Raw genomic sequence first — 57,671 nt, 5'->3', positions numbered from 1 at the left:
TTGTTGCCGCGTTTCAGCCAAGTCAAGCTCAGCCTCTATTTCAGACTGTAACGTAGAGACCGTACGGCGAATTTTAGCATACCATTGCCCAGCAGTACGCGCTGCTTGGGGCAGTTTTTCTGGACCCAAGACAATTAAGGCAATAACGCCAAAGAGCAGTAATTCAGAAAACCCAATATCAAACATAATGGTTGATTATCACTATCTAGATGCTAGCAGTATTATACCCAGCACTATACTCGGTATTATCAATGGTGCTTATCGTCAACAGGCACAGTGTCAATATCGCTATCTTTCACTTTATTGGTTGCGGCGCGATCTGTTGGGTGTACATTGCCATCATGATCGAGAACCACCTGTTTTTTGGCATGCTCTGCATTTTCGTCTTTGACTGCCTCTTTAAAGCCTTTAACAGCACCGCCCAAATCCTTGCCTGCATTTCTAAGCTTTGAGGTGCCAAATACGACCACCACTACCACCAATAATATCAGCCAATGCGTAATGGAAAAACTGCCCATAATGGTATCCTTAATGTCTTGGTTGCGATATCTATATATGAATGCCTTTATTTTATAGAATATAGATCTATTAAACAAAAAATATAGACGTAAGATGCGAAGCTAAAAAGAGCTATATTATAACCTACCATTGTGACAAAAAGGTGAAAGGTGACAAAAAGGTGAAAGCAATAATAATCAAACAAGGAAGATGCTTATTCTAGAGTTCCACAAGTTATCTTTGTGATTTCACAAGTTATCGAGCCGCTTTTTCATCGATGCCTGATAGTCCAAAGCGTCGTCCCAGCTCATTCAACACCGCGTCCGACTCTATATCGAACCATGCCAGCCCAACCAAAGTATGAAACCAAACGTCGGCCACTTCGTAGATAAGCTCGTGCCGCGCTTCGTCATATTGCGCTTTGTCCGTATTTTCATCACAATGGGCAAAATCTTTGGCAGCGATGATACTCTCTGTGCTTTCTTCGCCCACTTTTTCTAGGATTTTATTCAACCCTTTTGCGTATAAGCTTGCCACATAAGAGCTGTCAGCGTCTGCTTGCTTGCGCTCTGCCAATACCTTATCAAGCTGTTGCAAAATAGAGGTATTGTCCGTTTGGGTATTATGATTTTCAGCGGCGTTACTAGCATTATCCGCATTAAGCGCAGCAGTATCGTGGTTGTGATCAGTAGCGCTGGCGGTTTTATCTGATTGATAAATATCTGCAGGGTCTTTTAATACCTTATCGACAGTTTGCCATTGCGGCGTTTGCCCAGACAAATCCAAACGTTGATAAAAGCAAGACTCGCGACCAGTATGACACGCGATGCCGCCCGCCTGAGTGACACTCAATACAATCACATCTGCGTCACAATCTAAGCGAATATCATGGACTGTCTGAGTATGTCCTGATGACTCGCCTTTATGCCATAACTTGGCACGCGAACGTGAAAAATACACGGCGGTTTTTGTTTGTGCCGTTAATTGAAGCGCTTCAGCATTCATCCACGCCATCATCAAAATGCGCCCCGACGCATGGTCTTGAGCAATCGCAGGAATCAAACCATCAGCGTTAAACTTTATGGCAGTTAGCCAAGCAGGTAAAGTCATAATCTGTCTGTCGTCTTATAATTAGGAAGTGGTCAATAATTAAGTGGTCAGAAATAAAAGTCAATATCAGTATTGGCTATCTACTGATAAGATAAATAAATAGCTTGCGTCTATTGATGGACTACGTAAATTGATGGGTTATATCAGTGTTTATCAGAGCTCGAACAACTGCGGATACAAGGCTTTTTTAATCGTATTATCCAGCGTGGTTACTTTATTAAGGCGAAAGTCATAATTGACAAAATGCTGTCTGGCCTTTGCCACTATTTCGCCATTGTGCATGCGTGTGGCTTTGAACACGATATTGCCGCCATTATCATAAAGTGGCTCAACGCCCACCTCAAACAAAAGCTCTTCACGCGCCCGTACACAGCTGAAAACATTCAGCTGTAACTCATTAATAATCAAGCCTTGATGATCAGCGTTAATCTCTTTAATACCTTTGGCGTATAAAAAACGCTGCATAGCTTCCGTCAGCAAACCGGTCAATGACTCTAGGGCTAAATGTTGACCCATATCAATTTCGGTATTGCGCACGCGCATCACCGTTTCAAACACAAATATTCCGTCATCAAAGTTTAATTCTTGGTTTGACAACGCTTTCTCCTAGAATGATTGTCCATAATCAATTTTTTGAGCGCTTGGCAAGCGAGCTTAGGGCGTGTCCTCAATTCAAGCGCTTGTATCTAAATGGGCTAAAAATGGCTAAATTTTGCCAAACATCGTCAAATAGCTGATTAATATCCTGATATTATTTGCGCTATTTTCCTCATTTGACGGCAATTTATCTCATTTTTATGACCATTTCTAAAATGAGGACACGCCCTAGCAGTCCAAAAGCAACGAGCCGCGTATAATCCAAGACAAATATAGGCGATAAATGGCGTCGTTTATCGTCGCTTTAAGGTATAGCGCCGCTTAGTGTCTACTTAAGCACAGCTCAAGCTGACATTCAATCTATTTGCAAAAAAAATCGTGATTTACTAGGGTCTATTGAACATTCACAAATAGCCGTCACCAGTGCCACATTTGAATGTTCAATAGACCCTAATAATAACCAGACAGAACCTATTAAGGTAAGGCTAAAACTTTCCTTGGCAAAACAGCGCACTATCTGCTAAAATAGCGCCTCCCACCTCGAGGCAAATAGAGGTTTAGTGCTTGTTTTTAAAGCCACTATTCGTTATTGACTATTTGACGACCAGGTTCTATTAAAGACAAAGAGGCAAATCATCATGAAAAATAAGATGAAAACCAGAAGCGGTGCAGCTAAACGCTTCAAAAAAACAGCGAATGGCTTTAAGCGTAAGCAAGCCTTCAAAAGCCATATCTTGACCAAGAAATCAGCTAAGCGTATTCGCCAGTTGCGCGGTCTAAAGATGGTGGACAAATCTGACGAAGCAGCAGTTCGTCGCATGTGCCCATACCTCTAGTCGACTATCGTCATCTATTTTTAATTAAAAATATGTGACTTTGCAATCTGACAACGATGGTTATCATTTCATAACATCGTTAATCGCTTAACAATATCTTGGAGTAATTTATGGCCCGTGTAAAACGTGGTGTACAGGCGAATCGTCGTCACAAAAAAATCTTGAAGCGCGCAAAAGGCTACTACGGTGCCCGTTCACGTGTTTACCGAGTAGCGGTACAAGCAGTGACCAAAGCTGGTCAATATGCTTATCGTGACCGTCGCAACAAAAAACGTACTTTCCGTCGTCTTTGGATTGCACGTATCAATGCTGGTGCACGCTTAAACGGTTTAAGCTACAGCCGCTTTATCAATGGCATGAAATTGGCTAACATCACTGTTGATCGTCGCGTACTTGCTGACATCGCTATGCATGATGCAGCAACTTTCACAGCCTTGGTCGAAAAAGCAAAAGCAGCCCTAGCATAAATATTAACTGTCCTTTAGGCATGCCGCTTGTTAAGTGATTATCTATAGTTACTTACTCATAAGGGATTATCTAAATGGATAGGACTAATATTGATTAATAGGTCGATATTAATAAAAGCTACCGCTGGTCGGTGGCTTTTTTTATATTAAATTATTTTACGGTCGGTTTTATTACCGTTATGATGTAAAACGCTTTTAGGGAAGTTGCACTTTTCATTGTCTAAATATTCAAGCCATTTCTGTAACACGTCTTTAATTTACAATGAATGGGTAAATGGTTTGCAATATTTGGTCAAATCCCTACAATTATAAATCACTATTACTAATAGTCCGTTTAAATCAGGAAGAATGCGTCTTATGACTACCCCTGCTGCTACCACCGATTTGTCGGCGCTACCGACCTTGTCTACAGAGCTCAGCGAGCTAACTGAAGCTCAGCTCACTGAGCTGGCCAGTGCTGCTGAAGCGTTGATCCTACAAGTAACTGATGTACGTGCGCTGCAAGATTTGCGCGTACAATTGACAGGCAAAAAGAGCCCGCTAACTGGCTGGTCAAAGCAGATGGGTAAACTCAGTAGCGATGACAAAAAAACCTATGGCGGCTGGTTACATCAAGTCCGTAGCCGTATTCAAGATGCATTGACGGCGCAGCAGCAGCAGCTAGAAGTGGCTGCACTAAATGCTAAGCTTGCAAGCGAAAGCATTGATATCACTTTGCCTGCTCGCGGTGGCCAAAAAGGTCACTTGCATCCAGTAACGATGATTACTCAGCGTATGCAGCAGTACTTTATACAAGCAGGTTTTAATGTCGCAACTGGCCCTGAAGTTGAAAGCGATTATTATAACTTTGAGGCGCTTAATATCCCTTCGCATCACCCAGCACGGGCGATGCACGATACCTTCTACTTCGATGCGCACTATCTATTGCGTACGCATACCAGTCCCGTGCAAATTCGTACCATGGAAAAGAATGAACCTCCGATTCGTATCATCTGTCCAGGTCGCGTTTATCGTAATGATTCGGACCAAACCCATTCGCCGATGTTTCATCAGTTAGAAGGTTTAATGGTTACTGAATCGAGCACTTTTGCTGAGCTAAAAGGCTTGATTAGTGAGTTCTTAGAAGCGTTCTTTGCTAAAGAATTGACTGTTCGTTTTCGTCCGTCATTTTTCCCATTCACTGAGCCTTCTGCTGAAGTCGATATCCTCGATGATAATGGTAAATGGCTTGAGGTCATGGGCTGCGGTATGGTACATCCACAAGTGCTAACCAACTGCGGTATTGATAGCGATAAATACACCGGCTTTGCTTTTGGTATGGGTATTGAGCGCTTTGCGATGCTGTACTACGGCATTGACGATTTGCGCCTGTTTTTCCAAAACGACGTACGCTTCTTAAAACAGTTTGGCTAGAGCGCTCCTTGTTCATATAAAAAGTGCTCCTTGTTAATACAACAAGTTGATTCGCCAACCTTTAATCCAAAATCTTTATTATAAAATTCTGATCCGAGATATTTATGAAAATTAGCGAACAGTGGCTACGTCAGTGGGTAAATCCAAACAATAGCAGTGAGCAATTGGCTGAACAACTTACCATGGCAGGGCTTGAGATTGACGATCGCTTTGCGGTTGCCCGTGCCTTTAGTGGTGTGGTCGTCGGTGAAGTCATCAGCGTCGAGCAACATCCAGATGCTGATAAACTGCGCGTTACGCAGGTGAATATTGGTGCCGCTGAGCTGTTACAAATCGTTTGCGGTGCGCCTAATGTCTACGTCGGTATGAAAGCACCTGTTGCGACCGTTGGGGCAGTGCTCCCAAGCGATGACAAGAAAGGCTTTAAAATTAAAAATGGCAACCTGCGTGGTGTCGACTCTAACGGTATGCTCTGCGGTGCTTCTGAAATTGATTTGGTGGACGATATCGATGGCCTGCTTGAGCTACCAGCTGATGCACCAGTCGGTATGGATATCCGTGAATACTTAGGCTTAGACAATCAAATCTTAGATATCTCTATCACCCCAAACCGTGGCGACTGCTTCAGCGTACGCGGTATTGCGCGCGAGATATCGGTTATCAACGATTTACCGATGCAGCAGCCTAAAATTCCTGCCAACGTGGCAGTTACTGATAACGTTTCTACTACTACGCCAGCTGTCACAGTTAGTGCAGTTGAAGCGTGCCCGCGCTATTTACTACAATCAATCAGTAATATTGATCGTAGCATCGACACCCCAAGATGGATGCAAGATGCGCTAATACAGTCAGGATTACGCTCGCATAACTTCTTGGTTGACGTGACCAACTATGTATTGATGGAATTGGGTCAGCCGCTACACGCGTTTGATGCTGATACCATTGAAGGCGATATCGTGGTACGTTTGGCACAGCCTAGCGAGACCCTCACTTTATTAAATGAGCAAACCATTATCTTAACCGGCGATGAATTGGTCATTGCCGATGATAAAGGTGCATTGGCACTTGCTGGTATCATGGGCGGTCAACGTAGTAGTGTCACTGACAGTACCACCAATATTATTGTAGAAAGCGCTTTCTTTAGTCAGCTTGCTATTGCCGCTCGTGCACGCCGTTTTGGTCTGCATACCGATGCCTCACAACGCTTTGAGCGTGGTGTCGATTTTGAATTGCCAGAGCTTGCTTTGGCACGCGCTGTTGATTTGATTACCAGTGTCACTGGTGGTCAAGCTGGGCAAATAGTAAAAGTGGAAAGCAGAGAGCACTTGCCAGCACGTACGCCGATTACTTTGCCAATCACTAAAGTCCGTGAGGTCATCGGTATTGAGATTGAGCCAGCCGTGATGGTGCGTATTTTGACTCAATTAGGCTTTGAGGTAGATCAGCAAGCCGATAGGCTGATTTGCACGCCGCCATCGTATCGCTTTGATATGAGTATTAAGGAAGACTTAATCGAAGAGATTGCCCGTATTTACGGTTATGACAATATTCCGAGTGTGTTGCCGCATTTGCAAGTCAGCATGGATTATGACGATACTGCGGACTTAACGCATGAAATGAAGCTGGCCTTGGTCAATAATGGCTATATGGAAGCCATTAGCTTTAGTTTTAGTGATGCAAAAATAGAAGCCTTGCTCGATGATAAAGCGCTTGGAGAAGTGTTGGCACTGGCCAATCCTATCTCTAGCGACTTGGCGGTGATGCGCCGTACTTTGCTATCAAGCTTATTGCCTTGTGTACAATATAACCTTAATCGGCAACAGCCGCGCGTGCGTTTCTTTGAAACGGGTCTTAGCTTTGTCGGTCAAAGTATTGGCGAATTGGTACAAACGCCAAGTATTGCATTGGTCGCAGTGGGTGACATTTGGGACGAGCAAGCGTATCAAAACCGTGCGTTAGACTTTTATGACCTCAAACACGACATCGAACAATTGCTACCAGCGCAAATCGATAGCGCCCGCATCCGCTATGAGCGTAGTGCGCTTGCCTTCTTGCATCCGGGTCAAAGCGCAAAACTCTATATCGATAATGAGTATGTCGGCTGGTTGGGTCAATTGCATCCTAACACCGCTAAGCAGTTAGATTTGCCAGCTACGTGGGTGGCTCAATTATCACTTGCGCCGCTACTAACACTTGCTCGTGAACAAGATGCGATTACCACGCCAAGTAAATTTCCACAAGTACGTCGTGATATTGCCATTTTAGTAGATAGCGATATTAGCTTGCAGACCTTAGAGTCGACGATACGCACGGCAGCAGGTGAGCTATTGACTGACCTATGGTTGTTTGACGTCTATCAAGGCGACAATGTACCAACTGGGCAGCGTTCATTGGCTTTTGCTTTGGTATGGCAGGATAGGTTACAGACCTTGTCTGATGAAGCAGTCAAAACCGCGACTGACAAAGTGGTACGAGCTTTAACTGAGCAACATGCTGCAAAGTTGCGTGACAGCTAGCATTTAGCATTAATAGTAGAGCATGCTCTGTAGCCTTTATAATTGTGAGGCTATAGGGCATTGCTATTTATAGCGTTTTTTATCTTATCGATAGATTTTATTTGTAAAAAAAGTTAAGTGGTTATTAATAAAGGATTTTAATGCAGACTTTATTAAAAAGACGGTAAAAAACCTTTATAATGACTAGGGTCTGTTGAACACTCAAATATTAGGACTGCTGATCGCTAAAGTCGCATCAAACTAGGCGTAAACCGACGATAATGTCGAGACCTTAGCTAGGTTTACAACAACGTTTGGGGTGATTTTAGCATCAGCCTTTCAGGGCAGGGCTATTTTTTGCCAATATCTGGCGAAATTGTCTAACCTAGAATAACTAGGCGTCCAAAATTTCACTGCGCATTGTCTAAAAAATAGCTGCTGCCAGTGTCATATTTGAATATTCAACAGACCCTAAGATTAACCTGATACCGCTAATCCATGATATTCGACATCACGACATAGCATAGGAGTCGTACTGTGAGCACCTTAACCAAATCTGACATGATTGAGCATTTGATGAGTCATCTGAACCTGACACGCCAAGAAGGCCGCTGTTTGGTAGAGAATTTTTTTGATGAATTGTCAGAGAGTTTGATTGATGGCAACGAGGTCAAGCTTTCAGGCTTTGGCAACTTCGAGCTTAAAGATAAAAGCAGCCGTCCAGGACGTAACCCTAAGACAGGGGAGCCCGTGGCAGTATCAGCACGTCGTGTGGTCACCTTTAAAACAGGGCAAAAATTTCGTCAACAGGTTGATGAGCGCCTATTTGATGAGTAGTAAATAGCAGCTACTGAGTCCTACCTAACGCTTGCCATTGCGAGATCTTATAATATCGCGATGTTGTTAAAACTGAGATGAGTGCTCTATAGTTGTAAATATACTAAATAGCAGACATAAAAAAAGAGAGCATAGGCTCTCTTTTTTTACTACAGTATGTTTACCGTCGAGACGATAAAATTACTGAGCTGGCTCTTCAACAACAACTTCGTCAGATGCTGCAACAGCAGTATCAGTTTCGCTAGCTACGTCTACGCTAGTAGTAGTACCGTCTACAGGAACTTCAGCGTCCATTTCGTCAGTAGCAGTTGCAGCTTGTGCATCAGCGATGTCAGCTTCAGCGCCGGCAACAGCAGCTTCAGCATCAGCAGTAACTTCGCCTTCAGCAGCAGCTTCGTTTAGCTCTTCAGAAGCATCTTGCACTTCTTCTTGCGCGTCAGATAAATCTTCAGCAGCGTTTTCTTTGTTGCTATCACAGGCAGTAAGGCCCATAGTTGCAGTCATGATACCAGCTAGAGCAAGTAATTTAAGTTTCATATGGTTTTCTCCGGAAAAATGAAATGAGCAGTAGCAGCGACAAAGGTTGAATGTCCGAGATGTCTCAGAATTCAACTAGTCTTAGTCACAGCTACTCAGCTTCCACGCATTCTATATGTTTTCTTTTCAAATGAAAAGACCTTGTACAATTGAGTAACAATAAAATTGTAAAAAGTATTTTACATAGCTCATCTAATATAATTTTTAATACAACAACTTCAATGAATCTACGTATAATTAACCAAAACCAAGCTGTTTTTAGATCCAATAAACGTCCATTATTGTTTAATATTTTCTTTTAAATATATACGCTTAGACGGATTACCTTAAATAGTACAGGCATAAAATTAATGTCTTATTAAGGCTAGGTAAATATTGTTAAGGATAGGTAAGTATTGCAAAAAGAAATGATACAAATAGGACCAAGCTTTAGATAACTAACAAGCATGGTTGTAGCAAAAGCGATTCAAAAATTATATAACATGAATAACTATCCATACGAATAGCAGGATGTATCGTATGTTTCTGGAGTAAGATTATGAAATGGCAAGGCAGACGAGGCAGCTCCAACGTACGTACGAGTAGCGGCGGTGGCAAGATGATCGGTGGTGGTATTGGCGGTATTATTATCGCGGGTATTTTGTGGTTAGTGTTTGGGGTCAACCCCATGACAGCCTTACAGACGGGTCAAGTAGTGGCTGGTGGTAGTAATACCTCGACTGAGCCGGCGACCAGTGATGACCGAGATACACAGTTTGTGAAAGTCGTGCTCGCTGATACAGAAGAAGTGTGGCATCAAATATTTAATGAGGGCGGTAGTACTTATCAGGAACCGTCGTTAATTCTTTTTAATGGACAAGTCAGTTCAGCCTGTGGCAGTGCTACGGCAGCGACAGGACCTTTTTATTGTCCAGGTGACCAGACGGTTTATTTAGATACGTCTTTTTTCGTAGAGATGCGTCAAAATCTAGGCATCGCAGGTGATCAGCAAGACTCTGGTGGTCAAGATAATGAAGGTAAGGCAGGTGACTTTGCCCAAGCCTATGTGATTTCACATGAAGTCGGCCACCATGTACAGACACTATTGGGTATTACTCAGCAGGTCAGTGAAGCCAGTCGTCAAGTTACGCGTGCAGAAGCCAATAAGCTCTCCGTATTACAAGAACTACAAGCTGATTGCTTCGCAGGGGTATGGGCGCAGCGTAACCAAGCGCGTGTCCAGTTCTTAGAAGCAGGCGATATAGATGAAGCCATCAATGCTGCCAGCCAAATCGGTGATGATCGTCTGGCACGTGCTAGCGGTGGAGCGGTAGTTCCTGATAACTTTACTCATGGTACCAGTCAACAGCGCGTTCAATGGTTCACTCGTGGTCTAGAGAGTGGCAGTGTGCAGACCTGTGATACCTTTAGTGGCGCATTGTGAGATAGTAGCGCGTTGTAAGAATATTCTTAAAGTCATCAATGATCTATTAGACACAAAAAAGCCTGCAATGATTTGCAGGCTTTTTATTCTTACCGCTATCGCTTGATAGCTTCGATATTTATAACCAATTATTTGGTTTGGTCATAGATGTAACCACCAGCACCACCAAGTGCTGCACCAGCTAGTGCGCCACGTGCGATATCTTTGCTATCGCCTTTGCTTCTGATAAGGGCACCAGCAGCAGCGCCAGCAGTCGCACCTTTTACAGTGTTGCTTGCATTGCCGTATGGACCTGAGTTACAACCAGTCATAATTAGTGCTGAGCTAGTAATAGCTGTCATTGCAAATGTTTTAGCAAATTTCATAATGTCACCTGTTAAGTTTTTAAATTAAAAATACAATATACACGATATTTTTGAATACGTTTTACTACTTTTCATAGTAGTCGTTTAATACCTTTCTAGTCGTGGTAAAAACGCTAATCTTTGCAAATAGAGTGTAAAAGATGTTGCCTCACTGTATCGATGGTAGTGCTTTTGCTGAGGGTTATTGTATTTGATTCGATAATACGCTAACTGTTTTCATCTTTATTATTTATGTGAGTCAGAAAAAAGACCGCTTATAAGTAAGCGGTCTTTTTATATAATAGCAACGATAAGACGATTAGTTTTGAGATTTACGCTTCATTTGCTCAAAGAATTCGTCATTAGTCTTAGCTTCTTTTAGACGATCTAGCAAGAACTCAGTAGCTTGGACGCCATCCATCGGCTGCAGCAGTTTGCGTAAAATCCAAACCTTACGCAATTTATCTTCATCCAGCAGGCGCTCTTCGCGGCGTGTGCCCGATTTTTTGATATTAATCGCAGGGAAGACACGCTTTTCGGCCAAGTCGCGCTCAAGGGTAATCTCTTGGTTACCGGTTCCTTTGAATTCTTCAAAGATAACGCTGTCCATTTTACTACCGGTATCGATAAGTGCACTGGCAATAATGGTCAAGCTGCCGCCTTCTTCAACGTTACGCGCTGCACCGAAGAAACGCTTCGGACGCTCAAGGGCGTTGGCGTCTAGACCACCGGTCAATACTTTGCCTGATGACGGGATAACGGTGTTATAGGCGCGAGCAAGACGGGTGATGGAGTCAAGTAAAATCACCACGTCTTGCTTGTGTTCAACCAAACGTTTGGCCTTTTCGATGACCATTTCAGCGACTTGTACGTGACGCTGTGGCGGCTCATCAAAGGTAGAGGCGACCACTTCACCGCGTACCGTACGTACCATCTCGGTGACTTCTTCTGGACGCTCATCAATTAATAATACGATTAGATAGCATTCAGGATTATTACGAGTAATTGATTGCGCGATGGTCTGTAGCAACATCGTTTTACCCGCTTTTGGCGGTGCGACGATGATAGAGCGCTGACCTTTACCAATCGGAGCGATTAGATCGATGATACGGCCAGTCAAATCTTCAGTGGTTCCGTTACCAAGCTCAAGTTTTAAATGCTCAGTTGGGAATAGGGGCGTCAGGTTTTCAAAGATAAGCTTATGACGTGAGCGATCTGGCGTATCAAAGTTGATTTCGCCAACTTTTAATAATGCAAAATAACGCTCAGAATCTTTTGGTGGACGAATCGTACCAGCGATACTGTCACCAGTTTTTAGACTGAAACGGCGAATTTGGCTAGGGCTAACATAAATATCATCAGGACCGGCTAAATATGAGCCTTCTGATGAGCGCAAAAATCCAAAACCATCAGGAAGAACCTCAAGTACGCCGTCACCATAAATGGCTTCACCGTTACGCGCATGGGTTTTTAGAATAGCAAAGATAATGTCCTGTTTACGGCTACGCGCCATATTATCAAGACCCATTTCTTTGGCGATAGCCAATAGCTCAGCGATTGATTTTTTCTTTAATTCAGTAAGATTCATAGATAGGTCATTAGCAATTGATCAGATGAGAGATGCCATTAGCAGCACAAATCACGACAGTGATTAAAATAACGGTAATATGATGATATGGGTGTGTGCACAGCGCTGTAGTTTATGTAGTTTTGGTTTTATATGTCTGCTTATGTACGCATTGTCATCATTGGATGCAAGGTAATAAGAAATAAGGATAAAAAAGGCTACATAAGAGTCTGCGTCAAAAACTCAATATCAGTAATTGCGTTTAGTCATTTTGTTCAGCAATGGTGTTTATAATGACGATTGTGTTTTTGTTGATAAACACGAGGAGAATAGCGACAAGATACTTAGGAAAACAGTTGGTTTTCTCTTGTCAGCAGACTATACGGTCTTCACAATAGCGTTGTCAATAAATTTTGCCAAAAAAGTCACATTATCGAGTTTTTTGCACAAAAAACAAGCAAAAAAGCCACTATCTTAGTCAGATAATGGCTTTCTCAGTTATTCTATTTTACCCGCTCAAGATAGTCTGAAGCGAGAAAATTTAACTTATAAATGCTTGTCTAGTACTTTAGCCAATTCAGCTTTTGGCTGTAGGCCCATTACTGAATCAACTTTTTCGCCATCTTTGAATACAAATAGCGTTGGGATGTTACGAATACCAAAACGGCTAGCCGCTTGTGGGTTGTTGTCTACGTCTACTTTGACGATTTTAACTTTACCTTGGTACTCAGTCGCTAGATCTTCTAAAATAGGGGCGATGGCTTTACAAGGACCACACCATGGAGCCCAGAAGTCTACTAGTACAGGTACGTCTGATTGTAGAACGTCTTGATCAAAGTCTGTGTCGGTAGTATGTACAATAAGGTCTGACATAATTTTATCTCTCTTGTTTTATTACTTCTATCACCACTCATCGACCTATATATCGGTTTAATAATAAATCAGTTGGTGGTCAAAGAATTGTTTAGAAGGGGTGAAAATGTGCCATTATATTAACATGTTTGGCAACGATTGGCAGACGCCAGCTGGTTAAATTGCTTAACAATTACTATTAGCACAATAAATCGAAACATAACTAAACAGGTTATGTTCTATCTGTCACTTGCATCCTCTGTTGTCATTTTAGTTTTGCACTCACACCTGACCTTGGCTTTGTGCGCTAAGATTGTTTTTATGCTCAGTTTCAGTTTCAACGTTAGCTAAAAGACTTAGTGTCAGTATTCAGTTTGTATACTTCAGTGTAGATAATTCAATTCAGATGCTATTGTCAGCTTGGCTTTTTGATACACGCTAGTCCCCAACTTTAAATCCAATAATATAATTTAAGTCCAATAATATAAGTAGCTTTTTTTATGCCTTTTACTGACGACAAAATCCTGACCCTTAACGCCCAAGAAAAGGACTATCCGCTTGAATTTTTTCAAGAATTTGCGCAAGCCGTTACCGTCTATGAAGATGATGACATCTGGGTGGTCGATAAGCCAGCAGGACTATTGAGTGTCGATGGTAAAACCCTAAAGGTGAGTCTGCTCGCGCGGCTTGAGCGTGCCAATCCGGCGGTTAAATTGATTCATCGATTGGATATGGATACCTCAGGGCTGCTCATTTTTGCAAAAAATGCCGAGGCACAAACCAATATCAGTAAGCAATTTATTGAACGGTTACCACAAAAGAAGTATCAAGCACGGGTTTTTGGCGCGTGGGAAAGCGTGGGGGCAACGGGTAAAATCTCAGTGCCAGTACGCTATGAGCCAAGCACCAAACCGCGCCATATCGTCGACCACGACTGGTCAAAGCACGCGCTCACCTTGTATGAAGTGCTAGCACATGAGGATTGCAATGGTCAGCCGGTCACGCGCGTGATGCTAAAGCCGGTCACTGGTCGTAGCCATCAGTTACGTGTCCATATGGTACACGTCGGTCACGTCATGATTGGCGATCCTATTTATGCTGAAGGGGAGGCCCTAACGATTGCACCGCGACTCAATCTGCATGCGCAGCAATTGCGCCTCAAACATCCTACGCTTGGCGCGTGGATGGATTGGGAAAGCCCCAGCCCTTTTTAAAAGCTCTGTTATTAGGATCTATTGAGCATTCAAATGCTAGGACTGCTGATCGCAAAAATCACACTAAACTAGGCGTAAACCGATGATAATGTCGAGACCTTAGCTAGGTTTACAACAACGTTTGGAGTGATTTTAGCATCAGCCCCAAGTACAGAAGCAGGGGCAGGACTATTTTTTGCCAATACATGGCGAAATTGTCTAACCTAGAATGACTAGGCATCAAAAATTTCACTGCGTATTGTCTAAAAAATAGCCACTGCCAGTGCCACATTTGAATGTTCAACAGACCCTAAATTAATAATGTAAAAGTCATCATGCAAATTAAAACCCGTCATGTAAAAACAAGGAACGTATTATGCTTGATATGACTGCAACCAAACAAGCCATTAGCCAGCGCTTTAAACGCAAAAAATCACCAGCAACGCCGCCAGTAGATTGTGATGTTCTCATCATTGGTGCAGGGATTGCTGGCATCGGCATGGCCTGCCATTTACAACAACGCAAGCCAAAGAAGCAACCACGTATGGACCCAAAAACGCCGCCATTTATCGTGTTAGAAAAACGCTCAGATTTAGGCGGCACGTGGGATTTATTCACTTATCCTGGTATTCGCTCAGATTCTGACGCTTTGACCTTTGGCTATAGCTTTAGACCGTGGTTGGATCATCGCATGCTGGCAGCGGGTGAGGATATTAAGCGCTATATCGCTGATACGGCATGCGAATTTGGCGTGTCGGAACATATTCGCTATCAGCATGAAGTCCTGCAATTGTCGTGGTCAAGTCGCGATCAACGGTGGTCAGCCATGATTAAAAATCATGCGAGCGGCGAGGTGTCTACCTTGAGCGCTAATTTCGTCGTCGGTGCCACGGGCTATTACGACTACGCACAAGGCTATCAACCTTATTTTGAAAACGAAGAAGACTTCCAAGGTCGTATCGTTCATCCGCAGCTTTGGCAGAATGTCGATTATGATGATAAAAAAGTGGTCATTATCGGTAGCGGCGCCACAGCAATGACCTTGTTGCCTGCAATGGTCAATAAAGACGACGGTCAATGCGTGCGCCATGTCACGATGCTGCAACGGTCGCCGACTTATGTGGCAAGCGTACCCGGTGATGATTATGCGCTTGATTGGCTCTCTGCTAAATTTTCGCCTTTATCAAAACAGCAAGCTTATACGCTGCTGCGGACGCGTAACGTCTTAAGACAGCAAGGCGTTTATCAGGTTGCCACCCACGCACCGAAAGTGTTAAAAGCGCTATTGACCCATGGCGTAAAAAAAGAGTTAAAGGGTAGTGGTGTGAAGATTGATCATTTTGTACCGGCTTACAATCCGTGGGATGAGCGACTATGTGCGGTGCCAGATGGCGATTTATTTAATGCCTTGCATAGCAAACGAGCCGCGGTAGTCACTGATCAAATCAGCCACTTCACCAAAACGGGTATCATGCTTGAGTCAGGCAAACATCTCGATGCTGACATTATTGTCACCGCAACCGGATTGAAGTTGCAAATGCTCGGCGGTGCAGCCTTATATATCGATGGTCAGCCTGTCGATGTGGGCGCACGCATGACGTATAAAGCAGTCTTAGTTGAGGGTGTGCCGAATATGGCCGTGTTGTTCGGTTATATTAACGCCTCGTGGACGCTAAAGATCGACTTGGGCTGTCAGTATGTCGTACGGCTACTTGAGCATATGCAGAGCCATCGCTATCAGGTCGCTGTGCCAAAAGCTGAGACCAAGCACGAAAAAGTGCAGGTTCAGCCTGATACGGTGATGGGTGCACTATCGGCGGGCTATGTGCAGCGGGCGCAAGATGAGCTGCCCAAGCAAGGTGATCGTTATCCTTGGCACGTGACCAACAACTATGTCAGCGACTGCATCATGCTCAAGTACCGTAAAATAAAAGACGACTGGTTACGTTTTAGCCGTTAAGTGCGTTAGCGCCCATTCTTAACGGCAGTTCTTTGTTCACGATCTTTTATTGGTTGCCATTTAGTGCTTATTGATAAAATCAGCAACTTGTTTACTTAGCATTTCCCATAGGGTCTCTTGCGCGCTTTTGCTGCCCCAAGCGTTATGCGGGCTAAAGATGACGCGCGGATGATCACTGATGCTGAGTAGCGGATCCTCGTCAGTGATAGGCTCTTGCTCAAACACGTCGCTGGCATAACCGATGATTTGCTCGTTATTAATGGCATCAGTCAGCGCTTGGCTATCGACAACGCCGCCACGAGCAACGTTGACGATAAGTGGTTGCTTAGCCATTTTTGCCAGAGTATCTGCATTAATAAGGTGCTGGGTTTGCTCGTTTAATGGACAATGTAAGCTCAGCACATCAGACTGCGCCAGTACCTCTTCAAACGCCGTATAATCCTCATTACGCGGCGTACGGTCTTGATGTTCTGCCCACAATACGCTCATACCAAAGGCACGGGCAATCTCGGTGACGCGCTTACCGATGGTACCAACGCCAATAATCCCTAGTGTTTTGTCTTCCAAATCTATCAACGGGATATCCAGTAGGCAGAAGTTACCGTTATTTTGCCAGGTACCATCGACCACTTTTTGATGATAGTGAATGCTGGCGCGCATAGCAGTCAGCATGAGCATAAAGGTATGTTCAGGAACGCTTTTGACTGCGTAACCCGCGACATTGTACAGTGCGACATTATGCTTATTACAAGCCTCTTGATCGACGTTATTCATCCCCGTGGCAGTCAATTGGATAAGCTTCAGGTTGGGGAGTTTACTTATTACTTCTGCATCAATTTGGACTTTATTGGTGATGATAATATCAGCGTCTTTGCAGCGCGCCAAAATAACGTCATTGTCTTTTGGCGTATCATCATAAGTCACATAATCACTGATGCCTGTCGGTGCTGGCAAGTCGACGCCATCAGAAAACGTACCTTTATCTAAAAAAACGGCTTGCATGGTTATTCCTTATTTATTATTGTCGTATAGATGGTCATCGGCTTAATGTATGGTCAGTGAAAAGTAATATCGAAACATCACGCACCGCTGATATCCATTTTTCTTGCTTGCTGTACCTGCGCAGACAGAGTCTACGAAAAATTGATATCAGCAATACCGCAGCGCTTTTAGGATATTTTGACTATAGCACGTTGCAGTCTTTAGTCAAAAAACCCCGTCAAAAAGCGTCCAGCAAAAAACCTCTATTTCATTGAAATAGAGGTTTTATTTTTTGAGACAGTCGTTTTTGTGCTTACGTCGCTTTTACGCTTATAAAGAGAAACGCTTACGCAATTTACCTATTAGACTACGTACGCGACTGCTTAAATCAATACGCACGTCGTTTTCAGGGTCGTGCTCGACTTCATAGCGCTTAACCAATTCAGGACTGGCTTTCAGTTTTGTATGATGCTGGAACGCACGGTTGACGCTAATCTCAAGGAGGCTAGCGCGCATTGGTTTTGGTAAGCAGCGATAGACCTGACCTTTATTAATCAAATCAATGAGCAAACCTGCATCTTGGAATTCAGTTTGTACTAAAACCACCAAGTGCGGCGCATCTTGTTTCAAGGTAAAGATAATCGGCGCGATGTTCTCGCCGCTGACATTGATGTCGGTAATACAAACACCGATATCTTCATTCGCCAAATAATCATAAGCTTCTTCTAAGCCTTTAGCATGCAGGACTCTATAGCTGTTCGAAAACTGCTTACGTATTTGCTCAATCAGATCGTTGGTTTCATCGATGACCAATAGCGTTTGTTTGTTGCCTGAGCTGTCGAATTGTTCAGCGTCTTCGTCTGGATTATAGGTCAAAGCGATTTCGGTGGCGCGACCGACGACGGCAAGCAGCTCTTCAGATTTACAAGGTTTGGTCAAATAACGATAAATCTCTCCATCGTTAATAGAGCCGATAATCGCGTTCAAATCAGCATAACCGGTCAATAAGATACGCATGGTAGACGGCGATACTTCTTTGACTTCGCGCAAGATATCGACACCAACGCGCTCAGGCATACGCTGGTCACTGACCGCCACGTGTACGTGGTTGTTTTTGATATAGTCGATATATTCAGTCGGGTCAGTGGTGATAAAAACGTCATGCGTTTTACGAAACAGCAGTTTCATCGAACGTAAAATGCGTTGTTCGTCGTCAATAAATGCCAGTTTTGGCTTTGGTTCAGACCCTAACTCCGTGCTAGGGGTTTCCATTTCAAATTCATTCATGATGGTATCCTTATGATGAATAATAGTGCTATAGCTTTATATAATCATTAAAATATCAATTATAATAAGACAGAACCTAGCGTTTACGCTGCTAGGCTTTGTTCCGTTAAGTCATTATCAATCGGTAGCGTTAAGGTAAAGGTGGTGCCAACGCCTTCGGTCGAGACCGCTTGAATGTCGCCATTATGCTGCTCCATAATCTGCTGACTGATGGCCATACCAAGTCCAGTACCTTCGCCTGCGCCCTTAGTGGTAAAGAACGGCTCAAAGATTTGATTGAGAATCTCTGTGCTCATACCTTTGCCGTTGTCGCTGACATCGATATAGACATTGCTGTCATCAGAGCGCGTCCGCACTTCGATTTTGCCATCAGGTTTTTCTCCCATAGCTTGCGCAGCGTTATTCAATAGGTTGACCAAGACTTGGTTAATCTGTGACGGCGAGCATTTAATCTCAGGCGTTGGGGCAAAGTCTGTGACAATTTCTTGATGTCTGATAGAGTTGCCAGCGATTTTCAATGACGCTTCGATACACTCGCGTACATCGATGGTTTTCACTTTTGACTCATCAAGGCGGGCAAAATTACGTAGGTTTAACACCATTTCAGTGATTTGCTCAACGCCAAAGAGTGAATCTTTAATCAGCTCTTTTAGCTCAGACGACAAGTCATCTTCTTGGATTTCATCGGAAGCACGGACGATATCTGCCAATAGCGTATCAATTTTGCCATCAGCAGCGGCATCCGTTTTAACGGCTTTTAACCCTTGTACCAGTTCAATCAGCTCTTCGTATTGCTCAGTCAACTGACCGATAATTTCAAGGTTGTTTTGCACATAAGATAATGGCGTATTTACTTCATGAGCAACACCCGCAACCATTTGACCTAACGTCGCCATTTTTTCTGAACGAATCAATTGCAGCTGAGAGTTTTTCAGCTCTTTTAACGTATCTTGTAGCTCAGCGGTACGTTCTTCAACTTTAATCTCTAGCTGCTGATTGATATTGGCAAGCTTACCTTCGTTAGATTGGATACGGCCTAATAGGTCATTAATAGAGCCGTTTACCAGTCCAATCTCGTTGCGACCTTCAGCGAATTTAACCTCGCTTAGCTTATTATATTGCTTATTGTTAATCAGGTTTTCCGCTTTAGAGATTTTATCGGTGGTTTCTTTCAACGGTTTGAATGCCAAGAATGTCAGCATAAAGTAAATCACACCCGCTGTGATTAATAGCGCCAAGGCAATCCAGTTAATCAAGTTTTCACTGAGATTATCGGCGATAGCGTTAATTTCAGCATCAGGCTGGACAACGATAAGCTTCCAATAGGTCTCAGGAATCTCAAACACGTACGCTTGACTGCCGTTGTAGAAGTTGTCTTTAGTCAGCTCAAAGCTCTGCAATAAGCGACTATCCATAGCGTTTTGCTTGTTTTCGCTATTATTGAGATAAGCGGCATAATTGACCAAATAATAACCTTTGGAATCACCCGTTTCTGCTTTATCAATCGTATTCAATACTTGCTGTACTTGCGGCGATACGCTAGCAGCAACTTGCTCAATAGTCTCGTTACGTTGGACATCTAAGAAATCAAGCACCGGTTGCCAAGCAGGGTCTGAGTTGATAACTTGCTTAATATCAAGTGGCGTGCCTGTCTTTTCATCAATATAGCTCAAGCGTTCAGGGTTAGAAGAAGCGATAACCTTGTCACTGTTATCCAAGAGTAGAATGTAACCTGAACCTGAGCTTTCACTTAACTGAACGATGTTTTCTTGTAGCTGGTTTAGGGTAAAGTTGACCGTACTGGCACCCCAAAACTGATTGTCACGCTTGATTGCCACACCGCAGCTCATCGCCAGCTCGCCTTTGGTTTGGCTCGCGCGTACATGGTTCCAGATACAGCTCTCGGGTTTGAGCAGCTTTAAGACGCTAAACCAATCTTCCTGATAATAAGGATTGGCTGGATTTGGGTCGCTCAACACCGCTTGATAATCGCCGTTTTGACGTACCATCAGGAACGGGTGAGTGGCAGTATTTGCCCCAAGCGCACCGTTATCAGGCCAAATACCACCACTGCCTAACAAACTATAATCACGCTTATCAAAGGCATTGGCGGTACTGGCTTGTAAAATCGCCTCTTCTGTTGGCAAGGTTTGTGCGCTTTGTTGCAGCAGCAACGCACTACGCATCACCCGATTGATATCAGCAGAGATACTATTGACTGCCGTATTACCACGTTCAGCCACCAGTTTTGCAGATTCAAGGCGGATTTTCTCATAGCCTTCTTTACCAACAACATAAACGACGACGGCGAGTACGATTGCAAAAGCAATAAATAGAATAGTAGTCACTTGGGTACTGACTTGATTAAAAAAGCCAACTTTTTTGGAGGCACTCATGGTGGTGATGGTCCTTGGATAATGGTGACCACAAAAAAAACTGCCAATACAATTTAGGGTCTGATGAACATTCAAATGTGGTACTGGCAGCGTCTATTTTTTAGACAATACGCAGTGAAATTTTTGACGACTAGTCGTTCTAGGTTAGACAATTTCGCTATGTATTGGCAAAAAATAGCCCTGCCCTAAAAGGCTGATGCTAAAATCACCCCAAACGTTGTTGTAAACCTAGCTAAGGTCTCGACATTATCGTCGGTTTACGCCTGATTTGATAAAAGGTTTGGGACGATTTTAGCAATCAGCAGTCCTAACATTTGAATGTTCAACAGACCCTAATGATCGCAATCAATCAGGTGGTTATGTGTAATTTTGATTAAAATGGTCTATGTATAACGGCAAAACACCTAAAAGTATAAAAGTTATGGCGGTATAACTTAATCGACTGATTAAATTTAATTGCCATAACTTTAAAGACTATAATTTTAAAGACTATAATTTTAAAGACTATAATTTTGAAGACTATAATTTTGAAGACTATAAAAAGCCACGCTGTGCTTAAGAACACCGTAAAGCAGTTAATGACGAATAATGAGTGTCTAAAGGGTATATTTAGAGGAGCGTTTGGACAGTTCAGGTAAGAAAAAAGAAATGTTCTATTGCATTTGTTAACAATACAGAAGCAATTTTATAATGACAATATTTTTTCTTTACTTGCGAGTCGTTATCTTCTTGTTTTATATGACCAACTTATGCTTGGCATTGCGGTAATCTTGCACGAATCTGCTCTTGAAAACTCAACTAAACGCACTCATCTAGCCGCTAACGTTATATAATGGTCGGCTTTATCTTGCGACCTAGCTAATAAACTGATGCTGCCGGTATGGCCGGTGACCTATCAGACTATTGATGAGTGATATCTGATGAATGATATCGCGCTAGTGACAACCCTAGCGACTCTCATTGTGAGCTATCTATTTTTTCCTATTATCTGAGTACAAAAGACATCGCCTTATGACTATCTCTATTGCTTCATTGCACAGTACTGAATTCGCCGTTGGTCAACGTTATTTATCTGATACGGAGTCTGAGCTTGGCTTGGGTGTGGTCATCGATGTTGATGACCGCTGTGTGCATATTTTATTCCCGCAAAGTGAAGAGACGCGCGTCTACGCCAAAAATTCTGCGCCATTATCACGCGTGGTGTTCAAGGTCGGCGACAGCATTTATGACCAAGATGGCAAATGCTACATGGTCAATGCCATTGATGAGGTCATGGGTGTACTCAAATATGGTGTCGATGAGCATGAGCGCGGCATTATGGAAACCCGCCTTGCTGCCAATATTACCTTGGCTAAGCCGCTTGAGCGTCTACTTGCTGGTCGTATTGAGCGCGGCGATTGGTATGAGCTGCGCCAAGATATCCTGCGTATGCAGTCGGCGCTGGCCGGTCATCCACTCAAAGGTTTGATGGGCGCGCGCGTCGATATTATTGAACATCAGCTTTATATCGCTCACGAAGTTGGCAAGCGTATCGCCCCGCGTGTGCTGCTCGCTGACGAAGTGGGTCTGGGTAAAACCATCGAAGCGGGTTTGATTATTCATCAACAGCTGTTAACGGGTAAAGCTGAGCGTGTGCTTATCCTCGTACCAGACAGTTTGCAATATCAGTGGATGATTGAGCTGCGTCGTCGCTTTAACTTAAACTTTGCTTTATTTGATTTGGTACGTACGGCAGCTATTAAAGAACACGATCCTGAACAAAACGTCTTCGCCACCGAGCAATGTATCATTGCGGGTATGGATCTATTGCTCGATCATCCTGACTTATATGACCAAGCGATGGAAGCTGGTTTTGATTTATTGGTGGTCGATGAGGCGCATCATCTGCATTGGGATGAGGCACAAGGCGGCAATGATAAATATGACTTGATTGCTGACTTTGCCGAAGAGACGCCAGGGGTGATGCTATTAACGGCAACGCCTGAGCAGCTTGGCGCGCAAAGTCACTTTGCTCGATTGCGTTTGCTCGATCCAGATCGCTTTGATGATTTGGATGAGTTTATCGATGGTCAAGAAGCCTTTGCTGAAACGGCTGCCGTCGCTGCTGTGTTAATCGAAGACAAGCCTTTGAGCGACAGTCAAATTGCCGCGTTAAGCAGCTTGCTAGACATCAGCCTTGATGAGTTGGCAACGATTAATGATGACGAAAAACTGCGCACACATGCCCTTAACGAGCTACTAGATCGTCACGGTACGGGTCGTATTTTATTCCGTAATACTCGTGAGAGTGTCAAAGGGTTTTATGGTCGTAGCAGTCAGCCGTATCCACTGGCATTGCCTGAGGCGTGGATAGACAGCTATCAAACCAATGGTAAATTGCGCGAGCAGCTATGGGGCGAAGAAAACCAACCTGACGGCGGCTGGCTAGAAGACGACCCACGTGTGCCTTGGTTGATTGATATTTTGCGCGGTGAGCTTAAGCATAAAAAAGTGCTATTGATTGCCCGTAGTGGCGCGACCGTTGAAAGCTTGGAGGCGGTATTACGTCTGCATGCAGGCATTAAGACGGCTATCTTTACTGAGCAGATGACATTGCTTGAGCGTGACCAAGCAGCCGCATTCTTCGCAGACAGTGAAGGTGCACAGATATTATTGTGCTCGGAGATTGGCTCAGAAGGTCGTAATTTCCAGTTTGCCAGCCAGCTGATACTATGGGATTTACCCGCCAATCCAGATACCTTGGAGCAGCGTATCGGTCGCCTAGATCGTATCGGACAAACCCAACAGATTATGCTGCATGTGCCTTACGTACAAGGGACGGCGCAAGAGCGACTGTATCAGTGGTATCACGATGCGCTCAATATGTTTAATCAGATTTCACCGACCGCACAGAGCGTGCAAGAGCAGTATATTCAAGACCTAAAGCCGATGCTTGAAGGCGCGGATACCGATGCTAATCGTACGACCTTGCAAGATATTATCGAAGAAGCGCTACAAACGCGGTTGGGGCTGGAAGCACAGCTACAAGCGGGTCGTGATCGCCTATTAGAATACAACTCGTGCCGTCCCCGTGTGGCTGGTCGTATCGCTGATGCCATGCGTGATTTTGATGGGCATAATCTATTGCCACAGTTTATCGAGCGTTTCTTTGCTTCTGCCAATATTGACCATAATATCCAACGCGATGGCTCGTGGGTGATTGCCCCTATTGATAGCACTGAGATTAGTGATTATATCGATGGCTTGCCACTTGGCGATGAAGACGGCATGACCTTGACCTTTGACCGTGAGCAAGCGCTACAGCGTGAAGATATCGAATTTATCACTCATGAGCATCCATTGATGCGCGCGATTTATGAGCTAGCAAGTACCAGTACCTTTGGTAATACTACGGTGGCGATGTTAAAAAGTGCTGCCGTACCACAAGGCATGGTGTTGCTCGAAGTGAATTTTCGCGTTGAAGCCATTGCGCCAAGATTGCTCAATTTGCCAGCGACTTTAACCACACAAAATATCCGTGTGTTTATCAGTGAGCAGGGCAGTGATTTATCCGCGCGTATCAGCGCCGATATGATTATGCCGCATATTGAGCGTTTGGATAAAAACCGTGCGCGCCAAGTGATTAAAGTGCGCGGCGATGTGATTGAGCAGCGTTATTATGAAGCAGAAGACATTGCCCGTCAGCAGCTTGCAGAGATTGGTGAGCAAGCGAGTGCCCGCTTTAGCCAGCAGTGGTCACGTGAAATCAAACGCCTAAAGCACCTGCAAACTATCAATCCTAACGTCCGTCCTGCAGAGATTGAACGTCTTGAGCAACTAAAAGCCCAAGGCGAGCAAGCCTTAAGTAATTTATCGCTAGTGCCAGACTCTATCCGCGTGCTAGTGGCAGTAAAACCATAAGTTAAAATTCTGATAAAAAAACGAGGTGCTTAATCGTCTCGTTTTTTTATGATTGATTCATGACAATGGATTTCGCCTATCTTATCTGTTATCCCAATACATGAGACAGAGACTGGCTAGTAAGTGGCTATTATCTAGCCAAAGCCCGCAATTTTGGGTAAGATGTTGGCCTTCTTGCCGAATAATGAATGTTTAGTCATCGTGCTACTACAACTGTATTTTTTGTTCTAGAATCTCCCTTGTGTCTTTCTAACAAGTGATTTCAAATTATTTTACATTCAACCGCAAAGGATCTTTCGCGATATCATATCGATATCGTTGAGTGCGTGTTTTTAGAGGCTCGTTTTTAGATGCTTAGCGTTTTTGATAAAAATAAGGAAACATATCGTCATGTCCGATTATTCGCAACTGATTGATGAGCTGCTGGCTACTGTAGCGCTTATTGAAGTTACCCCCGATGTCTTTGAGGGTAAGAGCCATGACTATGTTGGCAGTCGTATTTTTGGTGGGCAAGTGCTGGCGCAAGCGATCATGGCAGCGGCTCATACACTCGATCAAGAAAAGCCTTGTCACTCACTGCATGGCTATTTTTTGCGTGGTGGTGACATCAATCAGCCGGTGATTTATCAAGTGCGTCGCCTACGTGACGGTCGCAGTCTGTCTGCGCGCGAAGTAACGGCGATTCAATATAAAGAAGTACGTGGCAAAGCGCCGATCGAGCAAGTGATATTTTCGATGATTGCCTCGTTTTCGCCGATGGAAGAGGGCTTGGAGTATCAAGAAGATATGCCAGTCTATCCGCCGCCTGAAGATTTGCTCGCCGAGCAGGATTTAAAAGAAGAGTATGTCGGAAAAGTCCCAGACGCGCTAAAAGCCCGTTTTATGCGCCGTCGTCATGTTGAGATTAAGCCGGTCAAACCGCGTGACCCGATTCATCCAGAGCCGATGAAGCCTAAACAGGCGAACTGGTTGCGCATTCGTGAGCTTGGCAAGCAGCCTATTGCTATTCAGCAAGCACTGTTGGCATTCTCTTCTGATTTTTATCTGGTTGGTACAGGGCTGATGTCACACGGCGTTAGCTTTATGACCAGCGGCTTACAAGCGGCCAGTATCGATCATTCGATGCATTTTCATCGCAATTTTGATTTGAATAATTGGCTATTGTATGACATGTGGAGTGATACCACGTCTAATGCCAAGGGCTTAAACCATGGGCAGTTTTGGCAAGATGGTCGATTGGTAGCAACGGTACAACAAGAAGGCTTGATGCGTTTGCGTGTGCCGAAGTCTTAATCTTCTAGTATTTCTTAAATAAAAAAAGCGACTCATGATTCATTGTGAGTCGCTTTTTTTATGAATTTTATTTAAGTGAATTCACTTATTGTTCTAAAATCTTAACCATCGCTCGTGGTAATCCAAGCGTTGCTTGCGCAGCATTAGCATTTAACCAATGAATATTAATCTCTGCCGCTTGTAAGGCTTTGGTCATTTCGGCAGTTTGCTTAGCGTTTAAAGTGACTGATTGTGGTGTCAAATACCAATGAAAATGGGTCAGCGAATGCTTAATAGGGGCATCGTCTAATAAAGTTTTACTGACTGCTTTTGCTGTCAGTTTATGCTCATCTAACCACTCGTTAATAATTTGTTCAGCAGTGGTAAATTCTGTTTCATATACTTTTTCATTGCTAGCAACTTTTAATGGTTTATCCTCACTGGCTTCTGATTTTTTAGCAGTCGTTTTGCCACTTACTTTACCGTCAATTTTTTCAACAAACTGCAAAGGTAAACTCCACAGTCCGCCCCAAATACCGTTATCGGGGCGCTGTAACCACAGTATTTTGCCATCAATATCTTCTATCAATAACGCATTGCTAAACTTACTGGGTTTGGGCTGTTTTTTCGCTTTTACTGGATAATCGGTTTCGCGACCTTGCGCATGGGCAATACAATCATCTTGTAGCGGACATAACAGACAAGCAGGCTTGCTACGAGTACATAAGGTTGCGCCCATATCCATCATGGCTTGCGCAAATAATCCTGAGTCATCGACAGGCGTTAAACGTTCCGCCAATGCCCACAGCTCTTTGGTCGTCGCTGACTTAGTGATATCGCCATCGATTGCCGCCCACCTTGTGATTACTCGTTTAACGTTACCATCACAGATGACGCCATAACGATGTAGCCCCATCGCCATAATCGCGCCAGCAGTCGACGGGCCAACGCCAGAGATCGCTTCCCAACCGGCTAAGGTTTGCGGAAAATCGCCCGTTTTATCGATTACCTCAACCAACTGCTTAGCACCTTTATGCAAATTACGTGCGCGCGCATAGTAACCAAGCCCTGCCCAATGCTCTGCCACAGTATCCCAGTCCGCTGCTGCTAAATCTTGCACTGTCGGAAACGATGTCATAAAACGCGCGAAGTAGGGTAGTACAGTGGTCACTTGCGTCTGTTGCAACATGACTTCTGATAGCCAAACAATATAAGGATTTGGCGTATCGGTTTGATGCTGTTGCCAAGGTAAATCGTGGCGACCATTTTCAGCAAACCAATCAAGTAGACGTGGGGCGAAGGAGTTTAGAGATGACTCAGGTTGAGAGAATAAAGTAGGCAAGAATAATCCTTGTCAATTAATAAAAAATATTAGACCATAAAAGGTTAACTAATTTATGGGGTGGGCTGACTCGCTATGCAATGGTTTGTTATTTTTAAAGAAGAGTATTAGTTAGTTATTATGTGTTTTGCACTTTCGGTTTGATAATAAGTAGAACCAGTGTTTCCATTAATAGTTTAGGAGATAGTATCTTGTCAGCACAAACCTTTTTTGTCTGGGATATCCAGCAAGTTACTTGTATACCAAGTAAAGACAGCTCATGGGAACAAGCAACGCACGACTTTGAAGCTTTGCGCCAGCAGCCAGTGGATACTATCAGCCCAAATATCATTGAGCTGGCAGATCGTCTCGTGGACGAAGCCAGAACCTCGGATTATTCAGAAGTCTTTTATGAAGCCTACGTAAATACAAATTTAGAGATGAAAACACATCCTAAGACCGCTTGCGTCGCCATACCCACACCTGAAGCACTGCACGGTGAAGCGCTAGATGTTATCGCCCCTTTATGTGAAGAATTAGGGCTAGTGTTTTATGACACGCGGGGTATGGTCGCCTATCCAGATGGTACGATCTATCCGCCTAACATCGCACGAGGGATGACACTGCTAAAAGAAAAGCGGGCGCTTGCAAAACAGTCTGCCGACATCTATAAGCCAGAGGCAGACGTTCCCAGAGATAGAGAAGATTTTGAAAAAATACTGCACCCATTCATGCATGATTGCTTAGAACGCTATGGTTATCAAACCAGCCAAATATCAAGCGCTAACGTTAATGACTCTCTTAAAGTCGATGGTTGTACTAAAGCCATGCCTTATGGTCATGTGCGTCTAACCGGAGGAGCGGAAGGTAAGAACGGCTATTTTAGATTAAAAATTCATGCGTATTTTGTATCATCAGCGTTTGAAGAGATTTATGACAAAGTATCGCCGCCAACTGAGCTTAGACAGCAGTTTCCTTATTTAAAGCTACATTACATTACTGTATGCGATAGAAACTTTGCAGATAAGCAAAAACAGATTCCTGAGTTTATCAATACTGAGTTTGCCAGTAAACTGGATGAAGTAGATAAAATAGCCAGCTATAATCAACTTTTTTTGTTACTGCACAACAGGATTGCAAGAGGGCACAGCTATGGTGAGTGTGTGGATAAACACCTTATTTTAGCCAAACTTGCAGGTCGAGAGGACTTCGATAATTTGGTTATACAGTATCGTGATCTGATAGATAACTCACCAAACGAGTATGCTAAGAATAGAATGAATGAGCGTTGGGATAGGCTTTTAGAGATTTTATCTACCGTAGAGCCATTAGAGTAGCTGATTATGACTGAATATGCTTTGTTTTATGTTTGGGATGCGAGTTTGGGTGATGGCGATGAGTATCTGCCTATCTCTTACGATAGTGCAGGTGTATTACTACCGCAGCTGCTAGAGGTAGAGGTCAGCGCTCATAGTGAAAACATATTAAAATTCGCCACTGAGCTACAGCAATTTGCCCATGAAGGTGATTTATCATTCGAGCTATCATTAGCATTTGGAGCAACGGTCGCTCATGTGCAGCTACAGAATACCTTTGCTGTCTCTCTGCCGCTGCCAGATAGTAATATGCAAGAAGCTGCTAGAGTAATTGCACCATTGGCAAAGAAACATGGGTTGGTGTTTTATTATTTGCTAGGGTTGGTTTCTTTGCCTGACGGGAAAATTTTCACTTCTACATGATTGGTCTTACGTTTATTAAACCTACTTCCTATTCTTCCGTGTTTTCAAACGACGCAAGCGCTTTTCTTCCTCTTTCGCCTTTTTCTTCTCTTCAGCAGCGATGCGCTGTTCTGCGACGACGACTTCTTCAGCCTCAGTCATAGCTGGCGTCTCAAGCGTAATACGCCCAAGCTTACCACTACGCAGCTCATTAATCAGAATCTCAGACATACGGTAAGTATCGACTTTATTACCCGAACGTACACAGCCGCGATTACGTCCCGCCACTTCAAAAAACTCCCAATCGGTCTTAGGTAACTCTTCAATTTTATAGCGAGTTTTTAGCAGCTCAGGATAGGCAGTTAATAAATACTCAGCGGTATAACTGGCAACATCAGCAAAATCAAACGCCGTATCACGAATGCCGCCCGTCGCTGCCAGGCGATAGCCAGAGTGTTCGTTTTCGACTTTTGGCCATAGCATCCCAGGGGTATCATAGAGCATGATGTCATCGTCCAGCTTAATCAACTGCTGCGACTTGGTGACCGCTGGCTCATCACCTGTTCTAGCAACCGCGCGTCCAGCCAAGGTATTAATCAAGGTGGATTTACCAACGTTTGGAATGCCCATAATCATGGCTTTGATTTGACGACCTGTGCCAACTTTATTGGGTACAAGTTGTTTACAGATGGCGATGATACGCTTTACATCATTGGCTTTCTCGGTATCACAAGCAATGGCTTTGACACCGCTTTGCTGCTCAAGATAGTCCATCCATGCTTGGGTCAATTCAGGGTCAGCAAGGTCGGCTTTGTTCAGGATTTTGATCACGGGTTTTTCGCCGCGTAATGCTGCGACCATGGGATTTTCACTGCTATAAGGAATACGCGCGTCAATCACTTCAATGACGACATCCATCTGCGGCATGATTTCTTTGATTTCATTGCGGGCCTTGTTCATATGCCCAGGGAACCACTGAATACTTACTCTCTTATCCATCTGCTTTCATAACCTTTTATAAAAAATGCTCAAAGTAAGACGATCGTCATTTACTTTTTATGGCGTTCAGTTTACTACAGAACCACAGTGCTCACGCCACAATTTCGCCCAACCAGATGTGCGGCTACTCTTGTGCCTGATTGACGCTTTCCTCGCGGGCAGGCGGCAACGGTGCCAAATAACCAATTAATAATATTAAACTGCCTGCGCCAAGGAAGGAAATCACTCGCCAAATTGCCTCGGTCTGTGATAAATCGACAATTACCAGTTTTAGCACGACAACGCCCAACAGTCCAATGCCCATAAACCAAAGTGCACGCTGCCAGTAGCGACTGGCGATGATGGTGGCGACTAAAGCCAAGAGCGTCCATAGAATGGTTAGTCCTGTCTGCACTTGCTCGCTACTCCACGCGCCGCCCTGAATACTGTCCCATAGCGGCGTGCCAATAGTGGCATGTAAGGTTCTGATGAGCATGCTCGAGATCAGCCAAAAGCTGATAGAACCTAATATGACCAGTAGATTGTCAGCGGTAAAAATCCTGTTGCTACTATCGTTAATAGTGATATCAGCATTCGCTATACTTAGCTTTTGGTTATGCTGCTGATTTAGGTAATAAACACCAAAGCCAACGAATAGCGCCAGAATAGAGCTAATATCATATAGGTTCAGTAGCGGAAAATAAGACAGTCCCCAGATCACACCGTCATAAGACCAGTTGGTAATGACGACCCAAAATAAGGCGATAGATGCGAATATAGCAGCGCATTGGAATAGCGCTTGTTTCCAATCAAACCAGTACAGAAAACCTTGATTTGACACTTCATGCGTTTGCGTGTTTTGCTGACGATAACCGGAATCACGATAGCTGAACCATAATCCTGCTAATATCAAAACAGCTGGAATCAAGATAGCCATCACCCCAGCTGAATCTGCGAGTCCATAGTGAGCTGCGGCAGCGATGACTAAAATGCCAGCGCCTAACCAGCTCGCGCCATCGTAGCGTGACAATTCTGAATGCTCGTACCACGTCTTTAACCACAACTGTCCGATGACCAACCCACCAATGATTAGGCCAGTAAATAACAACCAATTTGTTGTCTGCCATGCTAAATGGAATTCGAATTTTTGCGGTAGCTGCAGGATGAGCATTATATAAAATACTACTAGTAAGCCATGACTCAGCTGTCTGATCTCTGCCCACAAGCGATAACGATTGATGGTCCAATAAGTGCCCAAGCTGATGAGTGCTGCGATTGCAATCAAAGTCGTCGTTGCCAATCGCCAACTGGTAAGCCAGTGATTAAAATCAAGCAATAATACTTGTAGTAGCCAAGCCATAGCAGTAAAAGTTAAAAATCGTATTAATAGAGGACTGCGCCAAACAAGGTTAAAGATTTTGCTTTGGCTATTGATTGAGGTTAGCCACTGCTGCGCGGCTTGGGTGCTGATGCCCAGTGCATTGGCGTAGGCCGCTACTGCATCTGATGTGATGGTTTGCTCTTGAGAGTACGCTAGGTTGCTATTTGAGTTATTCTTTAATTCGCTATCCAAGATAGTGTTTAAATTAGCTGGCGAGTTGCTAGCGCGCAAAATAAATACAGTGCTTAGATAAGCGATAGCCGAAATGGTTAAGGCCAATATTGGGTAGTCTTGAATAGCAAAGACCACATTTAGTATCAGCATGCCGATACTAATTAGCTGCAATAATAAACCAAATAATACTGACCAAGCGCGTAGTGAGCGCCGTCCGAACCACACCAATGCCAATCCTTGTACCGACCAGCCAAAAGCAATCCATTCAGCATCGAATGCCAGCGGAATGACCAACGCCAAAAAGCCAAACCCTAATGCCAACATGCCCTCGGTAATTAAAGCATAACGCTGACTGTGCTGGACAAACAACCAGCCAAGTCCTAAATAAATGACTGCTAAAACTGCGCTAGTAATGGTTAAAGCGTTAGGGATGTCATCTAATAAGGCAGCAAATAAGCCAAATGCCAATATCGGTACTGAAAACAGTAAGCCCGTATCAATGGGAAATACATAGCCGTTATTTTTTGAATCAACTTTGCCCGTGTTATCTGCGTTGTTTGCATTATCTGTATGAGAGGAACTTTTTTCATTAAGAATGTTATAGGCGATGATTTGCTGTGCGTAGCGAATGACGACAAACAGATAAAGCAGTAAATGTAAGGCGACCAGCAACACTAAAAGCCAACGCTGTGATGTAACCACAGCATTTAAATTTTCGCTCATGCCCCAGTAATAGGCCAGCCCAAATGTCACGACCACCCCGAATAGGTTGAGTATTTTCCAAGGGCGGTAATGGGCGATAATCGCAATCGTCACGTTCAAAAGTAAATAATAGCTGAATAACGTCACCAAACTGGCGGTATCGTTACCAGTCAAAATAGGCGCAAAGAAAGCACCCGATAATGCCAACAACGCTAAAGGAAAAGCGTTTTGACGTACGGCTAGAGCAATAGTAATGGCGGATAACAACCCGAGTCCAATAAAGCTCGGTAAACTTGGGATAATTTGATAGACACTATAGGCAAAAAAGGTGCTCAAATAAGCAATCGCTAAGCCTGCACCTTGTAAAGTAATCCCATACGAGAAACGTTTTGCCGTTAGCTTTAACCCTAGTGCTGCCAATCCCAGTCCTGCAATACCGATAGTCATGAGCTTTGCAGTAATCGAAATCTCTATATACTCGCTCAGCAAGCGTAGCAGTAGCACCACACCTACTAGTAATACTAATACGCCAACGCGCACGACCAAATTGCCACCAAAAAACCAGTTTTTGATTGAATGAATCAATGAGGTGACGATAGGTAGAGAGCGTTCATCAGGCTCTATCGGTGATAGATTTTTTGAGAGATTAGCGTACGCGTCATCGTCCTTGTATACCGTACTACCGGTAGCTTCAGTTTTAGACAGTGAAGCCACTTCCTCAAATAACTCTTCAGTAGTAAATTGGCTAATATCACTGTCGAGTAAGGCTGTCGGTGCTTCAACATTATTATAAGTATCAAGAGGGGTATCAAGTTTAGCGCTAGCCCCAACATCGTTGTCTTTATCGAATATAGGGGAGCGAAACCTTTGCTTTTGTATCTGCAACTCATTTTTCAGTTGCGTGATATCTTTTTGTAGCAGATCAAGGCGGGTTCTTAATTTATTATAAAGAACAACAATAACCGCTAGGCAGATAAATAGTACAAACCAACTGATATCAGACATGATCTTGGCGCACCGTTACTCAATATTAAATGAGAAGATAATGACTCGATTTAAGAACAAACACAAGTAACGCATTCACTTAAACAAAAAGGCTAGCCTGATATTATTAGGCTAGCCTTATTATATTAAGAAACTGTTTACTACTTACTGCGAAAAACTGTTACTACAAAAAATGAGTCTTAAATACCCTATGATCCTAAATTGGTTTTCATAAACTCAAGCATGTTTTCCCAGCTTTGTTTGGCTGCGGTCTCATTATAACCAAGATCCACCTCGTTTTTAGCAGCGCGCTCATCGGCATGCGGATTGGTAAAGCCATGCTTAGCATTGTCATAAACGTCGATAGTGTAGTCAACGTCTGCTGCATCTAGCTCTGACTTTAGACCTTCGATTGCCTCCATGGATACCATCGAGTCATCACGACCATGAGCGACTAATACTTTGGCTTTGAAGTTCTTGTCTGCTGGCTGTTTCGCTGATGGGTTGCCATGGAAAGTTGCCACCGCTTTTAGTGGCATACCATCACGCGCCATATCGAGGACGACTTTACCACCGAAGCAGTAACCGATTGCCGCTAGATTATCACCATCAACCGCCAATTGATCGCTAAAGTCATTGAGAATCAAGCGGCAGCGCGCCATTAGCATATTTTGGTCTTCTAATACTTGCTCCATCCACATGTTGGCTTGTGCTGCATCGGTGGTCAGCTTGCCTTCACCATAGACATCCATAGCGACTGCTGCATAACCTGCTGCTGCCAAGCGTTCGACCACTGATTTTGGATGATCGACCACGCCCCACCATTCTGGAGCCACTAAAATACCTGGCAATGCCGTATCATCTGATGCATTTTCTGGTAGCGCGACATAGCTGATAAGCTCAACACCATTTTCGGTTGTACTGATTAATTCAAAGGTCTTAATTGACATATTATTGTCCTTTTTCATGTTGTAAGTTTTATTTATTCGTCATTGTGAGGGTTCGTTTTTCTGACTTGTACTACCTTAACGCCCATATCCAGCAAAAACAGCTATAATACTGTAACGCTCTTTATCAAAATGTCTCTTTATAAAAAATCGACTACAATGCTATGACTATTAACTTGTTAAATCAATCTGCTGCTAATTTAAACGCTGATGCTGCTGGGCCGCTGAAATCAGACACAATCGTGAGTCTATTTCCTGACAGCGAATCAAATGAAGCGTCTGAAACTCTGCGCCCGCAGTTTTGGTCACGTTTTACGCTGGCAGAGTTAAATCATAGCGAATGGGAAGCGTTGTGCGATGGCTGCGGCAGTTGCTGCTTAATCAAATACATCGACAATGACGATGATGAAGAAATGGTCGAATATACCGATGTAACCTGTCAGCTGATGGATTGTGCGACCGGCTATTGTCAGCACTATGACACGCGCCAAGAACATGTCCCCGATTGTATTCAATTGACCATGGAGAATTTGCCGCAGATGATGTGGCTACCGTCGCACTGTGCTTATAAGCGCTTGTATAAAGGACAAAATCTGCCGAGTTGGCATTTATTATTGACCCAAAATGCGGTAGAGACCCAGCAAAAAATGCGCGCTGCCAATGTGGGCGTAGCAGGTCGCTGTGTGTCGGAGATTGGTATGTCTGATGAAGAGATGGAAACGCGCGTGGTGAATTGGGTCAAGCCGTAGTTAATTATTTGCTGATATAAAGGGTTATGATTTAAGGGTTGGAATATGCATAAAATTTGCCTTACAACAAGTTTGATATTCAGTGCTGCTTTTTTGTCAATCGGCTGCTCAAATATATCTCACTTGTCTGAGACTAATTTTCCTACTCCTCAAACGGTTCAAGCTATACCTGTAAAGGGTATGTCAGCACCAGTGACTGCTCCTAAATCAGCTGCAATGGTTATTGTCAACTGGCAAAAGATAGAGGCAGCCGCAGATAAAAAATATGAAGACGAGCCATTGGCTGATTATTATCTGAATATTTTATCCGAGGAAGAAAGGAATGGTGCTCCTTGGTTTTATGCACAAGATTTTAATGTTTCTATTGAAGAGGCGCAGCGTCGATTATTATTGCAAAGGATTAGCTTGCCATTGAATGAAGCAATTTCAGAGCAATTAGGCGCGAATATTGCGGAATTTTATTATGATAACAATGACCCTGATGAGTTTTCTATTAGGGTGACGACACTAACCAAAGTTAAAGCCGTCCCGCCAAAATATGTGTATCACTTTAAGCAAAAGGAATTTGAAAATTATTCCTTTCCTATTTATATCCAAGCCATTAGTGATAAAATGCGTCAGCTGATTGTTGCAATACAAGAAAAAGCGTGGCCTGAGGTATTAAAGCGTTATCCTGACGCTCAAAGTATTGGCTTTAGCCCAATGACCAATACTATTAATGTTACGATTTACCGCCCAACACCCAATGAAACCGAGCGCCAACGTATAGAGGCTGAGTTGAATGATATTCTCGATTATTTGGTGATGGTTGAATTTACACAACATCGAATAACTACGCTTTAATGATGAGTACTATTTAATATATGATCAATACTATTATTGAGACGCTTGAGCTGCTGACTTGGCCTGCTCTTCAGCCTCTGCTTGCGAATCAGCCAAAGGCGGAATAGGAATGCCTTGGCGAATCTGCGTAGAAAATTTACGACTATTATCAGCAGGTTCTGAACCAATTTGATTGTCAAAACCGCGAACTTTTGGATTAATATGGGTGCGTTCGTACCAAGTATCCATAGACCAGTTTTGCCCGTCCTGCTGTTCTTCATTTAATTGAGAGTTGGTATCGAGCATACCGACGTCATAGAGATAGTTTGGCAGCCAGCCAGAGACCCAAATTCGGTAATCCCACGGTAGACGATCGCCACTGACCAGCCGCGCCATATAAAAGATAATATTGGTACAATTACTGGTCAAGGTGTTATACCACGCAGGCTGCGCATTCAGCTCATCGGCAGCAGTCAGATAAGACTCAAATAATGACTTGACCTCATGCTGCTGCAAATGACTGATTGGCAATAGATAGACTTGCTCGCCGCGCGCATTCGTTCGTGTATAGATAATATCGCGCTCTTCTGCCGCAATCAGGCTTAGCTCATAACGTCTAAAGAACCCTGCGAGCGCCGAAAACGATTCGCCTTTTTCTTTACGAATCTCAAAGGAGAAGGCGAGGGGTCTATCATCTTCAAAACGAAAGCTTACCAAGGTATGGGCAATCAGTGGTCCCATCCAGTAAGAGTTCGCCACATCGACGCCAGACAATTTTGACATATCAATCGTTCGCGTCTCCCAGCGTGCCGTCGCGTCATCTTCGGTATGCCAATCAAAGTTTCGGACATTGGTAAGCGTAATCAAATCAGGATTGTTTGGATCACGCTCATAAGTGATTTTTTGACTGACTTCAGGCATCCAGTCGCGTTGTTGCTCAGGGGTAATAGACATAAACCAGCCGACACCTACGAACCAAATCGCCGCGTACAGTCCGACTAGCCATTTAATCTTTGTTTTCTTAGTTATCGTTTTTTTGCCAGTAGCTTGTCTATCCGCTGTTATATTATGCGGTGCTTTCTTGGAATCAGGCGTCCAATAACGTGTGGCAAACAAGGCGCTAAGCAATCCAATAATGACGATTATGGCCAACCACGTTAGCACTGAGCGCGCGCCAAACTGATACCAAATCGCCATCAGTAACCAAACAGCGGATAGCAGTAGAGTGGTAATGATTAAAAATTGTACAAGGTAATATCGCCATGTCGGCTTTTGCTGGTTGTTATGAGCCACACCACTCTCTGAACGATGGTTGTTTGAGTGCGGCGTGAGCAGTCGAGAAAAAAAGGAGCGTAAGGACATAGTGTTTGTTATTGATAAATAAAGGCTTTGACCATAGCAAAGTTTATAACACACTGACAATACAATTTGCGTGAATTTGTCGTTGAATGTCTTTAAGCCTTGCGATAAAGTGAAGCTAATTTAAACTGGTCTAGGTATTTATTAATTATTAACGACTGGTTTTATTTAGTACTTTCATCCCCATCTACGTTTTTACGCTATTAATTTGTCAACAATTAACATTTGCCAATAACTAAAGAGGTTAAATCACATTACCATGTCTGACGACACTCCAAGCCCGAGTAGTTGGTCGATGCGCGGCTTAAAACGCTGGCTATCGACCGCCCCCGAAACCCGTGATGAACTGATTCGTTTGGTACAGGACTCGCGCCAGTTCTTAGAGCCTGATACCGTGGATATGTTAGAAGGCGTGCTCGATCTGCCTGCGACCCAAGTGCGCGAAATCATGACTCCACGCCCGCAAGTGATTGGCCTGCACGAGAGCACCAGCCTTGCCGAAGTGATGGATATTATCCTTGAGACTACGCATTCGCGTTATCCCGTCTTTGACAGTCAAGATGATGATGCGGTCATTGGTATCTTATTGGCCAAGGATTTGATTCCTATATTAGTGCACATGGTGCGCGATCAAGAAGACAAAATCGATAGCAAGCGTCTAAAAGATTTGGTACGTCAGCCGCTCTATATTAGTGAGACGGCGCGTTCTGATACCTTGTTGCGCTCATTGCAGCGTACCCAAGTACATATGGCGATTGTGGTCGATGAATTTGGTAACTTTGGCGGTGTCGTTACTATGGAAGATTTGCTCGAGGAAATCGTCGGTGATATCGTCGATGAACATGATGACTTCGATGAAGACAGTGACATTAATAATATCGTCGCCGACCCCGACAAGCCAAACACTTGGCGTGTGCAAGCGTCGACCGTGATCGAAGACTGTAATGATGAGCTTGGTAGTCGTTTTGATGATACCGATGTCGATACGATGGGCGGTCTGGTCATGCAGGCACTGGGTTATGTAGGTGACCTAGAAGGCGAGAGCGTGGTGATAGACGACTGGCAAATCACCATTACCGATGTAGAAGGGCGTTTTATTCAAAACCTAGAACTGACCAAAACCAATCCTGAGCAGCACCTATTGATAGGCAGTCATTAATGTATTTTTGACGTCATTGTCATACGTGCCATGCATAAGTTTTATAACGCACTGATAATTTCTATAAAAACACGATTGCGATCGTGTTTTTTGCTGTCTGTCTGTCATTCACTTTTAGTAGCCACTTTCAATAGCCACTTTTAGTAGCTACTTTTATCAGTCGCTTTTAGCAGTCATTTTTTTACTACTCAAATTTACCCATTGATTGGCGCAGACTGGTATCATGGGCGGGTTTAATTTTTAGACGCTGTATTTATATCAATCTTATATAGTCAGTGAAAAGTAATATCGATACATCACGCACTGCTGATATCTATTTTTCTTGCTTGCTGTGCCTACGCAGACAGAGGCTACAAAAAATTGATATCAGCAGTATCGTCGCGTTTTTGGGGTATTTTGACTATATTTATAAGACGATTATCAAACAATACTATTGAAAAAATAGGGCGTTTATAGCCATTGAGCCAGCTTTAGGTTAAATATTGGCTGAATACTAAACATGTAACATTTTAGATACTATGGTTTTGGATAACTGCTATGCGTCTGTCTACTGTTGATTTGCAAAAACGTCTGAACCCCGAAAAACCGAAAGGTTTGCCTATGGGTTTGGCCATATTGATTGCTTGGCTGGCAGGGGCAATATTTATCTTTGCCCTCGCGCCTTATGGCATTTGGCCAGTAGCATTGGTGTCGCCGGCTATTTTATACGCGCTATTAATGCCTGAGATGACAGGTCGCCGCGCCTTTCTTATCGGCCAAGCATACGGTACGGGGCTGTGGTGCGTGGGCGCATTTTGGCTCTACACCTCTATCCATGTCTATGGTGCGACGCCCGTATGGCTGGCGTTGATTATGATTGCGCTGATGGGTCTGGGCATGGGCTTGTTTCATGGCTTTTTGGCGTTGATTTTTAATCGACTGGTTGGCAAGCAGCCCTTGGCTTTTGCAGCGCTTTGGGTGTTGCAAGAGTGGATGAAGACTTGGCTGTTCACTGGATTCCCGTGGTTGTTCGTCGGTTACGCCTTTACCGAGCAATATTGGCTGTCGTCATTAGCACCCGTTGCCGGCGTATTTGCTGTCTCTTTTGTCGCCATCCTGTTAGCGGCAAGTGCCGTTGAGCTGTTGCGTCGCCGTGGTGGTTATATGATTGCGACGGCTGCCTTGCTGGTGCTTAGCGTCTCGTTATGGTTGATAAATCCACAATGGACGAAACCTAAAGGCACGCCTGATTTATCGGTATCACTGGTTCAAGGCAATATTCCGCAAGATCTAAAATGGCTGACCGAGTATCAAGTAGAAACCTTAAAAATCTATGCAACCTTGACGCGTACTGAGTGGGGACGTGACATTGTTCTGTGGCCTGAATCGTCGATTCCAATGTTTCAGACCGAAGCTGTAGGGTTTATCAGTGAAATGGTAAAAATGGCCAAAGCCACCAATACCACGTGGGTCACCGGTATTCCTTACAAGGATGAAGCAGCATTTGATCCGAGCACGGATAAATACCCACCGTTTTATAATAGTGTTATTGCGTTAGGTGCGGATGCAGAGGGCATGTACAAAAAGCAACGGCTAGTACCTTTTGGTGAATATATTCCGTTTGAAGGTCTGCTTGATATTTTACCCAACTTAGCTGGTAGCCAAGAGATTATGAGCTATAGTCGCGGTAGCGACAATCAGTCACCACTGCGTGTACGTGGGCACAACTTGGGCGCGGCCGTTTGTTATGAAGTTGCTTATCCCGATACCACGCGTAAAAATGCGATTGGAACCGACTTTTTATTGACCATCTCAAACGATGCCTGGTTTGGCACCTCGGCGGGTCCACTGCAACATCTACAAATGGTACAAATGCGCGCGCTTGAGAATGGTCGCTGGTTTATGCGAGCGACCAACACTGGTGTGACCGCTATCATCGACCATAAGGGCCGTATTGTAGAGCGTGCCCCGCAGTTTGAACGGACGGTACTACGCGGTGATATTCAGGCACGGGTGGGTAATACACCATTCATGCGTTTTGGTAATTACCCGATTTTGTTCATTATAGCGCTCCTATTGTTATTGAGCTATCTTGGCAAGCGCGCGACCCCTCGAAGCCGTTTGGTCAGCTAATGAATCAGACTAATAGCGGCTAATTTGAATAATTTATTCGATAATAAACCCTTTAAATAGTTAAGGGTTTTAACAAATCGACATAAATTGCGATATAATAGCCAAATATTTCAAATATTTTGTGTAAGGTGGATAAGGTATGTCAGAACATATTGTCGAAAACAACCCTAAGAAAGAGTTCTTATTTGCTTTAGGCGGTGTTGCCTTATTTTTAGGTATCGTCTTACTCATTGGTGTTTCAGCATTCTTGCGCCCAGCAGGAGAGCACATTACGGCTGAGACGGCAGAAGAATCTGTTGCCACTGATACAGCCCCCGCTGAGACCGATAGCGCAGCAGCGCCAGTAGAAGCAGTCACTGATACAGCAGCACCGGCTACGGCTGCTGATGCAACGGTCACACCAGCTGCAGATACCAGTGGTGCGGTAGTGACAGCGGAAGCAGGTACGGCATCAGCATCAGGTACGGTAAACCAAGCCGCTGTTGGCGATGCTGACTTGAGCGCAGAACAAGCTGATGGCGACCTAGACGCTGGTAATACCGAAGAGACAACAACCGCAGAATAAGCGTGTCCTTACCTATACTGAATGCTATTCTTATAAGATTAATTTTGCAGAGCAACTTTTGACAAACAGCGTTTTCAAGAATGGCTAGTCTTATTATTAGGGCTCTATAAAACAGTTGACCGCATTTCTTCATTGATAATCCCAACAAAAACTCGCTCTTAGCGCTTAAGAGCGAGTTTTTTTATGGGTATTTGTGTAATTATTAGCCAACTTTTTCTTTACTTGGTTATAACCAAGTGAAACAATGTTCCGCCTATATGACCGTTCATCTGCGTAATTGGGTAGTTGGTCATCACTAATATGATATTTAAAGGAATAAATGTATGAGCAGAGAATCAAAGTTAGGGGTTGGTGCTGCTGAACTGGAAGCGCTAGACAACGGCTTTATGGGACATCCAAAACCATTACGTCCGCTATTTTTTACGGAAATGTGGGAGCGCTTTTCTTATTATAGTATTCGCCCACTACTCGTACTATTTATGGTGGCGACGGTAGGCAGCGGTGGTTTTGGTTTTGATGATGTTACCGCATCGGCCATTTATGGTATTTTTGCGGGTTCGCTATATTTAGCAGCAGTACCGGGCGGTTGGTTAGCCGATAATTGGCTAGGTCAGGAGCGTGCTCTGTGGTGGGGTAGTATCATTATCGCCCTTGGTCACTTATGTATTGCGCTCTCCGCATTATTTGGCATGACGCTGTTTTTCGTCGGCTTGATGTGTATTGTTATGGGTTCAGGACTATTTAAAACCTGTATTTCGGTGATGGTTGGGGCGTTGTATTCTGAAGGTGATGTACGTCGTGATAGTGGTTTTACCTTATTTTATATGGGTATCAATATCGGCGCATTATTAGCCGCACTTATCGTCGGTATCTTTAAAGAAAAAGGTATGTGGCACGTTGGCTTCGGTGTTGGTGGTCTTGGGATGTTGGTCTCACTACTCATCTACCGTTTTTCTGCTCAAAAAACGCTAACACACTATGCGCAAGCGAAAGGCATCACGCCTGAGTGGGAGCGCTCCAATGACCGTTATAAACATATAGGCCGCTGGGTCGCTGGATTCTTAGCGTTGCTAGTGGCAGTCGTCGTTTTAGTCTCTACAGGTCTGATGCCGTTTCAACCGCAGATGGTGGCGGAGTATATGACTTATATCATTGCAGGTGTAGTGATACTGTACTTTGCCATTATGTTCATCTCACCTAGGCTTGATAAAACCGATAAGCTGCGTCTATTGATTTGCTTTATTTTAATTATCGGCTCAACGCTATTTTGGTCAAGTTTTGAGCAGCAGCCGACGTCTTTTAACTTATTTGCTGACCGTTATACAGATTTGGATGTTTTGGGGTTTGAGATACCGAGTATTTGGTTCCAATCATTAAATCCTTTGTTCATTCTACTGCTAGCGCCAATCGTCAGTATTATCTGGGTTAAGCTTGGTAATAGAGGTGTTGAACCTAGTAGTATGGTGAAATTTGCTCTTGGTATGTTACTTGCCGCTGCAGGTTTTGGCTTGATGATTGTGGCCTCGAAAAGTATTTTGACCAATGATAGTGGGTTGGCATCACCTTTGTGGTTGGTAGGTAGTTTGCTACTACTCACCCTTGGCGAGCTGGCACTTAGTCCTGTAGGTCTGTCTTCAATGACTAAGCTTGCCCCAAAAGGGATGCAAGGCCAGATGATGGGACTTTTCTTTGCCTCTTTAGCCATGGGTAATTTGGTTGCCGCATTTTTCGGTGGCAATGTCTCAGCGGATAAGATTGAAGGCTTACCAGATCTGTTTACGACGATGACAATTTTATTGGTTGTTACGGCTGCCTTATTACTGGTATTAGCGAAGCCTATTAATAACATGCTACAGAAAAGTGAGCGTGCCGATAAAGTCAGCTAATCAATAGGGTTTTCAATAAGTCATTGAGCGAGTGTAGCGCACAAGTCAATGACAGAGGATGAGACGTGTTACCATTGCTGGTAGCACGTTTTATTGTTTCATTCGGTGAGATATTTCTCTTCGGCCATTGAAAGCCTGTTATCTGCCCAGACATCTAATGATGTTCTACTGTAATTCTATTTTGCTGAAATAATAATTGGCCTCATATATTTGGCATCTGACTTTTTACAACATTTTAATTCTCAAACTATTGAATTTGGCTGATTCAAGTACTGATCATTTAATTAAACTTTAAAGCGATTTTAAGCGCCCAAATAAGACGGCTATCCATAGTCGCCTCACAGTAGTATTTTTTACATCTAATTTCTCCAAAATCAATAAGGACACATTCAATGAATAAACAAACCATTCATGATCGTATCGATAGTTTACGCAAAAGCTTAGTTGCCCAAGACCTTACTGCGATTATCGTCCCCTCTGCTGATCCGCATTTATCTGAATACTTACCAGAATATTGGCAATCCCGTTTATGGTTGTCAGGATTTACAGGCTCTGTTGGCACGCTCGTCGTTACCGCTGATTTTGCTGGCATGTGGACCGATAGTCGTTATTGGGTGCACGCCGCTGATCAATTAGAAGGCACAGGTATCAGCTTAGAAAAGCTCGCGCCTGGTCAACCAAATCATATCGATTGGCTCGCCGATCATTTACAAGAAGGTGATAGCGTAGCAGTCGATGGCAATGTGCTGTCTATCGCCGAACAAGATAAGCTGCTAAATGCCTTTGATGCCAATGACATCACCTTAATCACTGAGCGTGACGTATTGACAGAAGTATGGAGCGATCGTCCAGCGTTGCCATCAGCAGAGTTATATCAGCACGATGAGCAGTTTCTCGCCCAGTCCGCTACCTCAAAGCTGGCCGCAGTGCGTGCCGGTATGGGCGATGCAGGCGCAACGCATCACCTGCTTTCTAGTTTAGATGATATCGCTTGGTTGACCAACTTACGCGGCGCTGACGTCGATTATAATCCGGTGTTTTTAGCGCATATGCTGATTAGTGCAGACAAAGCGACCTTGTTCGTCGATAATAATAAAGTCAGTAGCGACATTGAAAAAGCCCTAAAAGATAGCGGTATAACGCTTGCCGATTATGAAGCGGTACAAGAGGCATTGAGCGCCCTGACGCCAGAAGACTTACTATTGTTAGATCCAAGTAAAGTCGCCGTGGGTACGCTATCGCAGATGGCGGACGATGTGGGCTTTATCGAGCAAATGGCACCGAGCACGTTGCTTAAATCTGTTAAATCTGACGCTGATATCGATCATGTACGTGAAGCCATGCGTCAAGATGGCGCTGCATTAAGTGAGTTTTTTGCCACATTTGAGCAGCGCCTAGCAGATGGCGAGCGCTTAAGTGAGCTTGATGTCGATAGTATGCTGATTGAAGTACGTAGTCAGCAGCCGCATTATGTATCGCCGAGCTTTCCAACGATTGCAGGTTTTAATGAGAACGGTGCACTGCCGCATTACCGCGCAACGCCAGAAAAATTCAGCTACCTTGACATCGCTGAGGGCGAGGGCGGCTTATTACTGATTGACTCAGGGGCACAGTATCAAAACGGCACCACCGATATCACACGCGTGGTCGGTATTGGCAAAGTAAGCAGCGAGCACAAGCGTGACTTTACCACCGTGCTCAAAGCCCATATTGCCTTAGCAAAAGCGCATTTCCCTGATGGTATTGCTTCACCACTGATTGATGCGATTTGCCGTGCGCCATTATGGCAGGCACAGATGGACTATGGTCATGGTACTGGTCATGGCGTCGGTTACTTCTTAAACGTCCATGAAGGCCCGCAAGTCATTGCTTATAGTGCCAGCACGCCAAAAGAGCGGGCGATGAAAGAGGGTATGATATCGAGTAATGAGCCGGGTTTATATCGTGAAGGTAAATACGGTATTCGTATCGAAAACTTGATGGTAAATAAACGTGTTGCTCAGCCAGTAGAAACGGAATTCGGTAATTTCCTTAACTTTGAAACAGTGACTTACTGCCCCATTGATACCCGTCTGATTGAGCCGTCATTGTTGGATCAAGTAGAGATTGATTGGCTGAATGAATATCACAGCCAAGTCTTTGCTGAGCTAAAAGACCGTGTTGATGGTGCGGCATTAGAGTGGTTAACTGAGCGTACACAAGCTATCTAATTATGGTCAGAGCAATTTTAAACCGCTACGGTGTTACCCGCCCTAGATGTACTCAGTGTACTATCTGCGGTCGGTCGCCTTGTAGCGATTCTAAAATTCCTTGACTATACAAGCTTTGCAACTACCAACCTGAAATAAAAAAAGCCCTGTAAACGATTTACGGGGCTTTTTCTTACGTGAATACTACTTATTACCTGAATACGGATTATTGGCTAGGTGCTGTTATCCAGATGCCGTTTATTATCCAGATGCTATATTTAACTTTTTTGCACATCTTTATGAGTTACTGATTTATCTTGCTCACCCAAATGTTGAGTCATCTCAGCACGTAGCCAAGATTTTAGATTTTCAGACATCAACATCATTTGCTCACTGAGATAGTCATCAATCTGCATCTCAAGTTCACGGATCAATTCTTGATGCGTTGCGCTTAGTTTTGCATCTTTTAATGCCAGTTTGATGGCGGCGCTGGCTTTATCATTGACAGCTTTGATACTGTTGTCATTTTTAATGTCATTATTATTTTTGATGCCATCATCGTTTTTGCTAAGAGTATCGTTAACAGCGTCATTTTTTGCAGCATCTGATTCTTCGGCGACTGTGCTTTCAGAAGAATTATTTGCAGCGCTATTGGCAGTATTGTTATCAGTATTTGTCTGGCTGCTATCGGTAGGGGCAACTTTATTATCAAGGCTATTTTTATCGGCTACTAGCTGTTCATTTTTCAGTTGTTCTTTTTGTGCAGCTTTTGCTTCTTCATGCAGTCGGGCTTCTTCTTTTAATTTTGCCTCTTCTTTGAGCTTAGCATCCTCTACCGCTTTGATTCTTTGTTCTTCTTCGAGACGTTCTTTTTCAGCAGCGGCGCGCACTTGCTCTTGTTTGTCGGCGATGGCTTGGGCAATCGCTTGCTCGGCTTCATGATTTTCATAAAGCTCATCGACATGCGCATCTAGATCATGGGTGCTAAAAACAAAGCTCTCAAACGGCGTCTCGGTTTGTAAGAGGGTGGTGATATCCTTTAGCTCTTGGGTAATGGCTGCGCGAATAGGCTCAGGCGCACACGTCCAGCGCTGGTAAAACTGATGGGAAAATGAGTAGCTTGACATGGTATCTTCCATAAATATTCCAAAAATTACCCCTTATCATACGCAAGTACGATAAGGGGCTGCAAGTGGACAAACGTAGCAAATCTGACACCAAGGTTACAATGGATTGCCTCACACGCTTTTAGGCGTTCTTTTTCGCTTTAGGGTTGAACTGGCCAGCGCGCAAATACTAACGAGCCATTGGTGCCGCCAAAGCCAAAGCTATTGGACACCGCATATTGCAGATTTTCAACTTTACGTGATTGGTTAGCCACGTAATCAAGGTTGCAGTTATCTTCGACATTGTCCAAGTTAATGGTTGGCGGTATATGCTGATGTTGCAGGGCAAGGACAGTAAATATCGCTTCGACACCACCAGCAGCACCTAGCAAATGACCGGTCATGGATTTGGTTGAGCTGACCAAAATGCTGTCCTTGACGGGCGCAAATACCGTTTCGATAGCAATTGATTCAGCGACGTCACCGGCAGGGGTGCTGGTACCATGAGCATTGACATAGCCAACGGCGGCAGGCTCAATGCCTGCATCATTTAAAGCGTTTTTCATCGCTCGTGCCGCGCCGCTACCATCTTCTGGTGGCGCGGTAATGTGGCTGGCATCATCGCTCATACCAAAACCTACCAGCTCGGCGAGGATCGTGGCACCGCGCGCTTTGGCATGAGCAAGGCTTTCTAGCACTACCACGCCTGCGCCGTCACCGAGCACAAAACCATCACGATCTTTGTCAAAGGGACGCGAGGCTTTGGTCGGCTCATCGTTGCGAGTAGAGAGGGCGTGCATGGCACCGAAGCCTGCTATGCCCAGTGGGCTAGAGCCTTTTTCACTGCCCCCTGCCAGCATGACATCGGCATCACCGTAGGCGATTAAGCGCGCAGCGAGACCGATAGCATGAGTGGCGGTCGTACAGGCAGTCGACGTCGCGAGATTTGGGCCTTTTAAGGTATGTTTAATCGCGACCAATCCTGCTGCCATATTGACAATAGAGCCAGGGATAATGAAGGGTGAGACTTTGGTAGCGCCTTTTTCACGTAAGGTATCACGGCTGTTTTCGATGGTTTGTATACCACCAATCCCTGAGCCTAAAATAATGCCACAACGCTCTTGATCCACGCCTTGCACAGGGGCGTCAGCAGCGCTGACTTCGTCGATAAAGCCAGCGTTCTGTAATGCCATGCTAGAGGCAGCGATGCCATAATGAATAAACTCATCATAGCGGCGTGCGTCTTTGGCGTTCATATATTGTTTGGCGTCAAAGTCCTTGACCACACCAGCGATTTGCGCACGATATCCGGTCGTATCAAAGTGGCTAATTGGGGTAATACCACTCTCGCCATTGAGCAATTTCGTCCACGAGCTGTCAACGTCCAGACCCAGTGGCGTAATGGCACCCATGCCAGTAATCACCACGCGCAACTCATCAGAGCGCTCGTAGTGGGGCGGCTTATGACGCGGTTTGTGCGCCGAGGTTGCGCTAACTTGATCAGCTTGCGAAGTGGTTGAACTGCTGTGTTGACTCATGCGATATATCCTGTACTTACGGTCCTAAGAGGATGTTATTTCAGAAGCCATTATAAAACACATAAGTGCACGCGTGTAAACTAAAATCAGTAGACTATGCAAAACACACTTGTCCCAACACCACATTTTTACTCGCGCCAGTTACTGCAGGCAAGTTACCCGTTTCACCTATCAAGGTCTGCCGTGCCAACCAAGCAAAAGCAACGGCCTCTACCCATGTAGGCTCTAGTCCTAAGCTGGCTGTAGTTTCCACACTGCACTGAGGCAAATGCGTGCGCAAACGGCTCATTAGGTAGTCATTTAAGGCACCACCACCACAGACATAAACTGCACTGTGTTTATCATTTTTGATAAATTGGGTGATTTGGCTACTGGCACTGATAGCCGTCAATTCGGTCAAAGTTGCTTGCACATCAGCTGCTGCATAGCGGGTATCGACAGTGGTCTGCTCGAACGTCTGCAGCTCAGCTTGTAGCCAAGCTAAATTAAAGTCCTCACGCCCCGTGCTTTTCGGATAAGGTTTTGCAAAAAACGGATGGGCTAATAATTGATTGAGTAGCGGCTCGATAATTTGTCCAGACTGCGCCCAAGCGCCACCAGCGTCATAATCTTTACCCGTGTGCAATGCTGCCCATGCATCCAATAATAGGTTGGCAGGACCCGTATCATAACCAATCACAGCATTATTATTAATAACAGCCTCATTTACCGGCTTATCATTGACTGGTAAGACGGTAATATTGGCAATACCGCCCAAATTTAATAACACTCGCGTACTATCAGGCGTGGCAAATAAGGCTTGGTGAAAAGCCGGAACCAAGGGTGCACCTTGACCACCGACCGCCATATCACGGCGGCGAAAATCACTGACCACGCTAATGCCCGTACGCTCAGCGATAATATTGGCATCGACCAATTGTAAGCTAAAGCCCATCTGTGGACGATGACGCACGGTCTGCCCATGACAGCCAATCGCTAGCACTGACTCTGCGTCGATATCTGCTTGTGTTAATAAAGTATTGACCACCTCGCTGGCAAACTCACCATACTCGCGGCTTGCCCAACCGAACCACTCCAATTCGCTATGGCTTTCACTGTTGGGCTCAGCATCGCTGGCTATCAATTCCTTGACACCATTGGGCTGACATAAGGCCAATAACACTTCGCGCAGTCGTGGCGGGAAGTCTTGGCTATGAGTTGCTAACAGTCGCATCGGTGCTTGGCTATCTTCTTCAGCACTACTATCATTACTGAATTGACACAATACGGCGTCCATACCATCTAAGCTGGTACCCGACATCATGCCGATATATAAACCCTCATCGAAGCTTTCAAATACCGTCTGTTCAAGGGTTTCGGCGAGCGATAAAGCATCTGAATTTTCAGGTACACTTGAATCTGAAAGATCGTTATTTTTATTATCAATCGTTGACCGAGGCTTGGTCATGGCAATTTTCCTTAAAAAACGCTAGTATATCTGCCAAATTCTAACATTTTTTGCTGGCTACGAAACTTTAATCCCGTTCCCAAAAATCAGAGTAGCAAGAAAAACGAGCGCAAGTACTATATCTAGTGGACTAAACGAGTTTGACGCCGCTAATCGTATTTTGGGGCTTGGGATAAATAGGCCAAACGCTTTACCCTTTTAATAAAGACAATAAAGAGATCATCATGACCACGCAAACTTACACCCTAGAAGAACAACTTGCCCTAATTCAACGCGGTACGCAAGAAATCCTATCTGAAGAGGATTTAATTGCTAAGCTTAAACTCAAACGTCCACTACGTATCAAGGCAGGCTTTGATCCTACTGCCCCTGACTTGCACTTAGGTCATACGGTTTTGATTAATAAGCTGAAGCACTTTCAAGACTTGGGTCATGAGATTTACTTTTTAATTGGCGATTATACTGCCAAGATTGGCGATCCTTCTGGCAAAAATAGCACGCGTCCGCCATTGACTGATGAGCAAATCAAAGCCAATGCGACTACTTATGCTGAGCAAGTATTTAAAATTTTGGACAAAGAAAAAACTCGCGTAGTCTTTAACTCTGAATGGTTCAACGATATGTCAGCCGCTGATATGATTCAGCTGGCCAGTCAGCAAACCGTCTCGCGTATGCTTGAGCGTGATGATTTCTCTAAACGCTATGCCTCACAGACCCCAATCTCTATCCATGAGTTTCTCTATCCATTGGTGCAAGGTTATGACTCTATCGCGCTGAAAGCGGATATCGAGCTTGGCGGTACCGATCAGACCTTCAACTTATTGATGGGGCGCACGTTGCAAGGTCGTTATGGTCAAGAGCAACAAGTGTGTATTACCGTACCGATTTTGGAAGGGTTAGATGGTGTGAATAAAATGTCCAAATCATTGGGCAACTATGTCGCCATTTATGATGCACCGGGCACGATGTACCAAAAACTACTATCGATGCCAGACACTTTAATTCGCCGTTATTTTGAATTTTTAAGCTTTAAACCGATGGAAGAAGTCGAAGGCTTAATGGCAGAGATGGAAAACGGTCGCAATCCACAAGAAATCAAACGTATTCTTGCGGAAGAGTTAATCGAGCGCTTCCACGATGCTGATGCCGCTGCCAATGCGCACAAATCAGCGGGTAACGTGCTTGCTGATGGCGAATTGCCAGTTGATCTGCCAGAAGTGACCTTAGAGTTGGAAGGGCAGGACGCATTATTTATCACGCAGATATTAAATCAAGCAGAGCTTGCCAAAAACAGCTCATCTGCTAAAGACATGGTAAAACGCGGCGTAGTAAAAGTAGATGGCGACGTGGTTGATGCAGGTTTTAGCTTAACCTCAGGTCAGACAGTCGTTATCCAAGCAGGCAAAAAGGCTTATGCAAAAGTGACGGTTGCTTAAGTAGCTGTTGCTTAAGTGACCATTGCTTAAGTGACTACTACCTAAACTCATAGTGGCTTAAGGAAAAAGAAATGCTAGATTTACCGACATTATCCAGTAATGGTATTACCCTTAAGCCATTGATGCTCAGTCATGCAACTGACTTGATGGAGGCTTGCCAAGATGGCGAGCTATGGAAAATAAACGAGACATCGGTACCTGAGCCAGACAAGGTTATTGACTATATCAATACCGCAGATTCAATGCCTAACAGACAAGCATTTGTTGTTATTGATGAGTCAAATGGTAAAGCGATCGGTACAACAAGTTTTCATGATATTTTACCAACCAGCAAACGCTTAGAGATTGGCTATACTTGGTATGCTAAATCGTATTGGCGAACGCATGTCAATACGACTTGTAAGCTTATGCTGCTAACCTATATATTTGAAACCTTGAAGTATCAAACCGTAGGCTGGCGTACAGATATTGACAATCATCGCTCACAACAAGCCATTGAGCGCTTAGGTGCTAAAAAAGATGGCGTCATTCGAGGCAACCGTGTACGCCGTGATGGCATTATTTCAGATACAGTCATGTATAGCATGGTCAGCTCTGAATGGCGACAAATAAAGCCCAAGCTAGTAGAAAAATCACAAAGCGTTTATTAATCCTTTAATTATCAATATGAATCGAGCTGTTTATGTCCCAACAAAATCAAGCTACTGTTGCCCAAGGTATTTATCGGCATTATAAAGGTAGTCTTTACCAAGTGCTGCATACGGCAAAGCACTCAGAAACCGAAGAACCGCTAGTGGTTTATCGCTGTCTTTACGGCGAATATGGCGTTTGGGTCAGACCTTTAGGCATGTTTGCGGAAACCGTTGAAGTCGATGGCAAAGTCATACCACGCTTTGAGCTTATTAAATCATTAGCGGATTAATGAATCAACTTGGTTAAAATCCATTGAGCAAATAAAAAAGCGACCCATCAAGGTCGCCTTTTTTATGTCTATCAAATGATCATTAGCTATTTAAAAAGTCAATCAAAGCCTTATTAAATTCATCTTTATGAGTGACATTAATGCCATGTGGGCCACCTTTAACCACATGTAATTGGCTATCATTAATCATATCGTGCGAGCGTTGACCACTAGCTTCAAGTGGCACGATTTGATCGGCATCGCCATGAATAACTAAGGTTGGCACATCGAATTTCTTCAGATCATCACGGAAGTCGGTATAAGCAAAGGATTTAACGCAATCATAAGTCGCTTTTGCTGAAGCAAACGAGGCGATATCGCGGTTATATAAACGCATTGGTTTGCTAACTAGTAGCTTACCCTCTGCTGGCGTAAAGAAATTCTTGGTAAAGTCGTTTAAGAAGGCAATACGATCGCCGCTGACGCCATCTAAGAATGCTTGAATATCTGCTTCTGCTAAGGCCCCATCAGGGTTATCATCAGCTTTGAACAGATAAGGTGGAACAGCAGAGGCAAGTACCGCTTTGCTAATGCGCTCTGAACCAAAGTTGCCCAAATAGCGAGCGACTTCGCCGCCACCCATAGAGAAGCCAACGATATTAGCATCTTGCAGATCCAGCTCATCCATCAAGCCTTTTAGGTCTTGCGCTAAGGTATCGTAATCATAACCTTCCCATGGCTTAGACGATTGACCAAAGCCGCGTCTATCATAAGTAATGACTTGATAACCAGCTGCAACGAGCGCCATCAATTGCGACTCCCAAGATCGTCCGCTAAGCGGCCAACCATGGATTAATACCACAGGTTTGCCGCTACCTTGGACCTCATAATATAAATCGACAGCTTGATTGTCTTGCTGTGCAACGCTAACGTAAGGCATACATTGTTCCTTTTAGAATTATTATTAAAAATATTTTACTTTAACGCTAATGCGCTTACGCAGCTAACGTCAGCTTTTTATTATAAGAGGAGTCTTGAGCCATTACTATAAAGGGTTGTACAGTCCTAGTGTGGGTTATAGCATTTTTTTTGTGAGCTTTTAAGGGCGCAGTTACTCTTGTAAAAAGTGCTTTAACACTCGATAAAATCCAATCGGCTCATCCAACGGTATCGCGTGACCTGCACGTGGCAAGATAATTTCAGTGGCGTTAGGCAACATTTGGGTAATTTTCTGCTGCCATTTGGGATCATAAAGCTTAGAGCGACCACCGATGAGGTTGACCACAGGAATAGTCACATTATCTATGGCACCGCGAAAATCGTAAGGCAAAACCAAATAGGCTTGCAAGCAGCGCATCTTTTGATGCCAAATGCTGTGATCGTAAAGCGCGAGTGTGTGGTCGTTTTTATGAGTCGTCGCTTGTATAAAGGCTTTTGAACGCGTGCGATTGACGGATAAGAGAGAAAACAGCCTTTCGACATCGGTCGCACGGCGCTTGAGCGCAAAGGGCAGATGGGCAAAGCTATTAGAGTCCGCATAAGGTAAGGTCAGATCGATTACTTCTTGAAAGATATCGAACACTTCTTGCTGCCGCGTGCCAAATAGTCCCCCTTGCCAGTCATCTTGATTATGAATCGCTGGGTTTTGATCAATATTAAGATAGCGACTGACCCTTGAGGCACCAAAACGCTCAAAATAAGCCCACATGACTTGCGCGCCCATCGAAATAGCCGCCACTGGCAATGTCTCTATTTGACGCCATTCGCAAATTTGCTCAATCACAGCGTTGGCATCATCCGCATATTGACGGACAAAATCAAACTGTTCCATCATGATATCTTTTGCGGCACCAAAACCACGTAGATGCGGCAAATAAAAAGTATATTTGCCAGTTAGTGCCAAGATAAAAGGTAAGAACTCGCGCGCATCCATCCCATAGGCATGCAGCATCAGCACTGGCGTACCTTGACCAATGACTGAGACGGGCAGCGAGGTACCGTCGGCAGCAGTAACGGTCAGCGTTTGCAACTGGTAACGCGACTGGTAGCGACTGGGCAAAGTCATTAAATTGGTCATCATAGCGTCGTATTTCCGTGATAAATATCGTAAACATTAAAAAAAGCCAAAAAATCAGCCAATCATTTTAACTATTTTTTTACTGCCAAAGCTTTGCATAATGCACATCGCTGAGCGCCGCGATATCGAGTTCAGATTTTTGATACGCACCTGTATGAATTCCTGCGATAAACGGTAAATGGTCAGGGTTTAAGAACCATTCTAAGGTCAAAGTCAGCGCATTATTCATCATAAAATATCCTTATCTTATCGATGGGAGCTTGTTATAGTAAAACCTGCATTAATAAAAAATAGCTAAGCTGACCATAGCATGAAATGAATAGACAGTAAGTGGCGCTTGTGATTAACAGCCACTATCTAAACTTGAAATAAAACAATAAAGGGATGATGCTTTATGAGCATACCGACATTGGCATCACTTGATAGCAGCCTTTACCCGCAAGTTTGGGAGCAGCAGACATTTACCGATGCGCACAGCTTATTGATAGCGATGTTAATGGGTAATATCACACCAGATACCAAGGCTTTTACTCAGCACTTGCTGGCCAATGATATCTATCAACAGTGGATTAACTTTACGGTATTTGGCGGTTATCTGCAGCGCAACTTTATTGCTTTTTATCGGCAGACAGAAGACAGTTTTAATGCGGATATGCCAGCGTTATTTCGTCGAGAGTTGATACGTCATGCTCAGTATTTACCACTTGCGCAGACGTTGTTTTTGGCAGGAAATATGCCAAAAAGTGCGCGCTTAGATAAGCTGTTAACCGTAACTGTGAATCCTGCTACAGCAGTCATCAATGCGCAGCACGCTCATCAAAAATCTGTCATGAATCATTTAGAAGTAGTGATTAATCAGATAACTGTCGTCGGTAGGCAGGTAGTTGGATTTCCGATACGTCACAACAAGCGCACCAGTGAGCGCACGCGCAACGAGGTTCTGATTTTAGATTTTCAGGAGTTGCGCTTGATCAATGAAGAGAATGTCATTAGCAAAAAAAGAAGCAACATAGATGAGACTATGTTGCTTCGATATTATGAATTACGTTAATGAGTCAAACGCTTGGCTAAACGTTTAAGAATCTTGCTTAGCAATCGTCAAACCATTATAAGTTTGTGCCACTGGCATCACTTCTAAGCGATTGACGTTAATATGGGCAGGTGATTCAATCAGCCACAACAAGATATCGCCAATATCCTCACCCGTCATGGTTTTGAATCCATCATAGACTTTTGCTGCTTTATCGTCATCGCCATGATAGCGCACGTTTGAAAACTCAGTGCCTGCGACATTACCCGGTTCGAGATTGGTCACGCGCACTTGGGTACCGATTAAATCCGCGCGCAGATTTAGACTGAATTGCTTGACGAATGCTTTGGTCGCGCCATAGACGTTCCCACCAAAGTACGGCCAACTGCCAGCAATCGAGCCAACATTGATAATATAACCGCTATCGCGCGTGACCATCGCTGGCAAGACCGCGTGAGTCAGCGCCATGAGACCTTTTATATTGGTATCAGTCATACGCATCCAGTCATCAAGGCTACTACTTTGTGCAGGCTCAGTACCGAGTGCCAATCCCGCATTATTAACGAGCACATCGATTTGCTTAAAGTTAGCAGGCAGATCAGCGATAATTTGCGGGATAGCTGCTGTGTCACTGACATCCATGACTACGGGTAAAAACGCTTCGCCCAAGGTTTCTGCCAGATTATTAAGTTTATCTAGACGTCTAGCACAGCCAATCACCTGATGACCGTTGGCAATCAAACGTTCAGCCAACGCTTTCCCAAAACCGGCGCTTGCCCCTGTAATCAATACGTTCATTTTATATCCTTATCGTTGATGCTATTTGCTAGTGCCATGATTTTTATGACGATAGCTTGTTTAGGCTTACTGGTCTTACCTTAATGGCTATTATCTCAAAGGTGGCAAAATAACTACTTGTTTGATAACTGCTTACCAAAGATTTTATCACCCGCATCACCAAGGCCTGGAATGATATAACCGTGCTCATCCAAATGGCTGTCGAGGGCAGCGGTATAGATAGTCACGTCAGGGTGCGCCTCATTGACCAAACGCACGCCTTCAGGCGCGGCAACCAATACCAACGCTTTAATATTGGTACAGCCATTTTTCTTTAGCATCTCGATGGTCGCAACCATTGAGCCGCCAGTGGCTAACATTGGGTCAATGATAAGGGCTGGGCGTTTGTCCATGTGGCTGACAAACTTTTCAAAGAAGGGTACAGGTTGCAAAGTTTCTTCATCGCGTTGCAAACCAACGACAGAGATTTTTGCCGTAGGAATTAAATCGAGCACACCATCGAGCATGCCAATACCGGCACGTAAAATCGGCACAATCGTTGCAGTCTTACCGATGATTTGCTCACCAGTGATTTCACCACACCAGCCCTGCATCGGGAAGGTTTCAATTTCAAAATCGCGGCTTGCTTCATAAGCCATCAAGCGCGCAAGCTCTTTGGTCAATGTACGAAACTTATAGGTACTACAGTCTTTTTCACGCATAAGGCTGAGTTTATGACGGACTAACGGGTGATCGATGACGGTGATTTTTAAGTCGCTCATAAGGTCTCTCTTGGTTTTTGGTCTGATGCTTGCGCAGTTACTGCGGTTGCTATTAGTATAAAAGATACAAACACTTACCGCACTTCAACCCTATATTTAGCCCAGCAATAGTAAGCTTAATGCTTTACTTAAAAGTAAGCCAAAGACATTTGTAGCAAGGCTGTTTTCATTTAGACCGACTATATTTGACTGTAATAGCGTCATGATAGATGAAGTAGTGTTTAGGCCTGCTATGATAGCAAAAAAACCGCTTTTCTGATGAAGAATCTTATGACTACACAACCATCCAATACTGATAATCATGCTGATAAAGTGGATAATAACTCGATATTGTCCGCAGCTCGCACCGCAGAAGTAGAAACCCATCCATTCAGTCCAGTGTTACCACCTGATGCTACCGTGATGATGATGGGTACTTTTCCACCGACCGCTGATAAATGGGCCATGCGCTTTCACTATCCGAACTTTTATAATGATATGTGGCGTATTTATGGCAGCGTGTTTTTTGACGATGTGGATTATTTCAGAGTAGGCGATGAAAAGCGCTTTGACCCTGAGCGTATTCGTGCCTTTATGTTCGAGCGCGGCATTGCTTCTTGTCCTACCGTTACTCAAGCTATTCGTGAAACGGGTAACGCCTCGGATAAAAACCTTACCGTTGTCACCCCAGTTGATCTAGATAGTATCTTGCCCCAAGTGCCAAAAGTTGAAACCTTATTTACCACTGGCGGTAAAGCGACAGAAGTATTGCTCAATTTATTAGCTAAGCCACCTGCCAAATCAAAGTATCCGAAGACCAACCAAAGCATGGATTATCCTTATGAATGGCAAAACGAGCATAATAAAAAAGCCGAGGTGAACAATCTTACCTTATATAGGTTACCGTCAACCTCGCGCGCATACCCGTTGGCGTTAGAGAAGAAAGTCGCTGCTTACAAAGACTTCTTTAAAAAGATAGGTAAACTATAAAAGCGTTATGTATAAAAGAAGAGTATATAGACAGCTTCTATATAGAAGAAATAAGCGATTTTAAGCAGAAAATGCTATTTCTTATCATGATAAAACTATTTTTAATCTTAACTGACTGATAAATATAAGATATTAATAATAAGGCGAGATAATCTTTAAAATAGCCAACAAATCCCCTTGACCCTCATATCAAACCGAGTATAATGCGTCCCAGTCGAAAGGGAAGGCGGTTTAGATAAGTGGTTTACCACTTAGGAGAATCAGCAAAATAAATTACTTTTAAAATAAAATAATTTACCACTTGACTTACCAAATAAAGCGTCTATAATACGCACCTCATTAAGGCAAAGCAGGAAAGCTTATATGTAAATTACATATGAATAACCTAACTAACCTGATGAAACAAATTATAAAAAAGCTTGACAATTCCAATCGTTATGATAAGATAGTCGGCTCGCTAGATAGCTTAACCCGCAAGGGATTAGGGCTAAATGGTGAAAGAGACACCCTATATAATCACCTACTGGACGACAGTAGATGAACACTATTTAAAAGCATAACTAAAGAACAACTTGTGTGGATTTTTGCTGATTCAGA

The 57,671-nt window shown here is 44.0% G+C and carries 48 protein-coding genes (1 of these 48 running past the window's edge); 24 read left to right on the top strand and 24 right to left on the bottom strand.

The window, feature by feature from the left end; all coding sequences use genetic code 11:
- The 4 genes from tatB to HQR03_RS09705 all read right to left on the bottom strand — a co-directional run.
- Window positions 1-186, bottom strand: the 5' end (the start) of a protein-coding gene (tatB, locus tag HQR03_RS09720; protein ID WP_173240034.1) for a Sec-independent protein translocase protein TatB. 513 nt of this gene lie to the left of the window's left edge; only the first 186 of its 699 coding nucleotides appear in the window; it begins with the start codon at window positions 184-186; its stop codon lies off the left edge, out of view.
- 62 nt (window positions 187-248) lie between these two features.
- Window positions 249-518, bottom strand: coding sequence for a Sec-independent protein translocase subunit TatA (gene tatA, locus HQR03_RS09715; RefSeq protein WP_173240033.1), 270 nt, complete (start codon window positions 516-518; stop codon window positions 249-251).
- Between the two features lie 235 nt (window positions 519-753).
- Window positions 754-1,608 (bottom strand): bifunctional phosphoribosyl-AMP cyclohydrolase/phosphoribosyl-ATP diphosphatase HisIE, encoded by an 855-nt coding sequence (gene hisIE / locus HQR03_RS09710; RefSeq protein ID WP_173240032.1) that lies wholly within the window; start codon window positions 1,606-1,608, stop codon window positions 754-756.
- Between the two features lie 153 nt (window positions 1,609-1,761).
- On the bottom strand, window positions 1,762-2,205 hold the full coding sequence (locus tag HQR03_RS09705) for a thioesterase family protein (RefSeq protein ID WP_025651518.1): 444 nt from the start codon (window positions 2,203-2,205) through the stop codon (window positions 1,762-1,764).
- Window positions 2,206-2,843: 638 nt separating this feature from the next.
- Between HQR03_RS09705 and rpmI the strand changes: the two genes are divergently transcribed.
- The 5 genes from rpmI to HQR03_RS09680 all read left to right on the top strand — a co-directional run bounded on the left by rpmI (window position 2,844) and on the right by HQR03_RS09680 (window position 8,253).
- On the top strand, window positions 2,844-3,041 hold the full coding sequence (rpmI, locus tag HQR03_RS09700; RefSeq protein ID WP_025651519.1) for a 50S ribosomal protein L35: 198 nt from the start codon (window positions 2,844-2,846) through the stop codon (window positions 3,039-3,041).
- A gap of 110 nt (window positions 3,042-3,151) precedes the next feature.
- Window positions 3,152-3,508 carry a 50S ribosomal protein L20 gene (gene rplT, locus HQR03_RS09695; RefSeq protein WP_025651520.1) on the top strand — a complete coding sequence of 119 codons (357 nt, stop codon included), beginning with the start codon at window positions 3,152-3,154 and terminating at the stop codon, window positions 3,506-3,508.
- Window positions 3,509-3,865: 357 nt separating this feature from the next.
- Window positions 3,866-4,921, top strand: a complete 1,056-nt coding sequence (gene pheS, locus HQR03_RS09690; RefSeq protein WP_037026232.1) for a phenylalanine--tRNA ligase subunit alpha — start codon at window positions 3,866-3,868, stop codon at window positions 4,919-4,921.
- A 104-nt stretch (window positions 4,922-5,025) separates the two neighbouring features.
- Window positions 5,026-7,437, top strand: coding sequence for a phenylalanine--tRNA ligase subunit beta (pheT, locus tag HQR03_RS09685; RefSeq protein ID WP_101210939.1), 2,412 nt, complete (start codon window positions 5,026-5,028; stop codon window positions 7,435-7,437).
- Between the two features lie 516 nt (window positions 7,438-7,953).
- On the top strand, window positions 7,954-8,253 hold the full coding sequence (locus HQR03_RS09680) for an integration host factor subunit alpha (protein ID WP_010197859.1): 300 nt from the start codon (window positions 7,954-7,956) through the stop codon (window positions 8,251-8,253).
- 180 nt (window positions 8,254-8,433) lie between these two features.
- Here the strand turns inward: HQR03_RS09680 and HQR03_RS09675 are convergent, their stop codons facing one another.
- Window positions 8,434-8,790, bottom strand: a complete 357-nt coding sequence (locus HQR03_RS09675; RefSeq protein WP_025651523.1) for a hypothetical protein — start codon at window positions 8,788-8,790, stop codon at window positions 8,434-8,436.
- 538 nt (window positions 8,791-9,328) lie between these two features.
- Between HQR03_RS09675 and ypfJ the strand changes: the two genes are divergently transcribed.
- A complete protein-coding gene (gene ypfJ / locus HQR03_RS09670; protein WP_173240031.1) occupies window positions 9,329-10,213 on the top strand; it encodes a KPN_02809 family neutral zinc metallopeptidase in 885 nt (294 codons plus the stop codon).
- 128 nt (window positions 10,214-10,341) lie between these two features.
- Here ypfJ and HQR03_RS09665 read toward each other — a convergent pair whose 3' ends face one another.
- The 3 genes from HQR03_RS09665 to trxA all read right to left on the bottom strand — a co-directional run bounded on the left by HQR03_RS09665 (window position 10,342) and on the right by trxA (window position 12,997).
- Window positions 10,342-10,578 carry a glycine zipper 2TM domain-containing protein gene (locus tag HQR03_RS09665; protein WP_025651525.1) on the bottom strand — a complete coding sequence of 79 codons (237 nt, stop codon included), beginning with the start codon at window positions 10,576-10,578 and terminating at the stop codon, window positions 10,342-10,344.
- A 298-nt stretch (window positions 10,579-10,876) separates the two neighbouring features.
- Window positions 10,877-12,145, bottom strand: coding sequence for a transcription termination factor Rho (gene rho / locus HQR03_RS09660; protein ID WP_055125334.1), 1,269 nt, complete (start codon window positions 12,143-12,145; stop codon window positions 10,877-10,879).
- Between the two features lie 525 nt (window positions 12,146-12,670).
- Window positions 12,671-12,997: a thioredoxin gene (gene trxA / locus HQR03_RS09655; protein WP_057761928.1), complete on the bottom strand. Its 327-nt coding sequence runs from the start codon at window positions 12,995-12,997 to the stop codon at window positions 12,671-12,673.
- A gap of 479 nt (window positions 12,998-13,476) precedes the next feature.
- On the opposite strand from trxA, the gene HQR03_RS09650 reads away from it, so the two are divergent.
- The gene (locus HQR03_RS09650; protein ID WP_173240030.1) at window positions 13,477-14,190 is read left to right on the top strand and encodes an RluA family pseudouridine synthase; all 714 of its coding nucleotides are present in this window, start codon (window positions 13,477-13,479) and stop codon (window positions 14,188-14,190) included.
- A 355-nt stretch (window positions 14,191-14,545) separates the two neighbouring features.
- A complete protein-coding gene (locus HQR03_RS09645) occupies window positions 14,546-16,129 on the top strand; it encodes a flavin-containing monooxygenase (protein WP_173240029.1) in 1,584 nt (527 codons plus the stop codon).
- A 60-nt stretch (window positions 16,130-16,189) separates the two neighbouring features.
- Here the strand turns inward: HQR03_RS09645 and HQR03_RS09640 are convergent, their stop codons facing one another.
- From HQR03_RS09640 to HQR03_RS09630, 3 genes are all read right to left on the bottom strand, one after another.
- The gene (locus HQR03_RS09640) at window positions 16,190-17,131 is read right to left on the bottom strand and encodes a D-2-hydroxyacid dehydrogenase (RefSeq protein WP_173240028.1); all 942 of its coding nucleotides are present in this window, start codon (window positions 17,129-17,131) and stop codon (window positions 16,190-16,192) included.
- Between the two features lie 309 nt (window positions 17,132-17,440).
- Window positions 17,441-18,397 carry a response regulator gene (locus tag HQR03_RS09635; RefSeq protein ID WP_025651532.1) on the bottom strand — a complete coding sequence of 319 codons (957 nt, stop codon included), beginning with the start codon at window positions 18,395-18,397 and terminating at the stop codon, window positions 17,441-17,443.
- An 83-nt stretch (window positions 18,398-18,480) separates the two neighbouring features.
- Complete coding sequence (locus HQR03_RS09630; protein WP_173240027.1) at window positions 18,481-20,793, bottom strand: sensor histidine kinase; 2,313 nt, start codon at window positions 20,791-20,793, stop codon at window positions 18,481-18,483.
- 1,011 nt (window positions 20,794-21,804) lie between these two features.
- Between HQR03_RS09630 and rapA the strand changes: the two genes are divergently transcribed.
- Together rapA and HQR03_RS09620 are read left to right on the top strand one after the other, a co-directional pair.
- On the top strand, window positions 21,805-24,693 hold the full coding sequence (gene rapA / locus HQR03_RS09625; protein ID WP_173240026.1) for an RNA polymerase-associated protein RapA: 2,889 nt from the start codon (window positions 21,805-21,807) through the stop codon (window positions 24,691-24,693).
- Window positions 24,694-25,083: 390 nt separating this feature from the next.
- The gene (locus tag HQR03_RS09620) at window positions 25,084-25,986 is read left to right on the top strand and encodes an acyl-CoA thioesterase (RefSeq protein ID WP_025651536.1); all 903 of its coding nucleotides are present in this window, start codon (window positions 25,084-25,086) and stop codon (window positions 25,984-25,986) included.
- A gap of 85 nt (window positions 25,987-26,071) precedes the next feature.
- On the opposite strand, the gene mutY is transcribed toward HQR03_RS09620, so the two are convergent.
- Entirely contained in the window at window positions 26,072-27,307 is a 1,236-nt protein-coding gene (mutY, locus tag HQR03_RS09615; RefSeq protein ID WP_173240025.1) for an A/G-specific adenine glycosylase, read from the bottom strand.
- A 191-nt stretch (window positions 27,308-27,498) separates the two neighbouring features.
- On the opposite strand from mutY, the gene HQR03_RS09610 reads away from it, so the two are divergent.
- Together HQR03_RS09610 and HQR03_RS09605 are read left to right on the top strand one after the other, a co-directional pair.
- A complete protein-coding gene (locus tag HQR03_RS09610; RefSeq protein ID WP_173240024.1) occupies window positions 27,499-28,623 on the top strand; it encodes a hypothetical protein in 1,125 nt (374 codons plus the stop codon).
- A gap of 6 nt (window positions 28,624-28,629) precedes the next feature.
- Complete coding sequence (locus HQR03_RS09605) at window positions 28,630-29,025, top strand: hypothetical protein (RefSeq protein ID WP_173240023.1); 396 nt, start codon at window positions 28,630-28,632, stop codon at window positions 29,023-29,025.
- A 21-nt stretch (window positions 29,026-29,046) separates the two neighbouring features.
- On the opposite strand, the gene ylqF is transcribed toward HQR03_RS09605, so the two are convergent.
- The 3 genes from ylqF to HQR03_RS09590 form a co-directional block, all read right to left on the bottom strand.
- Window positions 29,047-30,003 (bottom strand): ribosome biogenesis GTPase YlqF, encoded by a 957-nt coding sequence (ylqF, locus tag HQR03_RS09600; RefSeq protein ID WP_173240022.1) that lies wholly within the window; start codon window positions 30,001-30,003, stop codon window positions 29,047-29,049.
- A gap of 124 nt (window positions 30,004-30,127) precedes the next feature.
- Window positions 30,128-33,244, bottom strand: a complete 3,117-nt coding sequence (locus HQR03_RS09595; protein WP_173240021.1) for a DUF2339 domain-containing protein — start codon at window positions 33,242-33,244, stop codon at window positions 30,128-30,130.
- A gap of 188 nt (window positions 33,245-33,432) precedes the next feature.
- A complete protein-coding gene (locus HQR03_RS09590) occupies window positions 33,433-34,173 on the bottom strand; it encodes a dienelactone hydrolase family protein (RefSeq protein WP_173240020.1) in 741 nt (246 codons plus the stop codon).
- 161 nt (window positions 34,174-34,334) lie between these two features.
- Here HQR03_RS09590 and HQR03_RS09585 point away from each other — a divergent pair, with 161 nt between their 5' ends.
- A complete protein-coding gene (locus tag HQR03_RS09585; protein WP_173240019.1) occupies window positions 34,335-34,919 on the top strand; it encodes a YcgN family cysteine cluster protein in 585 nt (194 codons plus the stop codon).
- A gap of 45 nt (window positions 34,920-34,964) precedes the next feature.
- Window positions 34,965-35,762, top strand: a complete 798-nt coding sequence (locus tag HQR03_RS09580) for a hypothetical protein (protein WP_025651546.1) — start codon at window positions 34,965-34,967, stop codon at window positions 35,760-35,762.
- Window positions 35,763-35,795: 33 nt separating this feature from the next.
- On the opposite strand, the gene HQR03_RS09575 is transcribed toward HQR03_RS09580, so the two are convergent.
- A complete protein-coding gene (locus HQR03_RS09575; RefSeq protein ID WP_173240018.1) occupies window positions 35,796-37,103 on the bottom strand; it encodes an Lnb N-terminal periplasmic domain-containing protein in 1,308 nt (435 codons plus the stop codon).
- Window positions 37,104-37,359: 256 nt separating this feature from the next.
- Here HQR03_RS09575 and HQR03_RS09570 point away from each other — a divergent pair, with 256 nt between their 5' ends.
- From HQR03_RS09570 to HQR03_RS09550, 5 genes are all read left to right on the top strand, one after another.
- Complete coding sequence (locus HQR03_RS09570) at window positions 37,360-38,259, top strand: CBS domain-containing protein (RefSeq protein ID WP_025651548.1); 900 nt, start codon at window positions 37,360-37,362, stop codon at window positions 38,257-38,259.
- A gap of 537 nt (window positions 38,260-38,796) precedes the next feature.
- Window positions 38,797-40,371, top strand: coding sequence for an apolipoprotein N-acyltransferase (lnt, locus tag HQR03_RS09565; RefSeq protein WP_173240017.1), 1,575 nt, complete (start codon window positions 38,797-38,799; stop codon window positions 40,369-40,371).
- Between the two features lie 139 nt (window positions 40,372-40,510).
- Window positions 40,511-40,936 carry a hypothetical protein gene (locus tag HQR03_RS09560; RefSeq protein WP_173240016.1) on the top strand — a complete coding sequence of 142 codons (426 nt, stop codon included), beginning with the start codon at window positions 40,511-40,513 and terminating at the stop codon, window positions 40,934-40,936.
- A 323-nt stretch (window positions 40,937-41,259) separates the two neighbouring features.
- Window positions 41,260-42,822, top strand: coding sequence for a peptide MFS transporter (locus tag HQR03_RS09555; RefSeq protein WP_101211271.1), 1,563 nt, complete (start codon window positions 41,260-41,262; stop codon window positions 42,820-42,822).
- A gap of 392 nt (window positions 42,823-43,214) precedes the next feature.
- The gene (locus tag HQR03_RS09550; RefSeq protein ID WP_173240015.1) at window positions 43,215-45,032 is read left to right on the top strand and encodes an aminopeptidase P family protein; all 1,818 of its coding nucleotides are present in this window, start codon (window positions 43,215-43,217) and stop codon (window positions 45,030-45,032) included.
- Window positions 45,033-45,289: 257 nt separating this feature from the next.
- On the opposite strand, the gene HQR03_RS09545 is transcribed toward HQR03_RS09550, so the two are convergent.
- From HQR03_RS09545 to HQR03_RS09535, 3 genes are all read right to left on the bottom strand, one after another.
- Entirely contained in the window at window positions 45,290-46,150 is an 861-nt protein-coding gene (locus HQR03_RS09545; RefSeq protein ID WP_173240014.1) for a hypothetical protein, read from the bottom strand.
- Window positions 46,151-46,278: 128 nt separating this feature from the next.
- Window positions 46,279-47,655 carry a beta-ketoacyl-ACP synthase II gene (gene fabF, locus HQR03_RS09540; protein ID WP_217271581.1) on the bottom strand — a complete coding sequence of 459 codons (1,377 nt, stop codon included), beginning with the start codon at window positions 47,653-47,655 and terminating at the stop codon, window positions 46,279-46,281.
- A gap of 94 nt (window positions 47,656-47,749) precedes the next feature.
- Window positions 47,750-49,102, bottom strand: a complete 1,353-nt coding sequence (locus HQR03_RS09535; RefSeq protein WP_173240013.1) for an anhydro-N-acetylmuramic acid kinase — start codon at window positions 49,100-49,102, stop codon at window positions 47,750-47,752.
- Window positions 49,103-49,326: 224 nt separating this feature from the next.
- Between HQR03_RS09535 and tyrS the strand changes: the two genes are divergently transcribed.
- The 3 genes from tyrS to HQR03_RS09520 all read left to right on the top strand — a co-directional run bounded on the left by tyrS (window position 49,327) and on the right by HQR03_RS09520 (window position 51,460).
- Window positions 49,327-50,538 carry a tyrosine--tRNA ligase gene (tyrS, locus tag HQR03_RS09530; protein WP_173240012.1) on the top strand — a complete coding sequence of 404 codons (1,212 nt, stop codon included), beginning with the start codon at window positions 49,327-49,329 and terminating at the stop codon, window positions 50,536-50,538.
- 71 nt (window positions 50,539-50,609) lie between these two features.
- Window positions 50,610-51,188: a GNAT family N-acetyltransferase gene (locus HQR03_RS09525; protein WP_173240011.1), complete on the top strand. Its 579-nt coding sequence runs from the start codon at window positions 50,610-50,612 to the stop codon at window positions 51,186-51,188.
- Between the two features lie 32 nt (window positions 51,189-51,220).
- Complete coding sequence (locus HQR03_RS09520) at window positions 51,221-51,460, top strand: DUF1653 domain-containing protein (RefSeq protein ID WP_173240010.1); 240 nt, start codon at window positions 51,221-51,223, stop codon at window positions 51,458-51,460.
- Between the two features lie 82 nt (window positions 51,461-51,542).
- On the opposite strand, the gene HQR03_RS09515 is transcribed toward HQR03_RS09520, so the two are convergent.
- The 3 genes from HQR03_RS09515 to HQR03_RS09505 form a co-directional block, all read right to left on the bottom strand.
- A complete protein-coding gene (locus HQR03_RS09515; RefSeq protein ID WP_173240009.1) occupies window positions 51,543-52,379 on the bottom strand; it encodes an alpha/beta fold hydrolase in 837 nt (278 codons plus the stop codon).
- 171 nt (window positions 52,380-52,550) lie between these two features.
- Entirely contained in the window at window positions 52,551-53,519 is a 969-nt protein-coding gene (locus HQR03_RS09510; RefSeq protein ID WP_173240008.1) for an alpha/beta fold hydrolase, read from the bottom strand.
- 76 nt (window positions 53,520-53,595) lie between these two features.
- Window positions 53,596-53,748, bottom strand: coding sequence for a hypothetical protein (locus HQR03_RS09505; RefSeq protein ID WP_173240007.1), 153 nt, complete (start codon window positions 53,746-53,748; stop codon window positions 53,596-53,598).
- 162 nt (window positions 53,749-53,910) lie between these two features.
- Between HQR03_RS09505 and HQR03_RS09500 the strand changes: the two genes are divergently transcribed.
- Entirely contained in the window at window positions 53,911-54,567 is a 657-nt protein-coding gene (locus HQR03_RS09500) for a hypothetical protein (protein ID WP_173240006.1), read from the top strand.
- A 24-nt stretch (window positions 54,568-54,591) separates the two neighbouring features.
- On the opposite strand, the gene HQR03_RS09495 is transcribed toward HQR03_RS09500, so the two are convergent.
- The gene (locus HQR03_RS09495; RefSeq protein WP_173240005.1) at window positions 54,592-55,344 is read right to left on the bottom strand and encodes an SDR family NAD(P)-dependent oxidoreductase; all 753 of its coding nucleotides are present in this window, start codon (window positions 55,342-55,344) and stop codon (window positions 54,592-54,594) included.
- A 113-nt stretch (window positions 55,345-55,457) separates the two neighbouring features.
- The gene (upp, locus tag HQR03_RS09490; RefSeq protein WP_173240004.1) at window positions 55,458-56,105 is read right to left on the bottom strand and encodes a uracil phosphoribosyltransferase; all 648 of its coding nucleotides are present in this window, start codon (window positions 56,103-56,105) and stop codon (window positions 55,458-55,460) included.
- A 402-nt stretch (window positions 56,106-56,507) separates the two neighbouring features.
- Between upp and HQR03_RS09485 the strand changes: the two genes are divergently transcribed.
- Window positions 56,508-57,074, top strand: coding sequence for a DNA glycosylase (locus HQR03_RS09485; RefSeq protein ID WP_418889571.1), 567 nt, complete (start codon window positions 56,508-56,510; stop codon window positions 57,072-57,074).
- Window positions 57,075-57,671: the final 597 nt, after the last annotated feature.

The organism is Psychrobacter okhotskensis, assembly GCF_013248965.1.
Classification (GTDB): Bacteria; Pseudomonadota; Gammaproteobacteria; order Pseudomonadales; family Moraxellaceae; genus Psychrobacter; species Psychrobacter okhotskensis.
The sequence above is the reverse complement of the archived record's forward strand: the minus strand, read 5'-3'. Positions and strand labels throughout refer to the sequence as shown.

What these genes read in the sequence shown, in the direction of transcription:
- tatA (WP_173240033.1), bottom strand. Translation starts at nt 518, where the DNA reads ATGGGCAGTTTTTCCATTACGCATTGGCTGATATTATTGGTGGTAGTG.
- hisIE (WP_173240032.1), bottom strand. Translation starts at nt 1,608, where the DNA reads ATGACTTTACCTGCTTGGCTAACTGCCATAAAGTTTAACGCTGATGGT.
- rpmI (WP_025651519.1), top strand. Translation starts at nt 2,844, where the DNA reads ATGAAAAATAAGATGAAAACCAGAAGCGGTGCAGCTAAACGCTTCAAA.
- rplT (WP_025651520.1), top strand. Translation starts at nt 3,152, where the DNA reads ATGGCCCGTGTAAAACGTGGTGTACAGGCGAATCGTCGTCACAAAAAA.
- pheS (WP_037026232.1), top strand. Translation starts at nt 3,866, where the DNA reads ATGACTACCCCTGCTGCTACCACCGATTTGTCGGCGCTACCGACCTTG.
- pheT (WP_101210939.1), top strand. Translation starts at nt 5,026, where the DNA reads ATGAAAATTAGCGAACAGTGGCTACGTCAGTGGGTAAATCCAAACAAT.
- HQR03_RS09675 (WP_025651523.1), bottom strand. Translation starts at nt 8,790, where the DNA reads ATGAAACTTAAATTACTTGCTCTAGCTGGTATCATGACTGCAACTATG.
- ypfJ (WP_173240031.1), top strand. Translation starts at nt 9,329, where the DNA reads ATGAAATGGCAAGGCAGACGAGGCAGCTCCAACGTACGTACGAGTAGC.
- HQR03_RS09665 (WP_025651525.1), bottom strand. Translation starts at nt 10,578, where the DNA reads ATGAAATTTGCTAAAACATTTGCAATGACAGCTATTACTAGCTCAGCA.
- rho (WP_055125334.1), bottom strand. Translation starts at nt 12,145, where the DNA reads ATGAATCTTACTGAATTAAAGAAAAAATCAATCGCTGAGCTATTGGCT.
- trxA (WP_057761928.1), bottom strand. Translation starts at nt 12,997, where the DNA reads ATGTCAGACCTTATTGTACATACTACCGACACAGACTTTGATCAAGAC.
- HQR03_RS09650 (WP_173240030.1), top strand. Translation starts at nt 13,477, where the DNA reads ATGCCTTTTACTGACGACAAAATCCTGACCCTTAACGCCCAAGAAAAG.
- HQR03_RS09645 (WP_173240029.1), top strand. Translation starts at nt 14,546, where the DNA reads ATGCTTGATATGACTGCAACCAAACAAGCCATTAGCCAGCGCTTTAAA.
- HQR03_RS09640 (WP_173240028.1), bottom strand. Translation starts at nt 17,131, where the DNA reads ATGCAAGCCGTTTTTTTAGATAAAGGTACGTTTTCTGATGGCGTCGAC.
- HQR03_RS09635 (WP_025651532.1), bottom strand. Translation starts at nt 18,397, where the DNA reads ATGAATGAATTTGAAATGGAAACCCCTAGCACGGAGTTAGGGTCTGAA.
- HQR03_RS09630 (WP_173240027.1), bottom strand. Translation starts at nt 20,793, where the DNA reads ATGAGTGCCTCCAAAAAAGTTGGCTTTTTTAATCAAGTCAGTACCCAA.
- rapA (WP_173240026.1), top strand. Translation starts at nt 21,805, where the DNA reads ATGACTATCTCTATTGCTTCATTGCACAGTACTGAATTCGCCGTTGGT.
- HQR03_RS09620 (WP_025651536.1), top strand. Translation starts at nt 25,084, where the DNA reads ATGTCCGATTATTCGCAACTGATTGATGAGCTGCTGGCTACTGTAGCG.
- HQR03_RS09605 (WP_173240023.1), top strand. Translation starts at nt 28,630, where the DNA reads ATGACTGAATATGCTTTGTTTTATGTTTGGGATGCGAGTTTGGGTGAT.
- ylqF (WP_173240022.1), bottom strand. Translation starts at nt 30,003, where the DNA reads ATGGATAAGAGAGTAAGTATTCAGTGGTTCCCTGGGCATATGAACAAG.
- HQR03_RS09595 (WP_173240021.1), bottom strand. Translation starts at nt 33,244, where the DNA reads ATGTCTGATATCAGTTGGTTTGTACTATTTATCTGCCTAGCGGTTATT.
- HQR03_RS09590 (WP_173240020.1), bottom strand. Translation starts at nt 34,173, where the DNA reads ATGTCAATTAAGACCTTTGAATTAATCAGTACAACCGAAAATGGTGTT.
- HQR03_RS09585 (WP_173240019.1), top strand. Translation starts at nt 34,335, where the DNA reads ATGACTATTAACTTGTTAAATCAATCTGCTGCTAATTTAAACGCTGAT.
- HQR03_RS09580 (WP_025651546.1), top strand. Translation starts at nt 34,965, where the DNA reads ATGCATAAAATTTGCCTTACAACAAGTTTGATATTCAGTGCTGCTTTT.
- HQR03_RS09575 (WP_173240018.1), bottom strand. Translation starts at nt 37,103, where the DNA reads ATGTCCTTACGCTCCTTTTTTTCTCGACTGCTCACGCCGCACTCAAAC.
- HQR03_RS09570 (WP_025651548.1), top strand. Translation starts at nt 37,360, where the DNA reads ATGTCTGACGACACTCCAAGCCCGAGTAGTTGGTCGATGCGCGGCTTA.
- lnt (WP_173240017.1), top strand. Translation starts at nt 38,797, where the DNA reads ATGCGTCTGTCTACTGTTGATTTGCAAAAACGTCTGAACCCCGAAAAA.
- HQR03_RS09560 (WP_173240016.1), top strand. Translation starts at nt 40,511, where the DNA reads ATGTCAGAACATATTGTCGAAAACAACCCTAAGAAAGAGTTCTTATTT.
- HQR03_RS09555 (WP_101211271.1), top strand. Translation starts at nt 41,260, where the DNA reads ATGAGCAGAGAATCAAAGTTAGGGGTTGGTGCTGCTGAACTGGAAGCG.
- HQR03_RS09550 (WP_173240015.1), top strand. Translation starts at nt 43,215, where the DNA reads ATGAATAAACAAACCATTCATGATCGTATCGATAGTTTACGCAAAAGC.
- HQR03_RS09545 (WP_173240014.1), bottom strand. Translation starts at nt 46,150, where the DNA reads ATGGAAGATACCATGTCAAGCTACTCATTTTCCCATCAGTTTTACCAG.
- fabF (WP_217271581.1), bottom strand. Translation starts at nt 47,655, where the DNA reads ATGAGTCAACACAGCAGTTCAACCACTTCGCAAGCTGATCAAGTTAGC.
- HQR03_RS09535 (WP_173240013.1), bottom strand. Translation starts at nt 49,102, where the DNA reads ATGACCAAGCCTCGGTCAACGATTGATAATAAAAATAACGATCTTTCA.
- tyrS (WP_173240012.1), top strand. Translation starts at nt 49,327, where the DNA reads ATGACCACGCAAACTTACACCCTAGAAGAACAACTTGCCCTAATTCAA.
- HQR03_RS09525 (WP_173240011.1), top strand. Translation starts at nt 50,610, where the DNA reads ATGCTAGATTTACCGACATTATCCAGTAATGGTATTACCCTTAAGCCA.
- HQR03_RS09520 (WP_173240010.1), top strand. Translation starts at nt 51,221, where the DNA reads ATGTCCCAACAAAATCAAGCTACTGTTGCCCAAGGTATTTATCGGCAT.
- HQR03_RS09515 (WP_173240009.1), bottom strand. Translation starts at nt 52,379, where the DNA reads ATGCCTTACGTTAGCGTTGCACAGCAAGACAATCAAGCTGTCGATTTA.
- HQR03_RS09510 (WP_173240008.1), bottom strand. Translation starts at nt 53,519, where the DNA reads ATGATGACCAATTTAATGACTTTGCCCAGTCGCTACCAGTCGCGTTAC.
- HQR03_RS09505 (WP_173240007.1), bottom strand. Translation starts at nt 53,748, where the DNA reads ATGATGAATAATGCGCTGACTTTGACCTTAGAATGGTTCTTAAACCCT.
- HQR03_RS09500 (WP_173240006.1), top strand. Translation starts at nt 53,911, where the DNA reads ATGAGCATACCGACATTGGCATCACTTGATAGCAGCCTTTACCCGCAA.
- HQR03_RS09495 (WP_173240005.1), bottom strand. Translation starts at nt 55,344, where the DNA reads ATGAACGTATTGATTACAGGGGCAAGCGCCGGTTTTGGGAAAGCGTTG.
- upp (WP_173240004.1), bottom strand. Translation starts at nt 56,105, where the DNA reads ATGAGCGACTTAAAAATCACCGTCATCGATCACCCGTTAGTCCGTCAT.
- HQR03_RS09485 (WP_418889571.1), top strand. Translation starts at nt 56,508, where the DNA reads ATGATGATGGGTACTTTTCCACCGACCGCTGATAAATGGGCCATGCGC.